At 42.3% G+C, this 57671-nt stretch carries 37 protein-coding genes (2 of these 37 running past the window's edge); 16 read left to right on the top strand and 21 right to left on the bottom strand.

The genetic code is table 11. The features are described from left to right. Positions 1 to 3160 carry the 3' portion of a DEAD/DEAH box helicase gene (locus DW182_RS10715; RefSeq protein ID WP_118295506.1) on the top strand. Its footprint begins 233 nt before the window's first position, so 3160 of the gene's 3393 nt are visible here — the last part of the coding sequence; the start codon falls outside the window, past its left edge; the stop codon is at positions 3158 to 3160. A gap of 391 nt (positions 3161 to 3551) precedes the next feature. Here DW182_RS10715 and DW182_RS10710 read toward each other — a convergent pair whose 3' ends face one another. Then, on the bottom strand, positions 3552 to 5069 hold the full coding sequence (locus DW182_RS10710) for an MFS transporter (RefSeq protein ID WP_007666923.1): 1518 nt from the start codon (positions 5067 to 5069) through the stop codon (positions 3552 to 3554). A 301-nt stretch (positions 5070 to 5370) separates the two neighbouring features. Between DW182_RS10710 and DW182_RS10705 the strand changes: the two genes are divergently transcribed. Next, positions 5371 to 6591 carry a glycoside hydrolase family 105 protein gene (locus DW182_RS10705; protein ID WP_118295505.1) on the top strand — a complete coding sequence of 407 codons (1221 nt, stop codon included), beginning with the start codon at positions 5371 to 5373 and terminating at the stop codon, positions 6589 to 6591. A gap of 4 nt (positions 6592 to 6595) precedes the next feature. After that, the gene (locus tag DW182_RS10700; protein WP_118295504.1) at positions 6596 to 7564 is read left to right on the top strand and encodes a pectinesterase family protein; all 969 of its coding nucleotides are present in this window, start codon (positions 6596 to 6598) and stop codon (positions 7562 to 7564) included. Between the two features lie 91 nt (positions 7565 to 7655). On the opposite strand, the gene DW182_RS10695 is transcribed toward DW182_RS10700, so the two are convergent. Then, entirely contained in the window at positions 7656 to 8003 is a 348-nt protein-coding gene (locus DW182_RS10695) for a cupin domain-containing protein (RefSeq protein WP_115502660.1), read from the bottom strand. A gap of 148 nt (positions 8004 to 8151) precedes the next feature. Here DW182_RS10695 and DW182_RS10690 point away from each other — a divergent pair, with 148 nt between their 5' ends. The 3 genes from DW182_RS10690 to DW182_RS10680 all read left to right on the top strand — a co-directional run bounded on the left by DW182_RS10690 (position 8152) and on the right by DW182_RS10680 (position 12535). Then, complete coding sequence (locus DW182_RS10690; protein WP_118295503.1) at positions 8152 to 9918, top strand: pectinesterase family protein; 1767 nt, start codon at positions 8152 to 8154, stop codon at positions 9916 to 9918. 148 nt (positions 9919 to 10066) lie between these two features. Further along, positions 10067 to 11383 (top strand): acetylxylan esterase, encoded by a 1317-nt coding sequence (locus DW182_RS10685; RefSeq protein WP_118295502.1) that lies wholly within the window; start codon positions 10067 to 10069, stop codon positions 11381 to 11383. Between the two features lie 9 nt (positions 11384 to 11392). After that, positions 11393 to 12535, top strand: a complete 1143-nt coding sequence (locus DW182_RS10680) for a dienelactone hydrolase family protein (protein ID WP_118295501.1) — start codon at positions 11393 to 11395, stop codon at positions 12533 to 12535. A gap of 61 nt (positions 12536 to 12596) precedes the next feature. Here the strand turns inward: DW182_RS10680 and DW182_RS10675 are convergent, their stop codons facing one another. After that, positions 12597 to 13751, bottom strand: a complete 1155-nt coding sequence (locus tag DW182_RS10675; protein WP_115502654.1) for a dienelactone hydrolase family protein — start codon at positions 13749 to 13751, stop codon at positions 12597 to 12599. An 85-nt stretch (positions 13752 to 13836) separates the two neighbouring features. On the opposite strand from DW182_RS10675, the gene DW182_RS10670 reads away from it, so the two are divergent. Then, positions 13837 to 18276 carry a two-component regulator propeller domain-containing protein gene (locus DW182_RS10670; RefSeq protein ID WP_118295534.1) on the top strand — a complete coding sequence of 1480 codons (4440 nt, stop codon included), beginning with the start codon at positions 13837 to 13839 and terminating at the stop codon, positions 18274 to 18276. Between the two features lie 121 nt (positions 18277 to 18397). Here the strand turns inward: DW182_RS10670 and DW182_RS10665 are convergent, their stop codons facing one another. The 10 genes from DW182_RS10665 to DW182_RS10620 form a co-directional block, all read right to left on the bottom strand. Next, positions 18398 to 20173 (bottom strand): RagB/SusD family nutrient uptake outer membrane protein, encoded by a 1776-nt coding sequence (locus DW182_RS10665; RefSeq protein ID WP_118295500.1) that lies wholly within the window; start codon positions 20171 to 20173, stop codon positions 18398 to 18400. A 21-nt stretch (positions 20174 to 20194) separates the two neighbouring features. Further along, positions 20195 to 23413 carry a TonB-dependent receptor gene (locus DW182_RS10660; RefSeq protein WP_118295499.1) on the bottom strand — a complete coding sequence of 1073 codons (3219 nt, stop codon included), beginning with the start codon at positions 23411 to 23413 and terminating at the stop codon, positions 20195 to 20197. A gap of 254 nt (positions 23414 to 23667) precedes the next feature. Next, positions 23668 to 25311 carry a DUF5123 domain-containing protein gene (locus DW182_RS10655; RefSeq protein WP_118295533.1) on the bottom strand — a complete coding sequence of 548 codons (1644 nt, stop codon included), beginning with the start codon at positions 25309 to 25311 and terminating at the stop codon, positions 23668 to 23670. A gap of 19 nt (positions 25312 to 25330) precedes the next feature. Next, positions 25331 to 27235, bottom strand: a complete 1905-nt coding sequence (locus tag DW182_RS10650; protein ID WP_007666894.1) for a RagB/SusD family nutrient uptake outer membrane protein — start codon at positions 27233 to 27235, stop codon at positions 25331 to 25333. Between the two features lie 21 nt (positions 27236 to 27256). Next, on the bottom strand, positions 27257 to 30478 hold the full coding sequence (locus tag DW182_RS10645) for a TonB-dependent receptor (RefSeq protein WP_021968065.1): 3222 nt from the start codon (positions 30476 to 30478) through the stop codon (positions 27257 to 27259). 279 nt (positions 30479 to 30757) lie between these two features. After that, the gene (locus tag DW182_RS10640; protein WP_118295498.1) at positions 30758 to 33241 is read right to left on the bottom strand and encodes a glycoside hydrolase N-terminal domain-containing protein; all 2484 of its coding nucleotides are present in this window, start codon (positions 33239 to 33241) and stop codon (positions 30758 to 30760) included. A 248-nt stretch (positions 33242 to 33489) separates the two neighbouring features. After that, complete coding sequence (locus DW182_RS10635) at positions 33490 to 34143, bottom strand: HAD family hydrolase (protein WP_118295497.1); 654 nt, start codon at positions 34141 to 34143, stop codon at positions 33490 to 33492. 398 nt (positions 34144 to 34541) lie between these two features. After that, complete coding sequence (locus DW182_RS10630; RefSeq protein ID WP_118295496.1) at positions 34542 to 36221, bottom strand: glycoside hydrolase 43 family protein; 1680 nt, start codon at positions 36219 to 36221, stop codon at positions 34542 to 34544. Positions 36222 to 36237: 16 nt separating this feature from the next. Then, positions 36238 to 37461 carry a DUF4861 domain-containing protein gene (locus tag DW182_RS10625; RefSeq protein WP_118295495.1) on the bottom strand — a complete coding sequence of 408 codons (1224 nt, stop codon included), beginning with the start codon at positions 37459 to 37461 and terminating at the stop codon, positions 36238 to 36240. A 202-nt stretch (positions 37462 to 37663) separates the two neighbouring features. After that, the gene (locus tag DW182_RS10620; RefSeq protein WP_118295494.1) at positions 37664 to 39268 is read right to left on the bottom strand and encodes a glycoside hydrolase family 28 protein; all 1605 of its coding nucleotides are present in this window, start codon (positions 39266 to 39268) and stop codon (positions 37664 to 37666) included. A 513-nt stretch (positions 39269 to 39781) separates the two neighbouring features. Here DW182_RS10620 and DW182_RS10615 point away from each other — a divergent pair. Beyond that, positions 39782 to 40639: an enoyl-ACP reductase gene (locus tag DW182_RS10615; protein ID WP_007666880.1), complete on the top strand. Its 858-nt coding sequence runs from the start codon at positions 39782 to 39784 to the stop codon at positions 40637 to 40639. A gap of 121 nt (positions 40640 to 40760) precedes the next feature. Next, entirely contained in the window at positions 40761 to 41465 is a 705-nt protein-coding gene (locus tag DW182_RS10610) for an SAM-dependent methyltransferase (protein WP_021968060.1), read from the top strand. Here DW182_RS10610 and DW182_RS10605 read toward each other — a convergent pair. The 8 genes from DW182_RS10605 to DW182_RS10570 all read right to left on the bottom strand — a co-directional run bounded on the left by DW182_RS10605 (position 41431) and on the right by DW182_RS10570 (position 49480). Continuing rightward, the gene (locus DW182_RS10605) at positions 41431 to 42549 is read right to left on the bottom strand and encodes a hypothetical protein (RefSeq protein WP_007666877.1); all 1119 of its coding nucleotides are present in this window, start codon (positions 42547 to 42549) and stop codon (positions 41431 to 41433) included. The two genes, DW182_RS10610 and DW182_RS10605, sit on opposite strands and share 35 nt — an antisense overlap. Before the next feature lie 57 nt (positions 42550 to 42606). Then, positions 42607 to 43476: a lipoyl synthase gene (gene lipA, locus DW182_RS10600; protein WP_118295493.1), complete on the bottom strand. Its 870-nt coding sequence runs from the start codon at positions 43474 to 43476 to the stop codon at positions 42607 to 42609. After that, entirely contained in the window at positions 43473 to 45686 is a 2214-nt protein-coding gene (locus tag DW182_RS10595; RefSeq protein WP_118295492.1) for a S9 family peptidase, read from the bottom strand. Before DW182_RS10595 ends, lipA begins: the two co-directional genes overlap by 4 nt. 53 nt (positions 45687 to 45739) lie before the next feature. Further along, a complete protein-coding gene (locus tag DW182_RS10590) occupies positions 45740 to 46048 on the bottom strand; it encodes a HigA family addiction module antitoxin (RefSeq protein ID WP_115502643.1) in 309 nt (102 codons plus the stop codon). 4 nt (positions 46049 to 46052) lie between these two features. Continuing rightward, the gene (locus DW182_RS10585; protein WP_115502642.1) at positions 46053 to 46364 is read right to left on the bottom strand and encodes a type II toxin-antitoxin system RelE/ParE family toxin; all 312 of its coding nucleotides are present in this window, start codon (positions 46362 to 46364) and stop codon (positions 46053 to 46055) included. Between the two features lie 162 nt (positions 46365 to 46526). Further along, positions 46527 to 47288, bottom strand: a complete 762-nt coding sequence (locus tag DW182_RS10580) for a sugar isomerase domain-containing protein (protein WP_007666871.1) — start codon at positions 47286 to 47288, stop codon at positions 46527 to 46529. A 35-nt stretch (positions 47289 to 47323) separates the two neighbouring features. Continuing rightward, a complete protein-coding gene (locus DW182_RS10575) occupies positions 47324 to 48469 on the bottom strand; it encodes a sugar MFS transporter (protein WP_118295491.1) in 1146 nt (381 codons plus the stop codon). 51 nt (positions 48470 to 48520) lie between these two features. After that, on the bottom strand, positions 48521 to 49480 hold the full coding sequence (locus DW182_RS10570; RefSeq protein WP_118295490.1) for an ROK family protein: 960 nt from the start codon (positions 49478 to 49480) through the stop codon (positions 48521 to 48523). A gap of 632 nt (positions 49481 to 50112) precedes the next feature. Between DW182_RS10570 and DW182_RS10565 the strand changes: the two genes are divergently transcribed. The 7 genes from DW182_RS10565 to DW182_RS10535 form a co-directional block, all read left to right on the top strand. Continuing rightward, positions 50113 to 51042 carry a TIGR01212 family radical SAM protein gene (locus tag DW182_RS10565; RefSeq protein WP_118295489.1) on the top strand — a complete coding sequence of 310 codons (930 nt, stop codon included), beginning with the start codon at positions 50113 to 50115 and terminating at the stop codon, positions 51040 to 51042. A gap of 60 nt (positions 51043 to 51102) precedes the next feature. Next, positions 51103 to 52302 carry an FprA family A-type flavoprotein gene (locus DW182_RS10560; protein ID WP_118295488.1) on the top strand — a complete coding sequence of 400 codons (1200 nt, stop codon included), beginning with the start codon at positions 51103 to 51105 and terminating at the stop codon, positions 52300 to 52302. Positions 52303 to 52350: 48 nt separating this feature from the next. After that, a complete protein-coding gene (gene nagB / locus DW182_RS10555) occupies positions 52351 to 53163 on the top strand; it encodes a glucosamine-6-phosphate deaminase (RefSeq protein WP_118295487.1) in 813 nt (270 codons plus the stop codon). A gap of 217 nt (positions 53164 to 53380) precedes the next feature. Then, entirely contained in the window at positions 53381 to 54037 is a 657-nt protein-coding gene (locus DW182_RS10550) for a hypothetical protein (protein WP_233564129.1), read from the top strand. A 47-nt stretch (positions 54038 to 54084) separates the two neighbouring features. Next, positions 54085 to 55722 (top strand): sialidase family protein, encoded by a 1638-nt coding sequence (locus DW182_RS10545; RefSeq protein WP_118295531.1) that lies wholly within the window; start codon positions 54085 to 54087, stop codon positions 55720 to 55722. A 64-nt stretch (positions 55723 to 55786) separates the two neighbouring features. Then, the gene (locus DW182_RS10540) at positions 55787 to 57466 is read left to right on the top strand and encodes a lipopolysaccharide assembly protein LapB (protein WP_118295486.1); all 1680 of its coding nucleotides are present in this window, start codon (positions 55787 to 55789) and stop codon (positions 57464 to 57466) included. A 150-nt stretch (positions 57467 to 57616) separates the two neighbouring features. Beyond that, positions 57617 to 57671 carry the 5' end (the start) of a DUF3244 domain-containing protein gene (locus DW182_RS10535; RefSeq protein WP_118295485.1) on the top strand. Its footprint extends 359 nt past the window's final position, so 55 of the gene's 414 nt are visible here — the first part of the coding sequence; it begins with the start codon at positions 57617 to 57619; its stop codon lies off the right edge, out of view.

The following is a 57671-nucleotide window of genomic DNA, read 5'->3' as shown; positions in this document are numbered from 1 at the left end:
GACCTCCAATGCTGTTCTGAACCGTTTGGCTGAACCCTCACGGGAGAATCTGTTGAGAGACATCAAGACATTGACTTTCTTTGTGAAGAAGCTTACGGGAGAGGAGATACCGGCGGAACTTTACCGCTTGCTTCCCCGTGCGGATGCTACTTATATCGTTTCTCCACTTGCTAAAGAACGGGTACGCCGGATGCGTGTTTGTTTTCAATATGCCGATGATACGTATTTATATGTATTACCTGTAGATGTCGTTGCTGATGAACCGTTACGGGTGCGATATAATGTACCGCAGGTGAATGAGGAATTTGCAGAAACCTGTCAATTGTTATGGCGCCATGCGCAGGTCAATCTATTGAATGTAGCTGTAGATGAGGCAGGTGTATTGACACCCTCTTTTATTATTTTAGAACCGGATTATCTGTTGGATATCAGTGCTCTGGCAGAGTGTTTTAAAGATTACGGGCATCATCCGGCCAATTATCTGCTGGCACGTTTGCAATCTCCCGATAATACACGTCCTCTTTTGCTCGGTAATATTGCCAATCTTTTCCTGGACGAATGGATCTATGCGAAAGAGGAGCCGGACTATTTATCCTGCATGAAAAAGGCTTTCCGCACTTATTCCATAGAGTTGGCTGCATGTGCCGATTTGCTGGACAAGGAGAAAGAAAAGGAATTCTTTGCCGATTGTAAACGACACTTCGAACATATCCGTCAAACGGTGACTGAAACTTTCCGGACTCCCGGTTATGAACTGGATAAAACAGATGCAGTATTGGAACCTACCTATATATGTGAAGCACTGGGGTTGCAAGGACGTCTGGACTATATGCAGCGCGATATGTCTTCCTTTATAGAAATGAAGTCGGGCAAAGCCGATGAGTATTCTATCCGGGGCAAGGTGGAACCGAAAGAGAATAATAAGGTACAGATGTTATTGTATCAGGCAGTGCTGGAATATTCTATGGAAATGGACCACCGCAGAGTAAAGGCATATTTGCTGTATACACGTTACCCGTTGCTATATCCTGCCCGTCCATCGTGGGCGATGGTACGGCGTGTGATGGATGTTCGCAACCGGATTGTGGCGAATGAATATGGCATGCAATTACGTAACAGTCCTCATTATACAGCGGAATGCCTGAAAGCTATCAATCCAGAGACACTGAATGAGCGTCATCTGAATAACACGTTATGGAAACGCTATCTTTATCCGTCCATCGATGCAGTGGCACAACGTATCCGGATGCTTACTGCATTGGAACAATGTTACTTCTATACACTCTACAATTTTATAACCAAGGAATTGTACACTTCAAAATCAGGTGATATTGATTATGAAGGGCGTGCAGGAGCTGCTGCTTTGTGGCTTTCCACACTTGAAGAAAAGCGTGAGGCGGGGGAGATACTATATGATCTGACGATCACAGAGAATCATGCGGCAGATATACATAAGGCATATCTTGTATTGGCACGTCCGGTTAATGATTTATCTCTGCAAGTTTTACCGAATTTCCGTGAGGGTGACGCCATTGTCCTCTATCAACGCAATCAAGATACGGACAATGTAACCAATAAGATGGTATTCAAAGGGAATATAGAGCGAATCACCGACCGGGATATCCGTATACGTCTTCGTGCTTCGCAGCAAAATGCTTCTGTGCTTCCTCTGGAGAGTCACTATGCCATAGAGCATGATTATATGGATACTTCTTTCCGCAGCATGTATCTGGGACTTTCCGCTTTCCTTTCCGCTAACAAGGATCGCCGGGACTTATTGCTGTCTCAGCGTGAACCGGAATTTGATACTTCTTTTGATGCCCGTATTGCAGCCGCTTCCAATGATTTTTCCCGCATTACCCTGAAGGCACAAGCAGCCAGGGATTATTTTCTTTTGATAGGTCCTCCGGGCACCGGAAAGACTTCCCGTGCTTTGCGTGGTATGGTAGAAGCTTTCTATCGTGAAGGGAAACAGATATTGTTACTTTCATATACAAATCGTGCAGTGGATGAGATCTGCAAAACCCTTTCTGTAATAACGCCTGAGATTGATTTTATTCGTATCGGAAGTGAGCTCTCTTGCGATCCTCCTTTCCGTTCCCGATTAATAGAGAATGTGCTGGAAGCCTGTTCTACACGTCGTGAAGTACACGCATGCATAGAAGGTTGTCGTGTTTTCGTTGGTACTGTTGCTACCTTCTCATCTAAAACGGATATGTTTCGTCTGAAGACTTTTGATGTGGCTATTGTGGATGAGGCTACCCAGATATTGGAACCACAATTGTTAGGGCTTCTTTGTGCAAGAGATGTGGCTGGCAACAATGCCATCGGCAAGTTTATTCTTATCGGTGATCATAAGCAATTGCCTGCCGTTGTTCTTCAATCCGAATCGCAATCTGAAGTATGTGAAGAATGTTTGCAGAGTATCGGTTTGTATAACTTGAAAGATTCTCTGTTCGAACGTCTCTATCGTACAGTCTCTGCCGATCACTCGTCACCAACTACTCAGCGTTTTTACGATATGCTTTGCCGGCAGGGACGTATGAATGTGGAAGTAGCTCAGTTCCCTAATCGTGCTTTTTACGGCGGATTACTGGAAGCTGTCGGTTTGCCGCACCAGCAAGGTAAACTTGTGCTTGCTCCGGGGCTGGAGAGTGATGAATTTGCTGATATATTAGTGCATCGGGTAGCTTTTCTTCCCTCGGTGCCGGAGACTCCTTCACAATCAGCGAAGATTAACCATTTCGAAGCACGACTTACAGCGCGGTTGGCCGCTTCCGTTTACCGACAGTATGAAGCAAGCAATTCTGGGTTTAATTCTGCTTTGACTTTAGGCGTTATCACTCCTTATCGTAGCCAGATAGCCCTTATAAAGAGAGAAATAGCTGCTTTGGGAATTCCTGTTTTGAATGATATTCTGGTGGACACCGTAGAACGTTTCCAGGGGAGTGAGAGGGATGTGATTATTTATTCTTTCTGTGTAAACCGCACTTATCAACTGAAATTTCTTGCCAATCTTACGGAAGAAAAAGGAGTCTGGATTGACCGGAAACTAAACGTTGCGCTCACTCGTGCTCGCAAGCAGCTATTTATGACAGGGGTGCCTCACTTGTTACGACAAAATCCTATCTACGCCGATCTGCTCGATACGGTTTTATAAAGCTTTACCAATTCCATTTAGTAAATCTTAAATGTTCCTCAATTCTTTATATCTTTTATTAATATCTCTGAATGGAATAAACCCCTATATTTGCCGAACGTTTTTTTCATAGAGATTTAGATTTAAGGTTAGAAGAATTGTGGAAGTCGTGAGACTTCCCTTTTTTTCATCTTAAAGTTTTGCGCTCCTGTATTTCTCGTGAACCGTTTGGAGGTGTAATTTGCTAAAGTGGGCACTGAGGTTTGTGTAGTTTTGGCGGGAGAGTGCAGAAGAGAGTCGCTTCGTGAGAAGGGGCTTTTTTTGTGCCCATACTTTTTATATTATACTAAAAAAGGTGCCCATCGCTGAGCACCTTTTTCATTGTTTATTCTATTATAAACTTATAATATTATTATTCCAGTACGATAGGTTTGTATTTAGGTACCAAAGCCTTCATTACAATCCAACCGATCAGGTAAGCCACCGCACATACACAGAAAATAATGAAGTATCCTGCAGGTTTACCGGAGAAGCCCATAAATTCCATGGCAGGACGTACAAACTGTGCACCTTGTTCCAGCAAATCATGAGTCATTTCTACTTCTTTTCCATCTACTATTGTACTTCCTGATGAATATACGAAGAGATTACCTGCTACTTTCTGCAGAATCATTGAACCGAAACCACCGGCCATACCACCAATACCCGTGATACTTGCAATAGCTGCTCTTGGGAACATATCACTTACAGTAGAGAAGATATTAGCAGACCAGGATTGGTGAGCTGCACCACCGATACCGATCATGATAACCGGCAACCATGGAGAGATAGTGCCCAGAGGTTGTGCCAACAGTACTACCAGCGGGAAGAATGCGAAAATCAACATAGCACGCATACGTGCTGCATACGGGTTCAAACCGGTTCTGTTGATGATGATAGTAGGTAATTTACCACCATAGATTGAAAGCATCGTAATGGCATATAGGGTAAAGATCAGTGCAATACCCAATCCCTCGGAAGTTTTGATGCCAAATTGAGTATTCAGATAGGAAGGAGTCCAGAATAGGAAGAACCACCATACACCGTCAGTCATAAATTTACCGAAAGCGAATGCCCAGGTTTGTTTATAGCTAAAGCATTGCCAGAATTTCATCTTCTTTTCGTCTTTTTCTTCTACTACCGGAGCAGCACCTTCTTCATGCTTGTCCTGTTCGATATATTCCAGTTCGGCTTTGTTTACGTGTTTGCTTTCTGAAGGTTTAGAGTACATGAATACCCAGAAGCCCATCCAGATAAAGCCGAGACCACCAATTACAATGAAAGCCATTTCCCAACCCCATGCTTTAGCCAGCAAAGGAATAGTCAACGGAGCAACCAAAGCACCGATAGAAGCACCGGCATTAAAGATTGAAGTAGCATACGCACGGTCTTTCTTAGGGAAATACTCGGCAGTTACTTTGATAGCCGCAGGGAAGTTACCGGCCTCACCGAGTGCCAATACGCAACGGGCTGCAAGGAAGCAGTACATACTAATTGTAGCAATGGTTACCACAACATCACCGGTAGCACCCATTAATTCGGCTGCACTGTGCAGACCTACGAAGTGCTCGGTTACGATACCACAGAAAGCGTGGAGACAGGCACCTGCCGACCATACACCGATAGCCCAAAGAAATCCTTTCTTAGTTCCCATCCAGTCGATGAAGCGACCTGCAAACAACATGCAGACTGCATAAACAATAGAGAAAACAGAAGTGATTGTTCCATAGTGTGATTCGTCCCAATGGAATTCGGGTTTGATAAATTCATCCCACGTCAATGACAGCACTTGGCGGTCAAGGTAGTTTACTGTTGTCGCAAAAAATAACATGGCACAGATGGTCCACCTGTAGTTGGTCATCTTTCCCACTGCATTTTGATTTAAACTCATGATACGTTGATTTAAAATTATTAATTCTTATTTCTGGGGCCAAAAATACACATTATTTGATGTATATCAATACTTTTTTCGTCTAATTTCCTGCAATTTTTGTTCGAAATGCAAATAAATGGCAAAAAAACTCGTTATCGCGCACGAAATTGCTCGTTCTCGTACACGAAAAAATAAGATTGTAGAGGACGAAAATAAATAATGCACCATTTCGGTCGAAAAGTACACAACGTTTTAGGTGAGAACCGCTATCTTTGTCACATTACTTAATATAATCTATATACCTAAAAACAAGAATAGAATGATGAATAATCTACTTTGTAAAACTTTTGTGATGGGAGCGCTAATTTGCTCTGCCCAGTTGTCCGCCCAGAAAGTTAGTGATAAGCAACCCTGGTCGGTGCGTATGGTAGAGTCAGAGATGATTCGTTGCCCAGAATCCTGGCAGTTGGATTTCCAACCCAAATTGAAATGGGACTATTGTCATGGACTGGAATTGCAGGCTATGTTGGATGTGTATGATACTTATGGAGATAAAAAGATATTCGACTATGCGTTGGCTTACGCAGACACAATGATACACAATGATGGAAGCATCGAGACTTATAAATTGCATGAATATAACATTGACCGTCTGAACTCTGGTAAATTCCTGTTTCGTATTTATGAACAGACGAAAGATGAGAAATATAAGAAAGCTATAGACCTGTTGCGTAGCCAGCTCGATACCCATCCACGCAATGAGGATGGAGGTTTCTGGCATAAGAAAGTTTATCCCAATCAGATGTGGCTGGATGGCATTTATATGGGAGCACCTTTCTATGCCGAATATGCTTTTCGTAACAACCGTGTACAGGATTATCAGGATATTGTCAATCAGTTTATTACAGTAGCCCGCCATACTTATGACCCCAAGAACGGTCTTTACCGTCATGCCTGTGACGTCAGTCGCAAGGAACGTTGGGCAGATCCTGTCACCGGACAGTCTCAACATAGCTGGGGACGTGCTATGGGCTGGTATGCAATGGCATTTGTAGATGCGTTGGATTTTATTCCGAAACATGAAGCTGGTCGTGATTCCATGCTGGTTATCTTGAACAATATTGCTGCACAGGTGAAGCGTATACAGGATCCGAAGACAGGACTGTGGTATCAGGTACTGGATAAAAGCGGTGAGAAGGGAAACTATTTGGAGTCTTCTTGTTCTACTATGTTTGTTTATGCTTTGTTTAAGGCGGTTCGTAAAGGATATATTGATAAGTCATATCTAAAAGTAGCTCTCAAAGGCTACCAGGGCATTCTCGATAACTTCATCGAAGTAGATAAAGATGGTGTGGTAACTATTACGAAAGCTTGTGCAGTTGCCGGATTAGGCGGTAAGAATTACCGTATGGGCGATTACACCTATTATATAAATGAGACAATCCGTAGCAATGATCCCAAAGCAGTAGGTCCATTTATCATGGCAAGTTTGGAATGGGAACGTTTGCAGCAAGTAAAAGAAATCGTTAATCAAAAATAGGACAATGAAACGACTGGCTTATTATTTATGCGGTATAGTTTTTCTCTTGGTAGGGATCATCCCATTGTCGGCACAGACGCAATGGAAGGATACGATTGTTGTATCTCGCGATGGCTCGGGAGACTATCGCACCTTGACGGAAGCTATGGAAGGTATTCGGGCTTTTATGGATTATAAAGTGACGGTACTGGTAAAGAATGGTACTTATAAAGAAAAAGTGGTTATCCCTTCTTGGTTGCAGAATGTGGAATTCATTGGTGAAAGTGTGGAAAACACGATTATCACGTATGATGATCACGCCAATATTAATAAAATGGGTACTTTTCGCACTTACACACTGAAAGTGGAGGGGAATAGCATAACTTTCAGGAATCTGACTATAGAAAATAATGCCGCCAGGCTGGGACAAGCCGTGGCACTCCATACGGAAGGTGATAAACTGGTATTCATAAACTGCCGTATTTTGGGTAATCAGGATACTATTTATACAGGTGCTGCCGGTACACGGCTCTATTTTGTAGATTGCTATATTGATGGCACTACCGATTTTATATTTGGTCCTTCTACCGCATTGTTTGAGAACTGTGAGATACGGAGTAAAACCAATTCATACGTAACGGCAGCTTCTACGCCTAAAGATATTGCGGTGGGATATGTTTTCAAGAACTGCCGGCTGACTGCCGACCCCGGTGTGGATAAGGTATATCTGGGACGTCCCTGGCGTCCGTATGCCGCTACCGTATTTATCAATTGCGAAATGGGCAAACATATCCGTCCCGAAGGTTGGCATAACTGGGGAAATGTAGAAAATGAGAAGACCGCCCGTTATGCTGAATATGGAAGTACGGGAGAAGGTGCTCCGGTAGCCGATCGTGTGAAGTGGGCGAAACAATTGACGAAAAAGGAAGCTGCACGATATGATGATCTGAGTTACATCTATAAAATGTGTAGTGATTGGAAACCTGCAAAATAACAACTTAACTTCCTGCCTGCAAGAACTTAATTCCTTGTCGACAGGAAGTTAACTTTTTGTTCGCAAGAAGTTAATTTCTTGCAGACAGGATTTAGCGCTTTAGAAAATCTGCTCTCATGGGGCTGAAACAGTCTATCAGGATACCAGCCTCAAGGCATACACAGCCATGTACTGCATCCGGTTCGATGTAAACACCGTCTCCGGTTTCTACAATTTGTTTTTCACCATTTACGGTAAATTCAAATTTACCGCTTGCCACATAAGTGGTTTGTGTATGATAGTGAGTATGTGGTGTACCGACAGCTCCTTGCTCGAATTTCACTTTTACAAGCATCACTTGTCCATCGTAACCCATGATTTGGCGTACCACTCCTTCACCTGCAGGTTCCCATACTATTTCTTTTTCAAGAATGAAGGTGTTGCTTCTTGTCTTTTCCATTTTGCCAGTCAGATTGATTATTTTACCGGCAAATATACGATTAATATTAATTTTTCTACCGATTGCGACTTTTTTTACCCTTAAAATCCTCTGTTTTTAGGTAATATTGCAGCCGGAAACTAAGAATACTATTTATATATAATGAACTATGAAACATAAGTTGACATTATTACTGGGGTTGTTTTTTCTGCTTTCTGCTTTTAAGGCTGACAAACCAGTGATTACGATTTTTATGATCGGAGACTCCACTATGGCTAATAAGTCATTGATGGGTGAAAATCCGGAACGGGGGTGGGGGCAAATGTTGCCCGGTTATCTCTCCGAGGAAATACGTGTGGATAATCATGCCGTAAACGGGCGGAGTTCCAAGAGCTTTATTGATGAAGGGCGCTGGGAGAAGGTAATCTCACAAGTGAAGAAAGGTGATTATGTATTTATCCAATTCGGTCACAATGATGAGAAGTCCGACCCAAAGCGGTATACAGCTCCGGGAAGTACTTTTGATGAAAACCTGAAACATTTTGTAAACGAAACACGTGCTAAGGGAGGTATCCCTGTTTTGTTTAACTCCATTGTGCGCCGAAACTTCGGCGCAGCGGATGGGAATGCAGTTGCTCAAGCTATTAGTCAGGATGATATACAGAAGGGTGTGAATCCGGATGCAAAGCGGGAAGCTTCGGAACAGCCGGCTGTTGCTGAAGGTGACAAGTTGATTGATACGCACGGAGCCTATCTGGACTCTCCGCGAAATGTAGCGAAAGAACTGGGTGTTGCATTTGTGGATATGAATAAGATTACGCACGACCTGGTAGAAGGCATGGGACCGGTAGACTCTAAAAAGCTGTTCATGTGGGTACCTGCCAATCAGGTTGCCGCTATACCTAAAGGACGTGAAGATAATACCCACTTGAATGTACACGGTGGTCGCATTGTAGCCGGTCTGGCTATGGATGCCATTGCTAAGGAAGTACCGGAATTGGCTAAGTATGTACGTCATTATGATTTCGTAGTAGCACAGGATGGTAGCGGAGACTTTTTCACTGTACAGGAAGCCATTGATGCTGTTCCCGATTTCCGCAAGAATATCCGTACTACGATATTGGTGCGTAAAGGTGTGTATAAAGAGAAAATTGTAGTACCCGAAAGCAAAATTAATATTTCCTTGATAGGTCAGGAGGGTGCTATACTTTCGTATGATGATTATGCGCAGAAGAAGAATTGCTTTGGTGGAGAAAAAGGAACTTCCGGTTCTTCTTCCTGCTATATTTATGCTCCGGACTTTTATGCCGAGAATATTACGTTTGAGAATTCCTCGGGGCCGGTAGGACAGGCTGTAGCCTGTTTTGTAAGTGCTGATCGTGCTTTTTTCAAAAACTGTCGTTTCCTTGGTTTCCAAGATACGCTCTATACCTATGGAAAAGGTTGTCGCCAGTACTATGAAGATTGCTATATAGAAGGTACGGTCGATTTTATCTTTGGCTGGTCTACGGCTGTATTCAATCGTTGTCACATTCATAGTAAAGGTGGGGGCTATGTGACAGCACCTTCTACGGATCAAGGGCAGAAATATGGTTATGTATTTTATGATTGCCGACTGACGGCTGCTGAGGGTGTACAGGATGTTTATTTGTCGCGTCCCTGGCGTTCGTATGCGCAGGCTGTATTTATTCGTTGCAATTTAGGCAAGCATATTGCTCCTGCCGGTTGGAATAACTGGGGTAAAAAGGAAGCGGAAAAGACCGCATTCTATGCAGAATATGAAAGTACGGGTGAAGGTGCCAATCCAAAAGCACGTGTACCTTTCTCACATCAACTGAAGAATCTTAAAGGTTATGAAATAGATTCCATACTTACTGGAGAGGATGGTTGGAATCCGGTAAAAAATGGGAATGAATTATTAAGCATAAAGCGCTGACCGGCATTTGTCAAAACCGTATCATCTCCGTACCATCTCCGTGTTCATAACTACGGACTTGACACGGCCTTGACACGGAGTTGATACGGACTTGGTAGGAAGATGTTCTTTGCGTGTGGTAAAATAATGTGATAATACTAAAAACATAATGATGAAAAAGAGTTTGTTTATATGGCTGTTCGCCCTAATCTTTCCGCTGTCATTTGTATATGCGGAAAACTACCCGTACCGGAGTGATGTACTTTGGGTGACCGTGCCCAATCATGCTGGCTGGATTTATAAGACCGGAGAGAAAGCTACGGTTGAGGTGCAATTCTATAAATACGGCATTCCGCAGGATGGCGTAACCGTTTCTTATGAAATAGGTGGTGACATGATGCCGGCGGATACTTCCGGTTCCGTTACTTTGAAGCAAGGAAAGGCGGTAATACCTGTGGGGACAATGAGAGAACCCGGTTTCCGTGATTGCCGTCTGACAGCGACTGTGGATGGAACAAGCTATAAACATCATGTGAAGGTAGGCTTTTCACCGGAAAAGATTCAACCTTACACACAGATGCCGAAAGATTTTAAAGAATTCTGGGAAAATAATAAAGCGGAAGCTGCCAAATATCCGTTGACTTATACTAAAAAGCTTGCAGAGGAGTATTGTACGGATAAGGTTGATTGTTATCTCATTAAATTAATGCTGAATAACCGTGGACAGTGCATTTATGGTTATCTTTTCTATCCTAAGAATGCAGTGAAAGGTTCTTGTCCGGTTGTACTTTGCCCTCCGGGAGCTGGAATTAAAACTATTAAGGAGCCTCTGCGCCATAAATATTATGCCGAAGAAGGATGTATCCGTTTCGAAATCGAGATACATGGCCTGAATCCGGAGATGAGTGCGGAAGAATTTAAGGAAATCAGCAATGCGTTTAATGGCAGAGAGAACGGTTATTTAAATAACGGGTTGGAGAACCACGATAATTATTATATGAAACGTGTCTATCTGGGTTGTGTACGCAGTATCGATCTCCTGACTTCTCTGCCCGAATGGGATGGTAAAAATGTAATTGTCCAGGGCGGCAGCCAGGGAGGAGCTTTGGCACTGATTACTGCCGGACTGGATAGCCGTGTAACAGCTTGCGTTGCCAATCATCCGGCATTGAGTGATATGGCAGGCTATAAGGCAGGACGTGCAGGTGGCTATCCTCATTTTTTCAGAGTAGAGGGTATGGATACTCCGGATAAGCTGAAAACGATGGCATATTATGATGTTGTGAACTTCGCACGTATGATTAAAGTTCCTACTTATATCACTTGGGGATATAATGATGATACCTGTCCGCCTACTACCAGTTATGCTGTTTATAATGTGTTGGATTGCCCCAAGGAAGCACTGATAACTCCGATTAATGAGCACTGGACTTCTGATGCGACGGAATACGGACAGTTGAAGTGGATATTGAGACATTTGTTATAAATAACAGTTATGGTAAAAGGATTGCTATTTGGTATGATAGGGCTGGTTGTTTCGACAACCGCCCTTTCTCAACATTTACCTGCCTATGAATTAGAACGGGAAATGCCGGTCTTTTTAGATCAATTGAAAAAGGAGTTGACATATCCTATGGCTTGGGGGAATAGTCCGGTAAAGAATTTTAAGAAATGGCGTAAGCAGGCACGTGCTACAGTGCTGGATGCTATGCTTGCCCCGCCACCTTATACTACCGAGTATGAAACTGAAATATTGGCAGAAGAACAGCGTGAAGGATATCGGGCGAAGAAATTGTGTTTCAATCTGACTGGGTATTCTCGTGTGAATGCTTATGTATTGATACCTGATGGTGAAGGTCCATTTCCGGCTGTGGTACTTCTGCACGACCATGGTGGGCATTACACAATTGGTAAAGAGAAAATGATTCGACCTTTTGGAGTAGATAAAGCTGTGCTGGATGATGCAGACGCTTGGGCAGCAAACTGTTATGGTGGGCAATATGCCGGTGATTATTTGGCTGCCCATGGTTATGTGGTTATTTCTGTTGATGCTCTTTATTGGGGTGGACGCGGGCGTAAAGAAGGGGCTGATGGTAGTAAGTATGCCGATAATGCTGGGAATTTTATGATGTTAGGACGTAGTTTGAGTGCGTTTATAAATTATGAAGATATGTATACTACGGACTATCTCGCTACCCTGCCTGAGGTAGACCCCAAGCGTATTGCCTGTATGGGATTCTCTATGGGAGGATATCGTGCTTGGATGCTTTCGGCTCTATCAGATAAAATACAGGTTGGAGCTGCAATCTGTTGGATGACCACCACTGATTGCCAGTTTTCATGGGAATATGGTCGCGAGCGAGGAGGCTTTGCTAATATGTTGCCTGGTATTCGTCGTTATTTGGATTATCCGCATATTGCTTCTATTGCTTGCCCTAAGCCTATGCTCTTTTTGAATGGAGAACATGATAAACTGTTCCCTCCGATAGGAGTCAGAGCTGCCTTTGCGGAGATGCATGAAGTGTGGGAGAGTCGTTCGGCAGGAGATAAATTAGTAACAGAATTATGGGATATGCCGCATGACTGCGGTAAGAAGGTACAGGCAAAGATTTTGGACTTCTTAAATAAGTGGTTATAATTTCTATCACTTAATATTATAGGATTATCAGTCTTGAAACATTAGCTGAAATGATGAGAGTTTATTTCAGCCATTTATCGAAAAATTCCAATGTCTCTTTCTGCATTTCCTTGTTGAAGAAGTGCTTTTCTTCCCATATTTTAGTAACCAGGCGGTCGGATGCTTTCTGACTTTGCCAAACTGTCTGCATGATGTTATATGCATCTTTCACGCCTTCTACCGGGAATAGCTTGTCTTGGCTTCCGTTGAAAAATAAAGTTGGTTTCGGGCACGCAATGCTTGCCGTATGCGGGTAGTCCAGATAGCGACGCAGGGTGGGGATCAACATGGAATAGGCTGATCCCCCTTTGTTCTGATTGTTGGTTAGTGTCATCAGATACTCAGTAGTGTTCATCCAGCAGATGGATGCGGAGGCTTTTATGCAGTCGGTGATTGCAGCGAGCATCCATGAACGATAGGCTCCCATCGAAAAGCCTACGCAACCTACTTTATTCTTATTCACACAAGGGAGTGAAGCCAGAAATTCTGCGCTTCGTACATCATCTATATGGATGAATGCTCCCCATGAACTTCCCATTTGCAGAAAATTGGAAGCTAATGCCTGTTGTCCGTCATAGCTCACTCCTTCTTTCCGTCCGCGATCTCCCCAGAATAAGGCATCAATGGAAAGTACTACATAACCGTGTTCGGCAAAATAGTCCCCTGTATATTGTCCGTCGTAGCAACGGGATGCCCAGTCGTCTGCATCTGCCATGATTTCGGTACTTACTCCGAATGGACGAACCATTTTTTCTTTACCGATGGAAAAGTGTGCACCATGATCGTGCAACATAACGACTGCCGGGAAAGGACCTTCACCGTCAGGTATTAGCAGATAGGCGGGTATGCGGCACCATTTCGATACATTAAATAGTATTTTTTGAGCTTTATATCCATTGCGTTGTTCGGTAGCGATTACTTCCATGGCATAATCAGCGGGAGCAGGGGGGAAATTCTGCATACAGTCCAATAAGGTTTCCCGTGCCTGGGTACGCCATGTCTCAAATTTACGGACGGGGGAATTGCCCCATGCCATTGGAAAGGTAAGTTGCTGTTTCAGTTGCTCATAGAAGACAGGCATGTTTTTTACAACACCATAGGCGGTGGTGTCAGTTTGTGCAATTATGCTAAGATGTCCGAAGAGAACTATTAGGAAAATGGTTGTAATGCGTTTCATGCTCAGTGGTTGTTAAAATCTAAACAAAGATACATGATTTTTCTATGAAATACGTATCTTTACCGCATAGAATAAGCCTGTTATGATGAAAAAAATCTTATATCTGATAGTTGGGTTGGTATGTGTGTTATCAGTAAAAGCACAACCGGATTGTTTCTTTACCCATTATTCGTCTGAAGACGGACTTTCTCAAAATACAGTAATGAGCATCCTGCAAGATCGCAAAGGGAATATGTGGTTTGCTACCTGGGATGGTATTAATAAGTTCAACGGTTATTCGTTTAAAACATATAAGGCACGTCTTGATAACTGTATTGTGTTGAGCCATAATCGTGTAGATTATATGGTGGAGGATAAGTATGGCTTTCTTTGGTTACAGACTTATGATAATCATGCCTATCGTTTTGATCCACGTACGGAAGCATTTGAGCGTGTTCCGGCTGAAGGTGAAGGGGGCAGTGCAGTCAATGTCACGAAGATAGAAGCCCTTTCGGGTGGCGCGGTTTGGTTGCTGACTGAAACAGAAGGCGCCATTCGCATAGATACGAATCCGGAAGATTATAGTTTGACTTCACAATGGTATTCTGCTCAATCAGGTCAATTCTCTGCCACTCGTGTTTTTGGGGTATATGAAGACCTTTTGGGTAATGAATGGATATTGTCTGATAACGGATTAGGAATGTTGACAGCGGGACAGACTACTCCGACATCTTATTTTGTAGATGCTGCTGAACGGGAAAAGAAAGGAGGACAAGCTTTTTACTCTTGTCTGGAATATAATTCGGAAATCTATTTTGGTTCGGATAACGGACGGGTGTGGTGCTATCAGAAGGAAAATGGACAATTTCAGTTGCAGAATTTGCCTGCATCTTCCCGTATTGTTTCTATCAATAGCGTGGAGGGTAATGAACTGATATTTACTACTGCGAAAGATGGTTTTTTCTCATATCAACCTAAGACGAAAGCGATAGAACATTTTCCGGCTTCCCGCTTTCCAAATGCATCTATTCACTCGGTTTATGTAGATAAGGCTTCCGAGGTCTGGTTTGAACAGCATATTCCGGGTGCAGTGGTGCACTTCAATCCGCGTACACGGATCCTGAAACAAGAGAAAGTACCGGTGGAGCCTACCAGTACCGACCGATCACGTCCGGCTTTTCATATTCATGAGGATATTAATGGTGTATTGTGGGTACATCCTTATGGGGGTGGATTTTCATATTTTGATCGGAAAAGCAATAGTTTACATCCATTCTATAATAGTCTGTCAGGAAGTGACTGGCGTTTCTCTAATAAAATTCATGCAGCTTTTTCTGACCGGCAGGGTGATTTGTGGATGTGTACGCATTCTAAAGGACTGGAAAAAGTGACCTTCCGGCCATCCCAGTTTCGTGTAATGACTCCCATGCCACATGATTATGAGTCTTTGAGTAATGAAGTTCGTGCCCTTTGTGAAGATATGGACCAGAATTTATGGGTGGGTCTGAAAGATGGAAAATTACGAGTATATGATAAGAATCGTGTAGATAAAGGTTATTTGACTGAAAATGGTACAGTGTCGCACGGTGGTACACCATTGCGTGGTAATGTATATTTCATTTTGCAGGATAGCAAACAAAATCTTTGGATTGCAACGAAAGGGGATGGTCTGGTGAAAGCCGAGCAAAAAGATGGATCTCACTATAAATTGACTCGTTATCAGCATCAGGAAGAGGATATTTATAGTTTGAGTGACGACAATGTTTACTGTGTATATGAAGATAGCCACGGACGTATCTGGATAGCTACTTTTGCCGGTGGAATAAACTATATGACACGTGACCAGGGTGGAAAGGAAATTTTTGTGAACCACCGTAATAATCTGAAAGGATATCCCATTGACTATTGCTACAAAGCCCGTTTTATTACAGGAGACCATAAAGGACATATCTGGATAGGGACTACCATTGGTGCACTGATGATAGATGCCGACTTCAAGAATCCCGAAGATGTGAAGTTTCATCATTTTCTGCGTGTTCCGGATAATGAACATAGTTTGAGCAATAATGATGTGCACTGGATTGCATCGACTCGTGATCAGGAACTTTTCATTGCAACTTTTGGTGGCGGACTGAATAAACTGGTGTCATTGGACGGCAATGGTAATGCTACTTTCAAATCGTATACAGTACAAGATGGACTCCCTTCGGATGTGCTGCTTTCCATACAGGAAGATAAGAACGGTAATTTGTGGTTGAGTTCTGAGAATGGCATAAGCAAATTTATTCCTTCTGAAGAGACGTTTGAAAACTATGCAGATCAAGAGATTTTCTTTCGTGTACGTTTCAGTGAGGCAGCTTCGGAATATACGGCCTCGGGGAATATACTTTTCGGGGCTAATACAGGTATCTTTTACTTTAATCCGGATTCTATTTGTAAAAGTAACTATGTACCGCCGATTGTATTATCCAAATTATTGATAGCCAATGAGGACGTGCAGCCGGGACAAGGTTCGGTTCTGAAACTAGGTTTGGATGATACGAGTGAACTGGTATTATCCCATCGGGAGAATATTTTCACAATTCAGTTCGCTGCACTTGATTATTCTGCACCTTCTGAAATTCAGTATGCTTATATTCTGGAAGGTTTTGAAAAAGCCTGGAATTTTGTTGGTAAGCAGCGTGCTGCCACTTATACCAACTTACCGAAAGGACACTATATTTTTAAAGTTCGTTCGACTAATGGGGATGGGGTGTGGACAGAAAATACGCGCATACTGAATATTGAGATTCTTCCTTCTTTCTGGGAAACTCCATTTGCCTACTTCCTGTATGTGCTGTTCGTTATACTGATTATTGTGACGGCTGTTTATATTCTGTTCACTATTTATCGTCTGAAACATGAAGTATCTGTAGAGCAACAAATGACAGATATGAAGCTGCGCTTTTTTACTGATATCTCCCACGAACTGCGTACTCCGTTGACTTTGATCTCGGGGCCTGTGGAATACGTTCTGGCAAATACGAAACTTCCGGCTGATGCACGTGAGCAATTGCAGGTGGTGGAACGGAATACAAATCGGATGTTGAGGCTTATCAATCAGATCTTGGACTTCCGGAAGATACAGAACCGGAAGATGAAGATGCAGGTGCAACGCATAAATGTAGTTGCTTTTACCCGTAAAATCATGGAAAACTTTGAGTCGGTTGCCGAAGAACATCAGATAGACTTCCTGTTTGAAACAGAGAAGGAGGAATTATATTTGTGGGTGGATGTTGATAAGTTTGAGAAAATAGTATTCAATCTGCTTTCTAATGCCTTTAAGTACACTCCAAACGGGAAGATGATTACTGTTTTAGTGCGTGAAGATGAAGAAACGGTTTCCGTAGGTGTGGAAGATCAGGGAATAGGCATTGCGGATAATAAGAAAAAATCCTTGTTTGTCCGTTTTGAGAATTTGGTAGACCGTAACTTGTTTAATCAATCCAGCACAGGCATTGGTTTGTCATTAGTAAAAGAGTTGGTGGAGATGCACAAGGCAGTTATTACTGTTGACAGTAAACTGGGTGAGGGTAGTTGCTTTAAAGTCGATTTTCTGAAAGGAAAAGAGCATTATGATGAAACAGTGGAATTCTTACAGGATGATACTACTGTGGGTATGGGAGTTGCAGAACAAGTGACGGACGTACTTAGCTCCAATGAGTCGAAGGAGGAAACTCTTCCGGATGAGGCCGGAGAAGATACAGATGCTAAAGGGACGATGCTGCTTGTGGAAGATAATTCAGAACTCCGTCTGTTCTTGCGCAGTATCTTTGCTTCCGAATATAGGATTGTGGAAGCGGTAGATGGTATGCAGGGGTGGAGTAAAGCCTTGAAATTCTTACCGGATATTATCATCAGTGATGTGATGATGCCCGAAAAGGATGGTATAGCTATGACTCGTGAATTGCGTGCAGACATGACGACCAGCCATATTCCTATTGTATTGTTGACAGCTAAGACTTCTATTGAGAGCAAACTGGAAGGCTTGGAGTATGGAGCTGATGACTATATAACCAAACCGTTCAGTGCCACTTATCTGAAAGCGCGTGTAAAGAATCTGCTGACTCAACGTCAGAAGCTGCAGGGCATCTATCGCAATAACTTAATGACTGGAACTCTTGCTACTACTTCCGAAGAAGAAACAGTGGAAGAAAAAGGCCCTGAAATGTCTCCTAACGACCGTAAGTTTATGGATAAACTGGTAGATCTGATGGAAAAGAATATGGATAATGGTGAATTGGTGGTAGATGATCTGGTACAAGAGTTGGCTGTCAGCCGTTCTGTATTCTTCAAAAAGCTGAAGACACTAACCGGATTGGCTCCTATTGAGTTTATCAAAGAAATGCGTATTAAACGCGCTGTCCAGCTTATTGAGACGGGAGAGTATTCCATGACTCAGATTGCTTATATGGTGGGCATTAATGATCCGCGTTATTTCAGTAAGTGCTTTAAACAGAAGATGGGAATGACACCTACTGAGTATAGAGATAAGGGGAAAAAATAAACAACAGAGAGGGCGTAAAGCCCCCTCTTCCTTGCAAAGAATGTCTACTTTAAAATCTCCCGATCTTACTCATAGACTCGTTTCTTTGTATGGATAATCTATGAGAATCTCATTTACTTATTTAATATCCCGGATTTTGATCGTCGGAAGTCAAATAGTCATTTGCATCAATAGCTGCTTGTGGGATAGGCCATAATGTTTTTTGACCGATGATTGATGCTGCGTTGCCCTTCAAATGGGGATTATGTAGGTTATTATATTCAATAAGTTTGCCGGTGCGGCGGAGATCCATACGGCGATAACCGTTTCCGTACATTTCACAAGCTGATTCTTTCAGAATAACATCAATATCAATACTTGTTGCGTCAGCAAGACCTGCACGTTTGCGTACAGTATTCAAGCGTTTGAGGGCTGTTCCATCATTGCCTGCCTTGAAATAAGCTTCAGCGGCAACAAAGAAGATTTCCGGCAATGTAATGACATGTAGGTCACGGAAACTTCTTCCGGCACTGTATTGTGCAGTCTTACTGTCGTCGAACTTGCGGCAAGGATGCACTGCCCAACTCTTCTTTTGTGATTCTTCAAAGTCATACTTTGTAATGATACCGTTGGGATATTCTTTGAGATCTTCCATATAGGTTGACATGGGTTCCATTTGGGCTGTCATTTCATTTTGCGGAATAATGAATGTTTCGGCACGGTTTGCCGGATCTTTGGCACGCCATGCGGCAACTGATGCTGCGTCACATTCCCAATATGCAGGATAATATACACCAACCATTTTTCCTTGTGCGGTATTTCCGTTACTATAAAAAGAGAAGTAGTCTCCCAATGGTGATCCGTTTTCTTTAAATCCTTGAGCTGGATCCCATGCCTTTTTCACTAATAATGTTTTCAGGAAAGTTGCATCATAGCGTTTATCACCTTTTTCAAAACATCTCAGTGTATGCATGAGGGGAATGCATAGTGAGGAACCATTCTTCATTCCTTCTTCGGCACCACCGTAGTAATTGGAGTAGAATGATTGCCAGCGGTTACCTGCATTTTGATCGTGGGTACTGTTATAATCGTATTCTATGTCGAAGATAAATTCGGCATCATCGTCACCTGAACTGTCGGCTGCCCATAAATCGGCAAATTCAGTAGTTAATGAGCGCCCATTGATAACCTCGTCGGCATATTTGGCAGCTTCGGTGAAGTAAGATTGGTTATTTAAATCCCATGCAGCAGAAAGATAAGTCTTTGCCAGCAATGCTTTAGCAGCTTCAATACTGGCTTCACCCCCGCCTTTTGTAGCACTGGAACTTGTCAGTCTGTTGTTGGAAATGATACTTTTCAACTCATCTATAATATAAGTATATACTTGTTCAGCTGTTGCACGCGGATAACCTTTGATAGCTGTGCTGGCATACTCTGTGACTAACGGTACACCACCATAATTATTAACCAACAGATAATAGAACAAGGCCTGTACAAAGCGACCTTCGTCAATGGCTTTTTGCTTTACAGCATCGCTGACGTTCGCTGCCGGTGCATAGTATTGGATGGAAAGGCAAGAACGGATACCATCATAACAATCGGTATAAAAAGTCTTAACCTTACCATGTTCTGGTGTAAAGTTTGACCAACGGTGAAGTGCGGCATCAATATCATTACGTCCATCTTGATAGAGGTCGGTACCGGCATTGAAATATACCGGTGCATCTGCACTGTTATATATATCAATCAGTTGGGCGTATGCATCATAAACGAGAGATTGGAACCCTGACGCTGTACTGAAATAGTCGGTATCCGTCACAGAACTCTTATTATCCGGTGTGAGAAAGTCATCGCAACCAGTCAATGTCATGGAACCAATCATGAACATTGCATATAGTAATTTTTTATAAATCTTCATAGCTCTTATAAATTTATATTGTTAGAATTTAATGTTCGCACCAATCTGGTAAGTAACAGACGCAGGTCCGCCGTTTGTCAGGTTTGCGCTGGCCCATTCAGGATCGAAACCTTCATAGTCGGTGAAACAGAAAGGATTGATTACATTTACATAGAGGCGCAGATGTTTTACGGCAATTTTGCTTAGCCATGCTTTCGGGAAAGTGTAACCTAATGTGATATTTTTCACTTTCACAAAGGATGTTTTGTGATAACGCACTGCTGCACTACTGCTGCTGAAGTAACCGCCTCCTGTTTTTTCTGTATTGTTTGGATAAGGATATTTGCCTATGTGTGCTTCTGACAGATAGGTTACATCTCCTGTGTTTTTGTCCAGAACAGGGGTTCCTGCAGGGATGTAATAATCAAAATTCACTTTTTGACGTCCGCGATCACCATAGTTCATATATTGTTCGTGGAAATAACTGCGTGACCATTGTCCTTGTTTCGTGTAGAGCATAAAGGAGAAGTCGAATCCCTTGTAAGTCATAGTAGAGCTTAAACTACCTGTCCACTTAGGATCTGTACAGCCGAAGATTTGTTTATCTTCATCATTAATCTTGCCGTCATTATTCCAATCGTTTACAGCCATCTGACCTTCATACCATTTTAATCCTTGTCCGCCAGGACCAAAGGTATCGTATACTTCTTGAAGGGTATAATGACGGTCTCCATCTTTTGTGCGCATGGTGATACCATCGGTAGTGATGATTCCAGCACTTGTGTAATCGCGCAAAACGTTCAGACGTTCGCCGATGAACCAATTGTTGCTGACATCGTCTCCATTAGGAAGCTCGGTAATTTTACTCCAGTTACGAGCGAATGCAAGATTTACGTCCCATGTGAAATTTTTGTTACGGATAACTCCAAGATTCAATCCTAATTCGATACCGGTATTACGTACAGCACCAATGTTGGTTGTAATAGAACCTTCACCTGTTTCCAAAGGAACAGTGGCCTTCATGATTTGTCCGTCGGATAAACGGCGATAAGTATCTGCAGTTAAGTTAATGCGATTTTGAAGAACAGAGAAGTCAACACCGAAATTGAATTCTTTAATCTTTTCCCAAATTAGGTTTCTGTCAATTAACCCGTTGGCATAATAGCCTTGATATTCCTGTCCGCCAATAACGGAATAATTAGGACCTGAAGCAGAAGATGCAGTAGCATAGTCACCCACATTGTTGTTACCCGTGATACCGTAAGATACACGCAGTTTCAAGTTGTCCAGCCATTCTACGTCTTTCAGGAAATCTTCTTCCGAAGCGCGCCATGCTACAGCAGCAGAGGGGAACCATCCCCAACGATTGTCTTTGGCAAAGCGTGAAGAACCATCGGTACGCATGGTAACGGTAGCCATGTAGCGTTCTTTGTAGGCATAGTTTAAACGGGCAGCTACAGACACCAAAGAGGATTCTGTATAAGTGGATTTAATAGTTTTCGTACCCGAACCTTTCTCCATGGAATGGTATGAGAGTTTATCATCTGAAATATCAGTTACAGTCTGAGTATAGGTTTCCCTATTGCTGGCATACATGGAGAATAATCCCATTGCATTTAATCTATGTTGTCCCCATGTTTTGCTGAAGTCAATTTGGTTGTCCCATGTCCAGTCTAAGCGTTCTGTATTGATTACGGAAGCCTGATTGTGTTTCTGGTTCTGATAATAAGCTGTTCCCAAAGGATACTTTTCGGAAACGCCGGTACCCATAAAGATACCTTGACGGCCATGATAATAATTAGGGGATAGGGTGGTTGTGAATTTCAAACCATCCATAATGTTAAAACGCATATAAACGTTACCGAAGACGTGGAATTTACGAGTTTCATTCTCGTAAGCGTCAAGTTCGAAGTCTACCAACGGAGAAGGTGTAGAAGTTAAGGACATATTGCCTACTTTTGCCGGGATAGCCAGCAAATTACCGTCTTCATCCCACGGTGAAACCACCGGAGCAAACCAGAATGCGTTGTTGTAAGGAGAATAAGCATTCGAAGTATCGGTAATCCAGTCGTTCTGCACATCGTGCACTAAGTTGACAGCTATACCTGCCTCTACAACCTTTGACAGTTTGCTGTCGAATGATCCTTTGATATTAATACGATTATAATCATTCTTTTTAAATACATTTTCTTCACCTTGATAACCGATACCTAAACGATAATTTGTTTTTTCAGTTGCACCGCTTGCACTGATAAAGTGGTTTTGTTGAGATGCCGTTCGCAGTACCATGTCCGCCCAATCATAGCCTTCATTGTTCAGCCAGCTATTATATAAAGGAGAATCTTTCCATTCAGTACCATTTTGAAATACGGATTGCAGGTCGCTATCAGTAATCTTGTATGCACCACGTCCTGTTTCGTCGGAACTTCCCGTTGTGTAGCGTGCAAAACGATAGTTCATCCATTCAGTTGCATCCATGAAATCCGGCATGCGTGCTACTTTACGGATGCCGTAGTAGCCGTCATAAGTAATTTCCACTGGTTGGGCCTTATTTTGTCCTGCTCCGGTTCCTTTTGTAGAAATAATAACTACTCCTTCTGAGGCGCGTGAACCATAAATTGCTGTAGAAGAAGCATCTTTCAGAACGTCAATACGTTCAATGTCTTCGGGATTCAGGAAGTCAATAGAAGATACGACCATGCCATCTACTACATAAAGCGGACCGCTTGTATTATTGATGGAGGCTTGACCACGGATTTGAATATTGAAACTACCGTTAGCACGGCTGTTTGACTGAGTAATGTTGACACCTGGTACTGAGCCTTGCAATGCATCTTCTATACGGAGAGCACCGCGTGCAGCCAATTTATCAGCAGATACTGAAGATAAAGAACCTGTCACGTCATTTTTCTTCATAGAACCGTAACCTACAACAACCACCTCGTCGAGTGCCTGTGCATCATCTTTTAAAGTTACTTTAATGTTGTTTTGGTTACCTACCGTAATGACTTGTGTAATATAACCGATAAAAGAAATTTGGAGTTTTGCATTGGGCTGCACCATCAGGCGGAAATTACCGTCAATGTCAGTTATTACTCCGTTGGTAGTACCAACTTCCAATACATTTGCGCCTATCACGGGTTCGCCTGTACTATCTATAATAGTACCTGTAACTTGGCGACCTTGTGCAAGAGCGACTAAACACAACATACTCAATGATAGAGTAGCTAATGCCCTTTTGGCAAGTCTTTTTAAATCCATAATGATGTTTTTTATAGTTATTAAAAAATGAGGTCAACAATGTGCCTTATCTTTCCGTTATCGAACACAAAAGTATAGGTTAACAAAATTAAGCATGGGTAAAAATTTGTTGTTTTATGGGAAATATTGTGTTTTTTGTAGATTTGAAGGCTATAAATAGGGGAAAAGATGATAAAAGAGGCTATCTCAAATTTTATTTTGGGATAGCCTCTTTATTTAAATTTAATTCTGATATTCTGTTTGCGAAGGTATTATTATTTCATGTACCATTTTGGGTCACCACAGTTTGTTTTACCTGCAAAACTTCCATCGATAATGGTAAAGTCATATTGACTGGGATCTTTGAAAAGGTCAGTCTCACCACCGTCATAAGTAATCAAGTCGTTTATTTTGTTACCTGTGATTTTCATGTCATTCGTAATATAACTATTGGTAACTTCTACAGGTTTATCATTAGCACGAATTCCCTTGCCTTCAGCCAGTGTACTACCAAAGATACAATTGGTGATTGTTACTCCCTGTGACGGACCGTTACCATTTTTGTCACAATCCAATAGATAGTCACCGCTACCTAAAAGTTTACTGAATGTACAATCAGACAATATTAAGGACGTAAAGTCTGTGTTTCTACTGTACACTAAACATTTTCCGCTATAGACAATGGTTGTTTTACTGAATTCGATATTTTCAATCTTTCCTTTGCCTTTACTTGCATCTACATGTATAAGACTGTAAGTTCTTGCATCTGCTCCATATACTATACAGTTTTCAAATTTTACGAGATTGATAATTTTCTCATCAGACCCCTGCAATCTTACTGGAGTGTTTTTGAAGCCATGGATGAAACTATTGCTGAATTCAATAGCCCCAACAGTAGCAGCTTTTGACTGGTTGAAGAGATAATCATTGGTTGTATTATTACCGTCTGCTTTTTTACCGGAACCTGTAATTTCTACATTCTCAAATTTGATGAAGCTGTGAGTTCCTGCAATATCAATACCCTTGACACCAATGATGGCTTGTGTTTCTCCTGGTAAACCGAAGAATGTTACAGACATGCCGTCAGGGATATTTATATTGTTTTCGTTGTAATAAGAACTTCCGGCAGGCAATGCAATGTTTACAGTCTGGTAGCCTGCTTCAGCCATTGTAGTGAACAGGTCATTGTTCAGGGAATCACCTGCTTGCAAGAAAGCTGTATGGTCAGCATCAGGTACTTTGGCTGTTGTTGTAAAATCTATGACACCGCGTTTTGATTCCTTATTATAAAGAATTGCAGTATAAGATGTAAGAGGGGTCAGACCATCTATAACAATGGTGCCATCTTCCAGATTAGCAGAAGTCAAAGTAATACTCTTTACTACAGTTCCGTTAGTGTCTATAATTTCGATGTGGTCAGCAGTGGAATTTGCAGGCCAGTATAGCGTTATCTTGTCATGGCTAACTGAGAATTTCTCAAAGATTTGCTCGGTACGAGTCTTGAATGAGAAATCGCTCATATATCCCCATTTAGATTCCGGAGTATTGGAAGAAAATGCCTTCATACGAATAAAATACTTGCTGTCACTGTATAAACCTTCCAAAGTGTAGGGAGATTTAGTGATAGATTTGTCTTCGCCGTATATAATTGATCCTTTGCCACTTCCCATAGCTACATCATCGTATAAACTATCCAAACTGATTTCAATAATATAATATTCAGTTCCTGGAGTGGTAGACCATGTGAGTTCAGCATCTGTAGCATTAGCTGATACACTCATTTTGGGTACACTGAACAGTCTGTTATAAGATGAATCAGTAGTCCAGTCGTTTGCATCGTCACAAGATATAGTGGCGAATGCTGTCAGGAGCATAAGTGCTCCTGATAAGGCTATATATTTTAGTTTATTTGCTTTCATAACCGTTGTTTTTATGATGTTAGAATCCATAAGAGTTCTGTAACGTTCCATTAGAGTCGGATATTGTAGTGGCTCCGATCGGGAATACGTGTCTGTTGATAACCGGAGTGTTCAAACCTGCACTGATGTATGGCAGATTATCCACAACATTGCTACCGGTTTCTTCGTTCTCAGAGCCCCAGAAGTTTACGCTTTTATAGTCAGTAGTGACTTGTGGCTCTTCGTACCAGCAGATACTTTCGGGATCAATTTCTCCCGGTTTGTCAGCTTTCATTTTATAGTATAACTTTTTAGGGGCTACCTTGATGAGTTCTTTATAAGCAGCTTTAGCCTCTTCTATTTTTTGTGAGAGTAATCCCCAACGTATCAAGTCCCATTTACGGATAGCTTCACCTGCAAATTCCCAGGCACGTTCGTCAACGAGTGCATTGAAAAATTCATCACCACTACTTAAACTATTGACATAGCTGATTGCTTCAGCTTTGTGTGTTTCGGCAAATGCGCGGCTGCGTACTTCTTCAAAAGCTTTTCTTGCGCTTAAGCCACATGTAGGTCCAACAGCATCAGCACCTTGAAGCTCATTCAGTGCTTCTGCATATAGTAATAATACGTCAGAATATCTCATGATAACATTGTTGATACCTGTAGCTACTTTGTCAGCGGATGCTCTTGCTGCATTCAGCCATTTGTCTGTCATCTTGCGGGGATCCCATTTTGCTAAGTATATACCAAATGGAGAATTTCCCTGCATTGTTTCAATAGTATTGCCATTATCTCCTTCTCTGATATCGAAATTGGCAAAAGTTAAATCACGGCGTTGGTCATTTTTATTAAAGCTCCAGAAGAAGGGAGCTGTAACTTTTACTTTACCACTTGAGTTACCTTTTGCTCCGTAGTAAGTTGTTTTTCCGTTGATGCGGACACCGATGGTATATCCCATTTCTCCGGAGAAACTTACGCCATGTGCTACTTCATATAAATTCTCCTGATAAGTCTGATCTAAAGTTAGCTGGTTCAGTAGATACCATTCGTTTTCATAAGAAGGGTTAAGCTTGTGATAACCGCTGGCAATAATGGCATCTAAGTGTTTCACAGCAAGAGTATAGAGCTCTCTACGTTTTTCTGTGCCCGGACGTTGTGTTGGATAAGTTGCATCGCAATCAGGCATATTTTCATAACCGGATTTAGAACTTTCGCGGATAGAATATCCGGCGTATGTCATGGCAATGCGGGCTAACAAGCCATGGGCAAATCCTTTAGTCATTTTCTCTGTAGTATAGCCGGAAGTTCCTGCCCAAGGCAGATATCCGATTGCTTCTTCCAGATCCGTAATTAGGCGTTCCATGATAACATCACGGTCTGTTTTGCCTAAATAGATGTTAGAGCCGTCGGTATTGGTGGTTTCAAACTTCATAGGTACATCTCCGTAAGTACGGATTAAATCCAGATAAAGCATGGCACGCAATGTCAGTGCTTCTCCTTTGAACATCAACATCTTGCTTCTGGAAGCATTGCCTTCGGCAATCAGTGCACTACCTTCAATACCTTCAACTACAATGTTGGCATTTTCAATAGCTTCGTACATACCTTTCCAGTTATTATTGAGTTTTGACCAACTCAACTGCGGATTGTAGTTGCATGTACCTCGTTCATTATTAGAATTAGAGTTGGTTGCACCCAATCCGTCTACCAATTCGATATCTGAGTTCATTCCGAAATGGATAGGTACTGACTGTACATAGGTTTCATCTTTGGTGAGACCGGCATATACCTTATTTAAGGCTTGTTGGGTGTAGGTGGTTGAATTGAATACAGCATCTCCGGTCATTTCAGAAGGAGAGGTTTGATCTAGGAAGTCGGAACAAGAAGTGAGAATTATCGCACCTATTCCTACTATTGCAAATGATTTAAATATTTTTTTCATAATTCTTCTCTGTCTTTAAAATTAGAATGTAACATTGATACCTCCTACGAATGAACGGCTCTTAGGATATGCAGCATAATCGATACCTGGGGTCATAGGGGTGCTTGTACAACAATCTACTTCAGGATCGGTGCCTGAGTACTTGGTAAAGCAATGTAGATTGTATCCTGTAACATAAATACGGATATTTTGTATATTCAGTTTGCTTACAAACAGTTTAGGTAATGTATAACCGATTGTAATGTTATTGACGCGCAGGAAAGAACCATCTTCTACAGCCCAGTCAACGAGTGGCATAACCGTAGCGGCAGCAGGATTCCAAATGCTTGATCCTGTATTTACTTCGTTCAGACGGTTGATAGTCCATGCTTCACCATTTGCTTTGATAGAAGCGCTGCTCAGCAAGTTGGTACCTGTTGAAGGATCAATCCAGGAATAGCGATTGGCTGAAGTAAAATGATCATTGATATTCCAGTTCTTGGATGAACCACTATAAAAACTTGATCCCAGTTTGGTTGCATTCACAATCTTGTTTCCGAGTGAGTAGTTAAAGAAAGCTGTAAAGTCAAAACCTTTCCAACGGGCATTCAGACCAAAACCTCCGGATACGGTAGGTACGGTATTTCCTAAACGTTCTTTCTTATATTCACCATCCTCATTCGCTTTCAGCTTAATGGAACCGGGATATACTTTGCCACCAATAAGAGAGCTACAGTCGTTAACTCCTGCTTTCAGGGCGTAGGTTCCTTTTTCTGCGTCGAAGGTAAAATCATCAGCGGTATAGAAACCATCTGTCTTGTAACCGTATACTTCGCCTAAACGTCCGCCTTCTTCCACTAAGAAGTCCTCGATACCTGCTGCGGCTGTTCCTGCCCAGCTACTGCTTTGCCAGAATGAACTGCCATTTAATTTGTCAATCTTGCCGCGGTTGTATGAGATGTTGAAATTGAAATTCAAGCCGAAATCTTTGGCATCCACTAATACAGCATCCAATTGGAGTTCTACACCTTTGTTAGATGTCTGACCCATGTTCTTGTATTGGTAAGAATAACCGGAACTGGAAGCAATAGTCGTTTTCATCAACAAGTCTTTCGTTGTATTCCAATATACATCAATAGCACCGGACAGGCGATTATTGAAGAAGCCAAAGTCAATACCAGCATTGCGTGAGACGGTTGTTTCCCACTTTAATCCGGGATTGGAGAGTACATTACCGTGTTTCAATACGACTGCTGTTGTTTCATCAAAATAGATACCTTTTTCGGAAGTTCCGGCAACCGAATAAGTGGTGTACATAGAACCACTTGGGATACGATTGTTACCTGCTGTACCATAACTTACGCGAACCTTCAGATTGGATAACCATTCTTTGGCATTATTCATGAAAGCCTCATCGTAGATGCGCCATGCGATAGCTCCTGAGGGGAAATAGCCCCATTGGCTGCCTTTGGCAAATTTACTGGAACCATCGGCACGCATTGTGAATGTGAACAAATATTTATCCATCAGTGTGTAGTTGGCACGTCCGAAGAATGAAAGCAAGTTATCTTTAATGCCAATATAAGTGCTGGTAGGGAGCGCTGTTCCGTTACCGAGAGCAGCAAGAATTTCTTTAGTTGTTGCATCTTTACTGAAATCTACGGAGGTTACATATTTTTTTGTATCCTGAGAAGTAGAGACTTCATGTCCGATCATGACATTGAGCCGGTCACGTCCATTAAATAACTTCTTGTTTTCGTATGTCAATGTATTGGCATTTCTCCAGTTTTTATTGTCTGAATTTGTCAGATATGCTTGTGGAAGACCACCATGACCGAATTTGGAGTTTGCTGTCGCTTTATATCCCCATACTTGGTCTGTATCATCAAATTTCCAGCCATATCCGAATTCACTTCTGAACTTTAATCCTTTCAACGGTTCCCAGTTTATACCTACGTTGTAGTCCTGACGGAATCTTCTTTGCTGTTTATAGGTTGCATCTACGCGCTCCAATGGGGTGTAACGCGCATTCGTACTGTTTTCATCATCCTCGGAATCTTCATTTAATGCCTTTACCGGTGCATGAGTGATGGCACGGGCTACTAATGAGTATGCTTTACTGCTTTCATTATCGGCACCCCCGCTCAGACCGTCTATTTTCTGTTGTATCAGACGGGCATTGAAATCAAGGCTTAACCATTTGTTGATTTCCGTATTGATTTTAGCATTGATGTTGTTTTTGGAGTATCCGGAGCCTCTCATGATACTCTTTTCATCATTACGTGCGTAGCTGATGTTGAATTTGGTAGATTTAGTACCGCCGCTTACGCTGATGTTGTATTGCTGTTGATTACCTGTACGACCAAATAATTGATCTTGCCAATTTGAACCTTCTTTGGATTTGTAGATTTCCAGATCTTTATATGCACCGTAAGATGTACCTGACTGATCCAATTCGTATTGATAAAGGCTGAATTCATACGGATCCAATACACCTACTTGTTTGATTACGTTGCGGAAGCCATAAGATGCACCGAAGTTAACTTGTGTTTTTCCTTCTGCACCGGATTTAGTAGTTATAATAATAACACCGTTGGCACCACGTGCACCGTAGATTGCTGTGGAAGAAGCATCTTTTAGTACGTCTACAGATTGGATATCTGTGGGAGCAATATCACTGATACTGGATACCGGAAAACCATCTACGATATAAAGAGGCGAGTTATCTTGTGAAAGAGAACCACCACCGCGTACACGGATTTTGATATCTGCATCAGGTGAACCTTCAGTTGTTGTAATCTGAACACCGGCCATCTTACCTTGTAATGCTTCTGATGCGCTTGATACAGGTATAGATTCCAATTGTTTGGCACTGACAGAGGCGACCGATCCGGTCAAGTCTTTCTTTTGTACTGTACCATAGCCGATAACCACAACCTCTTCCAAAGCTTGTGCATCATCTTCCATAACAATGTCAACTTTAGTTTTACCTTTTAAGGCTATTTCCTGAGATTTCATTCCCACATAAGAAAATACTAATGTGGCATTGGCGGGAACATTAAGGGAAAAATTACCATCAATATCGGTAATAGTACCATTACCGGCATTTCCTTTCTCTACTACGGAAGCACCGATAACGGTTTCTCCCGTCTTGTCTGTCACAGTACCTGTTACGGCTACATTTTGCGCTGATACGCTAAGCGATATCACGGCTACTAAAAAGAATAGTAACGCGGCGCGCATGTTTTTCATCTTGTTAGACATTCTTTGCATGTTATTAATTTAGTATGATTTTTTTGTTAGTGTGTTCGTGCACACTGTTAATTCTTTGCTGCAAATGTATATGGATGTAAAAAGATAAATGTGTAATATCTGTTTTTAGGGTAGTATTTTTTGTTATTTGCTGTCTAATATGCTTTTGTGAATAACCTATATGATGTTATATAACAGAAAAGAGGGGAATTTATTGTTCCCCTCTTGACACTTTAACATATGAACGGCTCACTTAAGTCGTTGTCTCCATGTTTTTAATAACTATTTATTTTATTGCTCTTTTGATGTTAGGATGTACTCTTTGCCTGCACTTGTTTCAATATCATAGACGTAAGTCTGTGCATATTCCGGTATGCAAATTGGAGCATTAGCGGCAATTAATGGCTTGCGGATGCCCTGTGGTTGCAAAAGCGGGTTGTCGGACACTTTTTGCGTAGTTGGGTTCAATTTTTCCCCATTCAAATACAAGGGAGTCTGAGTGCGGATACGGAGTGTACCACCAATATTGGAGGCTATAACGGCGGTTTGTAACTTACCGTTTTCCCACTTCATTTCATTCACAGTAAATCCACCACGGCAACGGATACCTTTCAGAGTTCCTTCTTTCCATACGTCGGGCAAAGCAGGAAGAAGATGGATGGCACCGTCATGGCTCTGAACTAACATTTCGGCAATACCGGCAGCACAGCCAAAGTTACCATCAATTTGGAAAGGCGGGTGGGCATCGAACAGGTTTGGATAGGTGCCTCCATTTTGCCCCTTTTCGTCAGTGGTGGGGTGAAGTTGGTCTGTAATCAGTTTATAAGCATGGTTACCATCCAGCAGACGAGCCCATAAGCAAACTTTCCATCCCATCGACCAGCCCGTAGAATGGTCACCACGTCCAATCAAAGACTTCTTGGCAGCTTCAAACAGGACAGGGGAATGGTAGGCGCTGATCTGGCGTCCTGGATACAGTCCCCAGAGGTGAGAAATATGACGGTGACGATCTTTGGGGTTATCCCAGTCGTGCATCCACTCCTGTAACTGCCCCCAACGGCCTACTTGCATCGGTGCTAAATTGTTGACAACAGTCTGCAGGCTGTCGGTGAAAGCGGTTGTTTCGTTCATTAGTTTGGCTGCGGAAATGGTGTTGTAGAAAAGATCGTAAACCATTTGGTTGTCCATAGTGGTGCCGGCAACAACGACAAATGTGCGTTGTCCATTTACTGCAGGACTATTTTCAGGAGAATAGGAGGGAGCAACTACTAACCAATTGTTCTCCGGTTCGCGTACCAAAAAGTCGAGATAGAACTCACAGGCACCACGCATCAAAGGATATGCTTCGGAGAGGTAGTTCTTATCACCGGAGAATAGATACCGATCCCAAAGATGCTGGCAGAACCAGGCATTGCAGGTAGGCCATACGCCATAACTGGATCCATCGACAGCACCTGTACTACGCCAAATGTCTGTGTTGTGATGTAATGTCCAGCCGCGACAGCCGTACATGGCTGCGCTTTCACGTCCTTGTATGGCTACTTCTTTTACTAATTGCAGGAAAGGTTCGTGCATTTCGGGCAGAGAAGTGCTTTCGGCTGGCCAATAGTTCATTTCAACGTTGATGTCAGTGGTATACTTGCCATCCCAAGGAGCACGCAGTTGGTAGTTCCAGATACCTTGCAGATTGGCAGCCTGCCCACCCGGTTGAGAACTGCATATTAAGAGGTAACGTCCGAATTGGAAGTACAAGGCAGCCATCTGTGGATCGAAACTACTACTGAACTCTTTTACACGTACATCCGTCGGCTTATTGATCTGAGCATTACTTCCCAAATTCAGAGATACACGGTTGAAGTATTTCTGATATGCATTGATATGTGAAGCCTTACTCTTTGGGTAGTTCTTATTAACCAGTTTCAGGTACTGTTGTGCGCTATTGAGGGCATCACCCGAAACGTCTTTATAATTCACGAAGTTGGTTCCGATGGAAACATACAGTATAACACTGTTTGCGTCTTTTACCTGTAGAGTGCTGTCTGATAGTATTTCCAACTTTCCACCATTATTTTCTATACGGGTAAGTGCGGTAAATTCTACTTTTCCTTCAATACCTTCATGGTCGTTGGCTTTTCCATTCAATTGCAATTCCTTGCGGGGGGAGATGCAACGTATCACGCTACTTTTATAAGGAGTACTATATTTGGCTGTGAATGAGATGCTTTTCTTTTGTGAAGCCGTCAGCCGGATCACTAATACCTGATCGGGGAAGGAGGTGTAGGCTTCTCGAGTATAAGTCACACCATTGGCTGTGAAGCGAGTAGTAGCAATTGCCTTTTCTAGATCTAGATCGCGGTAATAGTCATTGTATTCATTGATACCGTCGAAGTCCAGATGCAGTGATCCTACGGTCTGATAAGGCATTCCATTGGCTGATTGCGAGCAAATGGTAGGACCGCAAAGCTCCTGTGCTTCTTTGTTCTTACCTTCGAAGATGAGCTGGCGGATACGAGGCAGGGCATCTTTGGCTTTGGGGTTGGTATTGTTGTGGGGAGAACCGCCCCATACGGTTTCTTCGTTCAACTGGAACTGTTCGTGTACCGGGTCGCCGAAAACCATGGTGCCTATACGTCCGTTACCTAATGGCAGAGCTTCCACCCATTGCGTGGCGGGTTTGTCGTACCATAATTTGAGGGTTTGATCTTCCTGTTGTGCTTGTAAATTAGTTCCGGCACAAACAACTGTGAAGCATGCTAATAACCATTTCTTTATCATTGTTTTTCATTTTTGGTATTTCGATTGCAATGTTAGGCAGTTTAAGGCATTCTGAGGGGTAATAATTGGGTAAAAAGGAGTAAAAATGACGTAATACCAATTAGGAAGGAATAAAAGAGTGATAAGGTGGTAAGGTGATAAAGTAGCTGCGCTATATATCAAAGAGTCTTATCCCGCTATCACCTTATCACCCTACCACTCTATCACACTTTATTCATACCCCATAAGAAACGAATATAGCTCCCCTCTTATCTAAAAACTATTTCCAAAACCTCTTCAGCCTTATTTATAATATAATTCGGGTGGAAAGTTTCCAGTTCGGCACGCGGGCGGAATCCCCAGGTTACACCGCAGGAAGTCACTTCCGCATGAATGGCAGTCTGCATATCCACACCGGAATCTCCTACGTAGAGAACATCTTTTTGGGAAATCTGTGCTATTTTCAGGATATCATATACCACAGTAGGGTCAGGTTTCACATTGACACCTTCACGTTGGCCAAATACAGCGGTAAAGCGGATATTGGGGAAATAGTGGGCAATAAGTTTTTCGGTAGCCGCTTGGTACTTGTTTGAAGCAACGGCCACTTGCAAACCTTTGGCTTGCAGTTCGTCCAAAAGTTCCGTAATGCCGGGGTAAGGACGACTCTTGTCGGCATTATGCTGGTCGTAATAAGGGACAAATTCTTTCCGTACACGCAAAACATTCTCTTCCGTTTTCTCACCTTCGGGCAAAGCGCGTTCAAACAGCTTATTGATGCCGTTGCCAACCATAAAGTTGTACTCTTCTTCTTTGTGGGTGGGGTATCCTAATGCTGTTAATGCATGGTTTGTACTTTGTGCCAAATCGGCGATGGTGTTTAGTAGGGTTCCGTCTAAATCGAATATTACTAATTTCTTCATACTTCTTTTTCTTTAATGAACACAAAGATACGACATTTCGTTCAAACAACCTGTTGATACAGATCAAAAGACGGTAACCCTGCAGGGGAACTTAGGTTACCTTACAGTATAACTTTGTTAACCCCACACGGTAACTCCATTTACATATTGAGGTAAAGGTCGTTACATCCCGAGGTAAAGAGCGTTACATCCCGGAGTAAAAGCCGTTACATCCTGCGGTAAAAGCCGTTACATTATGTGGTAAATAGAATGTAAATGCAAGTCTCTGATAATTAGCTGTATAAGTATTGTGGTATAGATTGCGGTGAATGTAAAACAGAGTGGAAATGAAAATTCCTCCTTACTGAAAACAGAGTTTCAATAAGGAGGAATAGATTGATTAGCTAAAGAGCCGATTATTATTTCTTTGTGATACGGAACCAGTCTACATCCGACCAGCCGCCATCATTGGTCGTAATTGCCGGACGTGTACAGAATGTACCTACCTTAACACCGATCCATTTGCCTTCTCTTGCCTGGAACGGTTTGCCAAGTGACTGGTATTTCTTACCGTCGAGGCTGTAACTGAAGTCACACATTACCAACAAGTCGTGTCCACCTTCGCTCTTGGAAATCTTTTTGCCGTCGCTGGTGAATTTTACTTTCAGGTAAATTGTGTTATCAGTCAGGTCTACTGTACCGTTTACTTCTTCCGGTGTACCCTTGTCAGCCTTCAGGCAGGATACTTGCGAGAGTACCAGACCTTTATCCGTATTCTCAAGGATCAATCCGGCGTAATCCATACCCATTACTACCAGTCCGGTACGTTCACCTTTATATTTCTCTACCGGTTTGAAGGTCAGCTTCATAGTAGCGGTGAGATTAGGTGCAGGAGCTTTTTGTAATAGCAGATTGGCTACATCAAACAGGTTCTTGTATTCCTTTACAACGGGGTAAGAATAAAGACGGACCATGCTTTGATCACCGGCATAATATGCCCATTTCTCATTGATATTGGCATGCCATTGCCACTGTGGTGACAAAGTGTATCCATCAAATTCGTCACTTTCCTGCGGAGTACAGATAGGATATGTCTTACCTACATTCGGCTTCTTGTAAGTCATTACAGGTTCACCACAACCGTCACCGTCTTTATCCATGCCGATTACAGGCCAGTCATTTACCCATTTCATCGGTTGCAGATGTACCAAGCGGCCATAAGCACCTACATCCTGGAAGTGCAGGAACCAGTCTTCTCCGGTCGGAGTATCTACCCATGCACCCTGGTGGGGACCGTTGACAGGGCTATCACCTTGTGCCAGCACTGTTTTCCATTCGTACGGGCCGTATACGTTTTTGGAACGCAGTACTACCTGCCAGCCTGTGGGTACGCCGCCTGCCGGATGGAAGATATAATAATATCCGTTACGTTTGTAGAACTTTGGACCTTCGCAAGTCTGGTGTGCTTCATGACCGTCGAATACAATGCGCGACGGGGTAATGGCTTTAGTTGCTTCGGCATTCAGTTCGCAGATGGTTATCACGCTTTTCAATTCGGCACGGCTGCCTGCATAAGCGTGTACCATGTATACTTTACCGTCCTCGTCCCAGAATGGGCAAGTGTCGATGATACCTTTTCCCGGCTTTACCAGCACAGGCTCGGTCCACGGACCTTTCGGGTCTTTGGCTTTCACCATGAAAGCACCCTGATCGGGGTCTCCCCAGAAGATGTAAAACTCCCCGTTGTGATGACGGATAGCAGGCGCCCATACGCGGTTACCGTGTTCGGGACGTTCGGGAGTTTCAATAGGTGGCAGTGCATAGGGTACGGCAGCACCAATGATACTCCAGTTCACCAAATCTTTGGAGTGAAGTATCTGAAGTCCGGGTAGACAGTTGAAACTGGAAGATGTCATGTAGAAATCATCTCCTACACGGCAGGCATCCGGGTCAGAATAGTCTGCATAGAGTACCGGGTTCTTGTACTTACCGTTTCCTTGGTCGGCTACCCATACTTCGGAAACATAGTTCTTTTGCTGTGCCGCCAATGGCAAGGCGAGCAACAGACAGAGACTCATTAGGGTCTTTCTTGCTTTCATGATACGTTTTTAGTTATTAGTTGTTTATCACCTTCACCACTGCCGGATGTTCCAGTTCTTCTTTCCATTCGCGGATATAGGCGAACCATGCTTCGGGAGTTTTATAACCGAAGGTTTCTTTCATGGAAGTGAATGTGATATTGTGGGTGAAGTATTTGTTGTCTTTGGCACCGATGGTGTACAGATAATTAACTTTATCTTTCACTTCATCTTTTACATATTTCTGAGGGATGTATGTGGCCAGGCCTACGGTTTCTTTGGCATACTTTACGGTGTCATTCACTGGCCAGTCAGTTCCCCAGCAACCTATCAGACCTTTGTGGTCGGAGTAAGATACGGAGCCTTTGATATCTATCACACCTGTACAGAAGACTTCGTCCTTCAATGGTTCTTCGAAGAATGTTTCTACAAATACATCGCGGTGTCCGCCGTAAAGGGTATAACGGTTCGTCATATTCAGTTCCGACCCCTGATATAGCCAGTCGGCTACTTCGATTTCGGAGATCGTGCGCACCGGACCATAGGCGATGATACGCTCAGTGAGTGTGGCAACGGGGGTGATATGGGTAGCTTTTTTGCCGTCCCAACCTTTTAGTGCACCTACACCACAACTGCCTCCTACCATGAGAACATCATCACCAAAGCCGCGTGCCAGTTGTTCGTCGGTTGGGTAGAATTGTGATTCTTTGATTTCAAAACCTTTGTTGAATTTACCATAGATGTCAACAGTCTGTTTGTGGTCGAAATACAGACGGTATGCCACCAGTTCGGATTCGAAAGCCGGACCGTGGTGGTGCATCTGGTTGTAAATGTTGCTGGTGCCCGGAATGGTTACCGACTGCACAGGTACATGTTTCCCTCTTTTGTCGCTGACCAGCATTTCTGCATATACGCGGGTCGGATAAGTCTTGTCGCTTTTGGCGGAAGACAAGGTAATGGTCAGCGTCTTTTTACCTTTGGCAGGCAGGTCGACGAGGAATGCCAGTTCATCCGGACGGCGGTCGCCGTTCAGGTCATCCAGTTGCGAGGGGATTTCTTCATTACCGTTCATGACAACAGCCGAGCGTACACGAAATTGAGGATTGATTTCACTCAGTTTGATTACTACCGGTTCGTCTGCTTTTGCCTTGTTCCAGGTGTTGCTTACTTCCACTGTAAAACTCTTTTTTGTCTCTTGTGCCTCTGCAGCTACCGAGAGAGTACACAATAATAGCAATGCTGTAAAGATTTTCTTCTTCATGGTTTTTAAGTATATAACTAATTTGCTACAAAATTAGTGCAAACCTCGCGTAATTCCTTTTTTATTTTGATATAAATACTGCTGGCTTTGGGGGAATGATTGGTTTTGTATAATTCCTCTATATACCAAAGGCAAGGAAATGGTGATTGCATTACTATTTATCCGTTGGCGAAATTAGTTTATATCTGAAAAGCATGTCTATTTATAAATCTATATTCAGAACTTTAGCCGCAGAGTTATTGTATGTCTTTCCGTTTACTTTCAGGCCTTTGGCTTTCTGTACCTGCAAGGGTGTACCTTTAGTTTCTATCTTTACATTTTCAATAGATACGTTTTCTGCCTGACTGATGACGATACCTTGTTTGGCGTCTGTAACTACAACGTCCTTCACATATACATTGCGGATAGGCATTTCAGGCAGACCATTGAAGAACATGGCACGTCCGGCACCTTTACAGGTAACATTCGTAATGTGAATATTACGGAAAGCGGGAGTCTCTTCTGTTACAGTTGGAATAGATGATTTCATTCTTCCTTCCAGTTCTTCTTCTGATTCTTCGCCCGCACCTTTACCACCATAGAAAAGATCGAACAGCAATGCTTCGTGAGGAATGTCAATCATATTGATATTGTGGATGTAAATGCCTTCCACTACACCACCGCGTCCACGAGTACTCTTGAAGCGCAAACCTACGTCTGTGCCGAGAAATGTACAGTCAGTTACATAGACATTCTTTACACCACCGGACATTTCACTTCCTACGACGAAACCGCCATGACCATGTAATACGGTATTGTTTTTAACAATCACGTTCTGGCAAGGCTCGCCACGTTTACGACCGTCTTCGTCTTTTCCTGACTTGATACAAATAGCATCGTCACCGGCATCAAAGATATTGTTGATAATCAATGCATTCTTGCATGATTCCAAGTCCAATGCATCTCCGTTCTGGGAATACCAGGGATTGAAGACCTTCACATTATGGATTGTGATATGTTCGCAGGATAGTGGATGCAGACACCAGCTGGGGGAGTTTTTGAAAGTAACACCTTCCAATAATACCCTTTTGCTCTTAACTATATTCAATAATACCGGACGCAACCATGGACGAATCTCATTCCATTCTTCATCCGTTTCAATGCCTTCGGGATTATTGAAGTCCTTGGTAGCCATAGCGCCTTTTAGTGCACCTGCAGTAGGGTACCAGATACTACCTGCTTCATCGACTACTCCACCCGAATTAACCAAGCTATTCCATTGACTGGAAGTTAGTTTACCCTTCTTTACCGGGCGCCAGCTATCACCAGAACCATCGAATACACCATTTCCTGTAATGGCTATGTTTTCTGCATTCCAGGCGGAAATAGGAGATTGACAACGACGTGTATTTAATCCTTCGAAAGAAGTTTCAATAATAGGATAGGCTTCAAAATCATCAGTAAATAGTATCAGAGCATTCATTTCCGTATACAGATTGACATTGCTCAACAGTTCGATAGGACCGGTCAGCCATAAACCTCCGGGGATAACTACCTTACCACCGCCTTTTGCATTTACCGCTTTGATAGCATCGTTGATGGCCTTGGTATTCAATACGATACCATCTCCTTTCGCTCCAAAGTCTATAATGTTGACTGTATAATCCGGAAAAGCGGGTTGTTCCACTTTCGGCATATCGAAAGGTAAATTCTCATAGATACTTTCATCTATATAATTTCCGTTTTGGGCGTTTACCGTATTCTGTACAGGTAATAACGGAAAGGATAGCGCTGTTAGCACCAATAGTTTTTTGACAAATGTGTTCATCTGTGATACTATATTTTAGTTATAAGTTATTCTTTATAAGTTATTCATTGCGGATTAACAGGTTTCTTCAACTTCCAACTTTTCATTTTTATTATCCTCCCGCAAACGGCTCTCCCGAGTGGTTTGCGAAAGAAATAATAAGTTAACCTAATTCTAACCTTAAATAAATATTATGAAAAAACCTCTTAATTACCGTTTGCAAATGTATCGGGCTTTAGCTGAAACCATGTGCACAATTTGTTGGTTTAGGTGGATTTTTTGTGGTTTTGGCCTTTTCTTTGTACACTTTCGGGGTTTTTATGCAGAAAGTTCATATCTTTAAATAAGATAGGCGGCATTTCAGCATAGCAAAAATAAGCAAGCTTATTTTGCTATGCGTTCAATTTGCACTATCTTTGCGGCCTCAAAAACAGTAAACGAGGTGATAAGATACAAGTCGACGGGGAAAGGTACATAGAAGTAATACCTTGTTGACTTGCTTGCTGAAACCTCGCAAACTTTAATATTATAGGTATGAGTTACAATTTGTTGAAAGGAAAAAGAGGCATTATTTTCGGTGCTCTGAATGAGCAGTCCATTGCCTGGAAAGTAGCTGAAAAAGCTGTAGAAGAGGGTGCAATAATCACCTTGTCAAACACTCCGGTAGCAGTTCGCATGGGCGAAGTTTCTGCACTGGCAGATAAATTGCAATGTGAAGTTATCCCTGCTGACGCAACCAGCGTAGAAGATTTGGAAAATGTATTCAAACGCTCCATGGAAGTATTGGGCGGTCCAATTGATTTTGTACTTCACTCTATCGGTATGTCTCCGAACGTTCGTAAGAAACGCACATATGATGACCTGGATTATGATATGCTGGGTAAGACTCTTGATATTTCTGCCGTATCTTTCCATAAGATGATACAAGCGGCTAAAAAACTGAATGCAATTGCCGATTATGGTTCAATCCTTGCATTGAGTTATGTGGCTGCACAACGTACTTTCTACGGATACAACGATATGGCTGATGCAAAAGCATTGTTAGAGTCTATTGCGCGTAGTTTTGGTTATATCTATGGTCGTGAACATAATGTACGCGTCAATACCATTTCACAGTCTCCTACGATGACAACTGCCGGTTCCGGTGTGAAAGGTATGGACAAGCTGTTCGACTTTGCCAACCGTATGTCCCCACTGGGTAATGCATCGGCAGACGAATGTGCTGACTATTGCATCGTAATGTTCTCTGACTTGACTCGTAAGGTAACTATGCAGAACCTGTTCCATGATGGTGGTTTCTCCAGCGTCGGAATGAGTTTGCGTGCTATGGCTACTTATGAAAAAGGGCTGGATGAATATATGGATGAGAATGGGAATATTATATACGGTTAATATATAATGATTAACGGTTAGTGATGAGTGATTAGTGACTATACAGCATGATGTTGTAGGGAAGTTAATCACTCATCATTCGTTTTTATCATTTATCACTAATAATTAATCATTTATCAACGTGGAAACTGCTCTTTATCTTTTACCTGTTACTTTAGGTGATACGCCGATTGAAACGGTATTGCCTTCTTATAATAAGGAAATTATTTTAGGTATTCGTCATTTCATAGTGGAGGATGTGCGCTCTGCGCGTCGTTTTCTGAAGAAAGTGGATCGGGAAATAGATATTGATGCGTTAACTTTTTATCCGTTGAATAAACATACTTCGCCTGAAGATATTTCCGGTTACTTGAAACCATTGGTAGCAGGGCAGTCCATGGGAGTGATTTCTGAGGCTGGTTGTCCGGCTGTGGCTGATCCGGGAGCGGATGTAGTAGCGATTGCACAGCGAAAGAATTTAAAGGTGGTTCCTTTGGTGGGCCCTTCTTCCATAATCATGTCTGTGATGGGGTCAGGCTTTAATGGACAAAGTTTTGCTTTCCATGGTTACCTTCCTATTGAACCGGGCGAACGTGCTAAAAAACTAAAGACTCTGGAACAACGGGTCTATGCTGAACAGCAAACCCAACTTTTTATTGAAACTCCTTATCGCAATAATAAAATGGTAGAAGATATCCTGAGTAACTGTCGACCGCAAACCAAACTCTGTATTGCTGCAAATATTACGTGTGAGGGAGAGTATATCAAAACCAAGACTGTAAAAGAGTGGCAAGGTAAAGTACCTGATCTTTCTAAAATTCCTTGTATTTTTCTCTTGTATAAATAACATCTTTCAGGTGTTCGTATTCGTTCTCGAAGCAACAACTGAAAAAGTTCTTGTCTAAATTGTGTTCTATTTGCTGGAAGGTCCATAGCTTTCCATCTCTGGTTTGTTTGTCCCGCAAAAGATTCTCGTCTTCTATTTCAATAAGGAAAAGATAGATCAGACGATTGGTTACTTTATTCTCAAAATGATACATGATATTAAACTGCAAATCCTGTATAGGGGCTTGCGGAAACGATTGTTTAACGAGCCGCACAATGGCTTGCTCCAAAGTTTCTCCATATAAAAGATAACATTCCAACGGTATATCTACTTTCCCGGCATCCAGCATACAACGCTGAGATCTTGGACGGAGATACAACATACCATTGTGGGAAACGGCGATACGGATCACCGGGTTGATATATTCATTCTTCTGGTTAATGGCATCCACTGCCAGACTTCTGCCGATTACATCTCCTTTGGTATTCACAATAGGAACAAAGGCTGTATGCTCCATCATAATGTTGAAATACAGAATACCGAACTGGTTGAACAATATGCTTAGCAGGAATACAGCAGGTGGGCAATAGCGGAACAAGACATCACGGGATGTTTCGCTCAAGGGACCTGGTAGTAAAATTGCGATGAAAATGGCAAAGAAATGGAGGAAAGCAATGATTATTGTTACCCTTGTAGAAACGATAGCAGATTCTGCCCCTTGTGCAAAAAGTTGTTTGCAGCATTTCTTTGATTGGGAAATCTGGTGGGCGAGAAATCTTTTTCTATTCAGGAAGATGACAACTATCGGTATCAGAGCACTGATTTCCAATGTCAGTGGTAGCATTTCATGCGAACTGCAATCGCCAAATAATAGGGTCGTAAAAGTTAATAGCAGGAGCATTCCTGTAGTACAGTAAAGCAGAAAGTTTGGAATCTTGGCCCCTTTACCCCACATTGTATATAGGCTATAGAGGACTCCAACACCTGCACCGATGTAGATGGAAATGTCCTGGGTCGTAAATTCGCATAATACAATGGATACGATAACAGGAATAAATCCCAAAGACATATTAAATTTAGATGATAGAACTCCTTTTTTAGACATTGCTAACTTTATTTTGCCGTTACTTCATACATAACAAATAAGTAGAGCAATTAGTTTTTATTCTGTTCCTTTTTTATAGAACCGAATTTGTTTCTCGGCATGATAAGAAGAACGCACCAGCGGTGCACTCTCCACCTGGTCGAAACCTTTAGCGAGTCCTTGCTCTTTATACGAAACGAATTGTGTAGGAGTAACGTATTCTGCCACAGGATAATGCTTATGCGAGGGTTGCAGGTATTGGCCGATAGTCAGTATCTGGCAGCCTGCCTGGCGCAAGTCATCCATCAACTCTTCCACTTCTTCCGGTGTCTCTCCCAGTCCTACCATAATACCCGATTTGGTAGTTGTTCCGCTTGCAGCTACCTGGCGTATAACTTCCAGACTTGTTTCATAACGGGCAGCACTACGAACCAGGGGACTGATGCGTTTTACAGTCTCCATGTTGTGGGAGATGATTTCCGGACGGGCTTCAATAACTTGAGCTACCAATTCTTTTCTTCCTTGGAAATCGGGGATCAGTACTTCTACTGTCGTCTCTGGGTTGAGGCGTTTGATTTCCTGAATGGTACGAGCCCAATGTGCAGCTCCGAGATCAGGCAAATCGTCCCGGTCTACGGAAGTGATGACTGCATGAGATAATTTCATCAATGCTATGGATTCAGCCACATGAGTAGGCTCATTCGGATCCAATGGCAAAGGTCTGCCTGTTTGTGTGTTACAAAATTTACAGCAACGGGTACAGATATCACCTCCTATCATGAAGGTGGCGGTTCCTTTTCCCCAGCATTCGCCCATATTGGGGCAACGTCCGCTGCTGCAAATGGTGTGCAGGCAGTGGGAGTCAACGATACGTTTGGTTTCCGTATAACGTTCGTTGGCTCCAATGCTTATCTTGAGCCATTCGGGCTTACGTACTCTATCTTTCATTTCAGCTCTCTTTCAAAGAAATTCGTCAGCTTCGTATACAGATGATAGCGGGTGTTTCCACCATAGATACCATGGTTACGGTTGGTATACACCTGCATGTCGAACTGTTTGTTCAGTTGTACCAGATGTTCTGCGTATTCTGCACAGTTCTGGAAATGAACATTGTCATCAGCCATACCATGTACCAGCAAAAGGTTTCCGTTCAACTGATTGGCACGAGTGAAAGCGGAGGAACTTTTATAGCCTTCGGCATTCTCTTTGGGAGTACGCATGAAACGTTCTCCGTATATCGTATCGTAATAATTCCAATCGGTAACAGCTGCTACGGCAACTCCGGCTTTGAATACGGGAGTACCTTCACTCATACTCATGATGGTCATGTATCCACCATAGCTCCATCCCCAGATGCCGATGCGGCTCTTGTCTACATAGGATTGGCTACCCATATACTGGGCTGTTGCCACCTGGTCTTTTGCTTCCTTCACGCCCAGGTTCAGGTAAGTGCATTTTTCGAAGTCTGCACCACGTCCGCCTGTACCGCGTCCGTCTACACAGACCACGATAAAGCCGCGGCTTGCCATATAGGTTTCCCAACTGATACTCCATGTGTCGAGCACTTGTTGTGAACCGGGACCGCTGTATTGATACAGCAATACAGGATATTTCTTGGATGCGGAGAAATCCGTAGGTTTCATCATCCAGCCGTTCAAAGTTACTCCGTCTTGAGTCTGGAAGGTAAAGAATTCCTTTTGAGGTACGTTGTATTGTGCCAGGGTCTTTTTCAGATTATCATTGGTAACGAGTGTACTCAGCACCTTACCGGTATTGTCGTTTAGAGTAATGACAGTGGGAGTACTCAGATTAGAGTAACGATTCATATAGTACTTCATATTCGTACTGAACTGGGCAGTATTGATACCGGGTTGTGCAGACAATTTGGTCTTTTTCCCTTTACGGTCTATCTTGTATACAGCTTTCCGCAGGGGACTTTCTTCATTACTGGTGAAGTAGAAGCTGTCATCGTCGGCATCCCAGCCTAAGAAATCTTTCACTTCATAGTTTCCGGCAGTAACTTGCTTAAGCAGGTTGCCCCCCATGCTATACCAATATAGATGATTGTAACCACTCTTTTCGCTTACAAAACTGAAATTCTCCGGATAGAAGATGATATTATCAAATACGGCTTCCTTTATATAAGCATCGCTTTCGTCGCGCAGCACTTGTTTGCAAACAGTGGAACGTGGGTCACCAAAGTACATATCAAGGCGGTTCTGGTGGCGGTTCAGCGTTATAATAGCCAATTTGTTAGGATCATGTGTAAAGCGGATGCGCGGAATATATCCATCGGCATCCATCGGTACCTGCATTTTACGTGTCACTTTCGATTTGATATCAAACGTATGTACAGACACTTTAGAGTTAGCTTCTCCGGTCTTTGGATATTTATAGGTGTAATCTCCCGGATACTTTTCGAAAGCTGTGATATGAGGATTGCTTCCTGCAAAGACGGGAAAACTGTAAGAGGGCACCTCTGTCTCATCAAAACGAATATAAGCAATCATCTTGCTGTCGGCACTGAATTCCAGTGCACGGTTGAAGGAGAACTCTTCTTCATATACCCAATCGGGGATACCATTCAATACGGCATTACGTTTACCATCCTCTGTCACCTGACTTTCGCTGTTACCATACAGGAATTTGACCAGATAAATGTTGTTATCCCGCACGAAGGCAACCATGGTGCCGTCCGGTGAGAATACCGGCACCTGCTGCGGACCACCGTCTGAGAGCTTTTCTACAATGTTATTGATTTCTCCGTTGATATTCCGTTTCAGACTGTATATATAATGTACAGCTGTATAAGAATGGCGATAGATTGGTGTCGTTTCTGTTGCAATAAGTAATTTGGTGCCATCCGGTGAGAAACTATAACTATCGAATGTCTTGAATGTACATTCACGGGCAGTGGCAGCATCAAACAGTACTTCCACCGGTTTGCCTGTTTTGAAAGAGTATTTGATAATCTGTGTTCCTTCCGGATTCATCTGTGAATAATGTTCTCCGTCTCCGGGAATGGGAATGACTCCGTAAATGTTTTCTGCGCGGAATTTCCCCGATACAATGTCTTTTAAATCAAGTGCCTGGCCGCTTTGTGCGAAACTTGCCAATGTGCAGAGGCAAAGAAGAATTGCAATACTTATCTGTTTCATAATTGGGTTTTGATTTCTTTAGAGGGCAAATATAGAGATAAATAAAAGAAAGACTATAATAAGGTGGCGCACATCTTGCGTATTTCGTGCAACCTGTTGGCCAGTGCGCTTTCTTTACGAGCAACAGCCATGTTATAACGAGTTTGCATATTAACGAGTAGTTCCGCATTAATATCCAAAGCAGCTTCCACCATTAAAGCAAAGTCACTGGTTACGGGACGTTTCCCATTCAGTATCTCATTGAGCATAGTATAGGATACTCCTAAAACTTCTGAAAATTTCTTTTGGGAAATTTTACGGCATTCTAATTCTTCTTTCAAAACATCTCCCGGATGAGTTGGTATTCTCTTTATTGTATCCATAATTCTATTGATAATGATTGGTTATATCCAATACGGTACATATGGTTAAAACAGTCTCATTTCCTTCTTGCTTTACTTTGAATTCCAGTCGGTAATGATAGTCTATGCGTATGGAAAAACTGTCCTTACCACTCAGTGCCTCAAAATTCAATGAGTTGAAGACAAATAAGTCCTCAATTCTTGTTGCTCCCATTAAGGTATCTATACGTTTCTGGTATTTCTTTATTACAGATGTATCAAAGCGATGTTTTTTGTTTTTGCATTTGCCATCTTCATAAAGCTCACGCAGATAGTCTTTATCGTATTCAATAACCATTGTCTAACATTTATGCTACAAAGATAATCCTATTTTGATATATTCACTCATTTAGTGAATCTTTTTTCATTTTATTCATAAAGAAAAGCCCGTCCAGCTTTGTGGGGGCAAAGCTGAAACGGGCTACCGTCACTCATAGATAATGATTGAATTTTCTATTGGTTAGAGGATTTTTACTTTCTTCTGATATTCGGCAATAGCAGCATCTAGTCGTTCGTGGGCTGTCGTGTCTCCCGGAACGTTGTGAGACGGATGGATATACAGATGCACACCGCGATCTGCCAGAATCTCGGCAACTGTGGTGATAGTCATCCATACCATGGTAACGAAACTCAGGGTTGACAACGGACCTACTTTATCGAAATGATTCTTCAGAGGCACGGAAGCGTCTACTAAGGGCACGCAGGAATCTACTACAATATCAGCAAGCTGGAACAGGTTCTTACCGCTGGAATGGCGGCTTGCTTTGTCACCTGTTTCTCCTGCCGAGCCGTAAACAATTACTTTCATGCCACGTTTCTTGGCTTCCAATGCGATGTCGATATTTACTGCGTTGATACCTGTGTGAGAAAATATCCAAATGCAATCTTTAGCGTCGAAATCATAGTTCTTCATAATTTCCTGTCCGTATCCTTCAGCTCTTTCCAGGAACAGGAATTGGTGGATACCCATCTGGCCGATGATTTGTGTAAAGAATGTCAGCGGGAGTTCGCACAGCGGGTGGAAACCGACGAAACTACCGATACGCGGATACATTTCCTCAACAGGGATAGTGGCATGGCCACATCCGAACGTGTGTACCCAACGACCGGCTTCGATAGAATCTGCCATAACGGTGGCTGCCTTTTTGATATTCTCCAATTGCGTGGCTTCCAGTTTTTCCATGATGCCATGCGCGTTTTTTAACCATTCAAGTGCTAACATAATTTTCTGTTTTTTTAGGGGGTAAATAATTTCTTTTATTTGAGTGAACGTTTAAACAATAGAAGCATAATCAGCAGTGAAACTATCATCATATACGGGTATACAACGATGCCGTATCCCTGTGAGATAATTCCGGTGAGGCTGTTCAGTAGTGTCTGTCCGATAAGAGCGATAACAAGGGCTACACTGAATGCCGTTCCCGATAAGGAGGCATAACGACTGCCGATAATGCTGAGTATGACCGGGAAAGTGGATGCCAGCCCTGCCCCGATAAGTGCCATACCTATGGCAGCACGTGCAAAACCGGGTGCGAATGTCAAGAGTGCAAAGCCTGCTACAGCAGTAATCAAACTGGTTCGCAGAACTGTCTCTTGCTTAATCTTCTTGAAAAGGACTACCAGTAACAGGCGGGCAACGGTCAATCCGGCTACCATGCAAGTCAGCGCTATAAGTGCCCGGTTTTCGGGGATGCCGGTGGTTTGTCCCAAATAAAGGGTAGTCCAGTTGTTACAAACTCCTTCAATGCCACTTTGGAAAAAGAGGATGAAGCTAAGCAATAATAAACTACTTTCCTTTAATAGTCCCAATCCTTCCTTAATAGGGAATCCTTGCGGTTGTTTCGGGGCGGGGAAGCGGATGCCAAGGCAGAACAAAATGCCAATCAGCATGATCATACCTGTACCTTGCAGGATGATTTCAAAAGAATAGTATTCAGCCAGGAAGCTTAACAGTACGGGAATACCCAATGCACCGATGCCATAGAACGCTCCGAGCAGGCTGAGACGCGAGCCTTTTTCTGCTTCGTCGGAGATATCTGCTACCAAAGCATTGGTTTCACCATTCAGGATACCACCTCCCAATCCGATTCCTATAATAGAGACCTGTAATAGCGGAATACTTGTGAAGAAAGCAATTCCTTCCAGTCCGAACAGCACAATTAGACAACTGAGTAGCAGTAGTGCTTTATGGCCAAAGCGGTCTACAATAGGACCGAAAAGCAGGGAACCTCCCAGTAGGCCGAGAGGCAGGAACGTCACCAGTGCAGTTGCCTGGAGATTGTCCAGAGTCAGTTTGGTAGTGAGGGATGGTAGTACCGCCCCCAAAGTGATCATCGAAATGCCAAAGAAGCACATGCCGATGCACGCAGCTGTGAATACCAGATTCTTGTTGTAACTACTCATATCAATAAAGATGATAAGGTGATAAAATAATAAGGTGATAAGGCGGGGAGATTACTCATACAGGTGCTTTTTGATAGCAAGAAAAGCAGCTCCTATCAGTCCGGCATTACCGGACAACTGAGAGGCAACAAATTCCACCTGTTTGATGCTGAGCGGTTGTGCCCATTTGCAGGCTTCTTTGTAGATATCGTCTATGAAGATGGAGGCAGGGCCGAATACACCGCCTCCCCAGATTATTTTTTGCGGGTTTAGTAAGCTGACCAGGTTAGCCGAAGCCATTCCCCACATTTCTATAGCCTTGTGCAAGACAGAAACAGCAATCGGATCGCTCTCATTGTATGCATTGAATACGTCGTAAGCCGAAATCCGGCAGATCGGTTTCTGGCGCAAGCGCCCTTTATAAGCTTTATTTGCACGGACTGCGTCCCGTACTCTGGCTCCAATTCCATTTCCTGAGGCATAGTATTCAAAACAGCCGCAGGCATCATATGCTTCTTTATAAGGCGGTTGCAGTGCCATCCAGCCAGTGGCGCCGATGATATCGTTTGCCCCGTGCAATACGTGCCCGTCAATGATGATTCCTGCACCTATACCTGTGCCTACGGCAATGAACACTGCGCTGTGGCATTCTTGGGCTGCTCCCTGCCACATCTCTCCATACATATAGCAGGTGCGGTCACTGTCGATATAAATTTCAATACCCGGCGCGGTCACGGTACGCAGTACTTCCTGTAGCGGATAGTTTTCCCAACTAGGGATATTCGGAGCCCATACGCGGCCTGTTTGCGAATAAACGATGCCGGGTACACATACACCGACACCATCAATTTGAATGCGGCTTCTGCGGGCAATAGTCAGTAACTTAGCGAGAATTTCTGCAGCAAGCTTGCCTACTTCATGTCCTGTTCTTCCTTTTAGCAGGCGTTTCCGGTTGAACAACATACTTCCGTCGGGGAGGAAAATAGCACTGGCTATTTTGGTGCCGCCTATATCGAGAGCGATAGTAGCCATGGTAATTATAGTATTAATAGGTTGATTGACCGAGGTTTTAGGCAAAGCTATGAATTTATTTCGTTTTCCATGCCTGTAAACGGAAGAAAATGTGTGTAAAATACGTCACTAATCATTAAAATGTATTTAGCGGAGTGCCCCTTTTACGTATATTTTATGAGGTAGGATATTGATAATCTGTAGGTGCAACATTTTTTAGTGCAGGTGAAAAATATTTATTTTATGTTCGTTAACAAATAGGCGGTTTGTGTATTGCAAGGTTATGATAGTACGGTGCGTAAACTAACTGAATAGAGACCAAAACCGGGGTTGGAAAGTATCTGGGTCGTATCAACTCCGTAGCAAATTCGGTTAGAAGTACCGCTATCCGAGTTTGCTACGGAGCAAATAGGGATTTGAACCCTCTTTGATACGGTTCTTACAGGATGCTGGACAGCCTCTAATTCCGTTAACGGGTTTACTCCTTTTTTTAATAGGAAAGAGAAGGTGAAGGATAAGTCAGACTTAAATACACTTTAATTCTGAGGAAGGTGTATCAGTGTGAACAGTTCTGAATTATTCTTTTATTTGTAAACACAAAATAGCTTACTATTCAAAGAAAAGACTTATTTTTGTCATTAAATAACAGGGATATGGATACCTCACCTATACTATATAATGAATTTACACTCTTTCTGAAGCGTTATTTTCCGTATAAGGTACAGAAGATATCGCTCAATGCCGGTTTCACCTGTCCAAATCGAGACGGTTCAAAGGGATATGGCGGCTGTACCTACTGCAATAACCAGACTTTCAATCCAGAATATTGCCGTACGGAAAAGTCCGTTACCCAGCAACTGGAAGAAGGAAAGATATTCTTTGCACATAAGTATCCTGAGATGAAGTACCTTGCTTACTTCCAGGCATATACTAATACTTACGGTGAGTTAGAAGCCTTGAAGCGGAAATATGAAGAAGCACTTACAGTTCCAGATGTAGTCGGTCTGGTCATCGGCACCCGGCCGGATTGCATGCCGGATGCATTGCTTCATTATTTGGAAGAGATCAATAAGCACACCTTTCTGCTGGTGGAATATGGCATTGAGAGCACGAATGATGCTACATTGTGCCGTATCAATCGCGGACATACTTATCAGGATACGGTAGATGCGGTAGAACGCACTGTCGGCTGTGGTATTCTTACAGGTGGGCACGTTATACTGGGACTTCCCGGAGAAAGACACGAAGATTTGGTGGCACAAGCTTCTGCTCTGTCACGTATCCCCCTTACTACTTTGAAAATGCATCAGTTACAACTGATACGCGGCACCCGGATGGCACATGAATATGAACAACATCCCGAGGATTTCCATCTGTTTGACGTAGAAGAATATATTGACTTGGTAGTGGACTACATCGAGCACCTACGCCCGGATTTGGTATTAGAACGCTTTGTCTCACAGTCTCCTAAAGAATTGTTAATAGCGCCCGACTGGGGACTGAAAAATTATGAATTTAACCACCGTATACAAAAAAAAATGCGCCAGCTTGGAGCTTATCAGGGAAAGAAATATGAAATGTGAGAAAAAAGCCTTATTTTTGCGGCTGTTTGAATGTAGAATCAATCTAAATAAAGAAGTTTTATGAACCAGAAGACTATGATAAAAGGAAAAATACACTATGTGGGAGTAAATGACCGTAACAAACACCTGTTTGAAGGTTTGTGGCCATTACCTTATGGAGTGTCTTATAACTCTTACCTGATAGACGACGAAACAGTGGCTCTGATTGATACGGTAGATGCTTGCTATTTTGAGGTATATCTCCGTAAAATAAAAAGTATCATAGGTGAACGCCCTATCCAATACCTTATCATCAACCATATGGAGCCCGATCATTCCGGTTCTATCCGCCTCATTAAGCAGCATTATCCCGATATTGTTATTGTAGGTAACAAGCAAACTTTCGGTATGATCGAAGGTTATTATGGAGTGACAGGTGAACAATACATTGTGAAAGATGAAGACTTCCTGGCATTAGGACATCATAAACTACGTTTTTATCTGACTCCCATGGTGCACTGGCCCGAAACCATGATGACTTTCGACGAAACGGAAGGTATACTATTCTCCGGCGACGGCTTCGGCTGTTTCGGTACATTGGATGGCGGCTTCCTCGATACTCGCATCAATACCGACCGTTATTGGGACGAAATGGTGCGTTACTACTCTAATATTGTAGGCAAATACGGTTCTCCGGTACAGAAGGCTTTGCAAAAGCTGGGCGGTTTGCACATTACGACTATTTGTTCTACTCATGGTCCTGTTTGGACAGATAATATTAGTAAAGTAATAGGCATTTATGATAAACTGAGCCGTTATGCTGCCGATGAAGGTGTGGTAATTGCCTATGGCTCCATGTATGGCCATACGGAACAGATGGCAGAAGCTATTGCTGCTGAACTTTCAGCACAAGGCATCAAGAACATTGTGATGCATAATGTAAGCAAGAGTAATCCTTCTTATATTATTGCAGACATTTTTAAATATCGTGGCTTAATTATTGGTAGCCCTACTTACAGTAACCAGATTTATCCGGATATAGAATCTTTACTCTCTAAGATATTGATTCGTGAGATAAAAGGTCGCTATCTGGGTTATTTCGGTTCGTTCACCTGGGCAGGCGCTGCGGTGAAACGTATGGCAGAGTTTGCAGAAAAGAGCAAATTTGAAATTATAGCCGATCCTGTAGAGATGAAACAGGCAATGAAGGATATCACTTACGAACAATGCGAACACCTGGCACGTTCTATGGCAGACCGCCTGAAGAAGGACAGGGAATAATTGACTGAAAATACCCCTAATTTATTAACCTGATAAAAAACAATTGCAATGAGATTAATCATTCAACCGGATTATCAATCCGTATCTAAGTGGGCTGCTCACTATGTAGCTGCTAAAATTAAGGCTGCTAATCCGACGCCTGAAAAACCGTTTGTCCTGGGTTGCCCTACCGGTTCATCACCGCTTGGCATGTACAAGGAGTTAATCGACCTGAACAAGAAAGGAATTGTTTCCTTCCGGAATGTAGTTACTTTTAATATGGATGAATATGTCGGCTTGCCGAAAGAACATCCCGAAAGCTACTATTCTTTCATGTGGAATAATTTCTTCAACCATATTGATATCAATCCGGAGAATACCAATATCCTGAATGGTAATGCTGCCGATCTGGATGCTGAGTGTGCCCGTTACGAAGAGAAGATCAAATCTTATGGTGGTATCGACCTCTTTATGGGTGGTATTGGTCCCGACGGACATATTGCTTTCAACGAACCGGGTTCTTCTTTGTCTTCCCGTACACGTCAGAAGACGCTGACGACGGATACTATCATCGCCAATTCCCGTTTCTTTGATAACGATGTGAATAAAGTGCCTAAAACAGCCTTGACAGTAGGCGTAGGTACGGTACTTTCAGCTAAGGAAGTGATGATTATTGTAAACGGACATAATAAAGCTCTTGCACTCTATCATGCTGTAGAAGGTGCCATCACACAAATGTGGACCATCAGTGCGTTGCAAATGCATGAAAAAGGTATTATTGTTGCTGACGATGCAGCTACTTTTGAATTGAAAGTAGGCACCTATCGCTACTTTAAGGATATTGAAGCAGACCACTTGGATCCGGCTTCTTTGCTGAAGTAAATCTTCATATAAAAGTGAATTGCGCAATTCGTTTTCTGCTGATAAGTGTGAAGCGGGTTGCGCATTTCTTTTCTGAATTGTCCACCTTTCATTAGAAAAATCTCTTTTTTAATGAGGTAATGTGCTGAAAATTAATTGTCTTTTGGATGTTAATTTTGTCCACTCTCTTTTGCTTGTTATTATCTTTATCATTCCTATCTTTATAGCTTCGAAATGAATGAATCGTTTGAATATGAATGATGCGGATTGCTCCTTTGATGACTTGCTGTGCCAATCTCTCTCATTATTCCACCAGTTCCGGTTGTATGACGACCATGTGGAAGAGGATAATGCTTTTAAATTCTTGAGAGAAGCGGAAAAAGTAGTCGCTGATAATAAAGATGGAGTCTGTGTGGCTAAATTGGGATGTGTAATAGAATGCCTTGCACACAGGTTTTATATAAATGATAATACAGACGGCATATTGGAAGAAGTGGATACTTTCCTGATTAAATTCTGGAAAGGGATAAAACAGCCTTCTTCCGAGGCATTCATTGCTTCTTTATGGGTTGGAGAATATTTTCTTTTGCGTTTGAAAAATCCGGAATCCCGTTTCCGTAGCCGTAGTAAGAAGATGGTTTCTAAAATTCTGTCGTTTATGGCAGATATGCTTCGTAAACCGGAAAAACAAAAGACATGTACCCTTTCTTCTGTCGTTGTTCTTGAAGAAACCGTCGATTGGATTAAAGAAATATGTGATATGCATATTTGTGAAAAGCAGATTGTCGTTTTGCTGGAGAGGCTTTATCATCTTCAGGAAATAGGGATGTTACAGCAAGAGGAAGATGAAACAAAAAATACTTTGAGGCAGCAAATGTGGGATTTTTATTATTGAATGTTATCTTTGTAGCTTCTAACATTCTTATTAACTTTATCTATATTATGAAGAAGTCTATACTTTTGCTTTTTATACTTTTCTGTTTATCATGTATCATTCCGGTGGTCCGGGCTGCAGATACAATTTTTATCCGTGAGACACAAGTTCCGGTTTTGATAGAAAGAGTGGATAATGTATTGTTCTATTTGCGTTTGGATGCTAAGGAAAGTACGATGTTGAACAGAGTCATTCTGAATTTTAGAGAAGATACTAATCTTTCTGATATCCAATCGGTAAAGCTTTACTATAGTGGCACTGAAGCCTTGCAGGATAGAAATAAAGGGCGCTTTGCTCCCGTAGAATACATATCAAGTCATACTGCCGGAAAGACTTTGGCGGCAAATCCTTCCTATTCCATTAAAAAGGCGGAAGTGATTAGACTCCAAAAACGCCTTATTCTCGATGCTAACCAGAGTTTGTTTCCGGGGATTAACTTCTTCTGGGTCAGTTTACAGATGAAACCGGAAACTTCGTTGGATGCTAAGGTCAGAGCGGCCATTGCTTCGGTTACTCTGGATGGCAAAGAAGCACCTCTAAATGTTGTTTCTCCGCAAAATATTGAGCATCGGATGGGGGTGGGGGTACGTCATGCAGGCGATGATCATTCGGCAGCATATCGTATTCCGGGATTGGTGACTACTAATAACGGAACTTTGTTAGGCGTTTATGATGTACGCTATAACAGCAGTGTCGATCTTCAAGAACATGTAGACGTCGGTTTAAGTCGTAGTACGGATGGGGGAAAGACGTGGGAAAAGATGCGCCTCCCTTTGGCTTTTGGTGAAATGGGTGGACTGCCTTCGGCACAGAATGGGGTGGGTGATCCGTCTATATTGGTGGATACGAAGACTAATAATGTATGGATAGTTGCCGCTTGGATACATGGTATGGGAAATCAACGTGCCTGGTGGAGTTCACATCCGGGATTGGATCTGAATCATACGGCACAACTTGTCTTGGCCAAGAGTACGGATGATGGTAAAAGTTGGTCAGCCCCTATTAACATTACTGAACAAGTGAAAGATCCTACTTGGTACTTCTTGTTGCAAGGACCCGGACGTGGAATCACAATGGAAGATGGCACATTAGTGTTTCCCATTCAGTTTATAGATTCTACCCGTGTGCCGAATGCGGGTATCATGTATAGCAAGGATCAGGGTGAAACTTGGAAAATACATAACTACGCACGTACCAATACCACAGAGGCGCAGGTTGCTGAGGTGCAGCCGGGAGCCTTGATGCTGAATATGCGTGATAATCGGGGTGGAAGTCGTGCTGTGGCGATTACGAAAGATCTGGGTGAGACATGGATTGAACATGAATCTTCGCGTAAAGCTTTACAGGAGCCTGTTTGTATGGCAAGTCTGATTCATGTAAAAGCCGGTGAGAATGTTTTAAACCGGGATTTACTCATATTCTCTAACCCCAATACAACGAAGGGACGCCATCACATTACTATTAAGATTAGTTTGGATGGAGGTGTAACCTGGCTACCGGAACATCAGTTGCTGTTGGATGAGGACAACAACTGGGGATATACTTGTCTTACCATGGTTGATAAAGAAACTATCGGCATCCTTTATGAAAGTAGTGTAGCTCATATTACGTTTCAGACCATAAAATTGAAAGATATTGTTAGATAGTGATTCGCATAAATAGCTAAAATCATTATCTTTGGCACTGTTATAAAACAAGAAGATTTGAAGCATGCGAAAGAATCTATATCTGATATATGCATTATTATGCCTATTAGGACTTCTCTGGAACTGTACCTCTTCTGTTGATAAAGCAGATCTTCTTTTGTCGCATGCCGGAGAGTGTATGGAGATACATCCGGACAGTGCTCTATATCTTTTGCAACAGATACCTCACCCGGATAGATTGCATGGTCGCCAGCAAGCAGACTATGCCTTCTTGCTGACACAAGCGCGAGATAAGAACTATTTGGATAGTTTGCAATCTGATTCTCTGATAAAAATTGCAATAAATTATTATGAAAACCATAATGATAAGGTAAAAGCCGGAAAGGCATCTTTTTATTATGGAAATGTGCTTTCGTATCAGGATAAAAATACGGAAGCAATGAATGCTTATCTGAATGCACAGATTTTATTGGAGGGAACTCAGGAGCATAAACTGCAAGGATTGCTGGAAGAAAATATCGGAATGTTGAATTATAACCAAAGAATGTATGATGCTTCTATTCTGAACTTCAAGAAGACGGTTGATTACTATAAATTGGCAGGGGATACTTTAGGTGTTGTATATGGATACCGGAATCTGGCGCGTGGATATATGATGAAAGCCAGTAATGACACCGCCAGATGGTATGTTGATGAAGGATTAAAGCTTTTGCCGGATACTACGCATCGGGTACGTTCCTCTCTTTTTCAGATACTTGGAATCATGGCTGAGAAAGAGAAAGATTACGAAGCGGCTGTTGGCTTTTTCTGGAAAGCTCTTTCGAGTGATTCCAATACTCTTAGTCAATATCACTATTATATATCCTTAGGTAAGGCTTATCTGTCTATGGGAAATTTAGATGAAGCCGAACGATGCTTCAAGAAGGTGGTGAAGAGTAGTAAGAGGTATACACGGGCTGGAGCATATAATTATTTGTCTAGGTTAGAAGAGACAAGGAAGAATTATAAGGATGCTCTTTTTTACAAAGAACAATCCGATTCTTTGTTGGAGATTGTACATAATGAAGACTTGCGGAAACAAATGTTAACGCTGCAAAAGAAATATGATAATGAGAAATTAAGAATGGAAAATGAACAGATTAAGCTGGAAAAAAAGAGTCAGTTCTACTTAATCCTGTTAATTACTATTCTAATGGTAATTTCTATCATAATAATCAGGACTAAATACAGAAGACGCTTTCAACGGAACATCGATACAATCAGAAAAAATCAAAAAGAAATAGAAGAATATGCATTCCGTATAGATGAGTATAAACAGAAGAGTGAAGAAGAGCAGTTAGCAAAAAAGAAGAAAATAGCTGATTTGAACGGAAAAATAATATTGTTGACTGCAGAAAATAAAGAGCTACGCGAAAATACATGCATAAAAGCTTCTTGTGTATTAGAACAGCTGAATAAAGGAGAACTGATCGTTCAAAGGATGACTTTGGAAGAGAGGCGGAATCTCTTTGATTTCATGGACCTGATCTTCGCCAATTTTATCTCCCGTTTAAACTCAAACTATACTATGACAAAAACTGATCTTATCCTAGCGACCTTACTGAAGGTAGGATTTACGACTAATCAGTTGATGTTTGTTTTTGATTGTGAGCGGAATTCTGTTTACCGAATGAAGCTAAGACTAAAGGAACATTTATATATAGATAAAGAAAAGTCATTGGAAGAGTTTATTTTGTTCTTTTAATGGGGGTATTTTTGTCCATACTTTCATGAATAATTCTATTTTATTGGGTTGATTAACAGTGAAATAACATCCTGATTTTTGTCCATATTCTGTTTTAGGTTATGTGGTTTTAGAGTTTTATCTTTGAGCCAAAATTAAACAATAAAAGCAATGAAATTTAAGTCTGTTTTATGTCTGATAGGATTTTTTTTCCTGTTTACAGTTA

The sequence above is a fragment of the Bacteroides sp. AM16-24 genome, assembly GCF_003471885.1.
Taxonomy (GTDB): Bacteria; Bacteroidota; Bacteroidia; order Bacteroidales; family Bacteroidaceae; genus Bacteroides.
The sequence above is the reverse complement of the archived record's forward strand: the minus strand, read 5'-3'. Positions and strand labels throughout refer to the sequence as shown.

Bases quoted from the DNA above. Each gene is read 5' to 3' on its own strand.
- DW182_RS10710 (WP_007666923.1), bottom strand. From the start codon at position 5,069: ATGAGTTTAAATCAAAATGCAGTGGGAAAGATGACCAACTACAGGTGG.
- DW182_RS10705 (WP_118295505.1), top strand. From the start codon at position 5,371: ATGATGAATAATCTACTTTGTAAAACTTTTGTGATGGGAGCGCTAATT.
- DW182_RS10700 (WP_118295504.1), top strand. From the start codon at position 6,596: ATGAAACGACTGGCTTATTATTTATGCGGTATAGTTTTTCTCTTGGTA.
- DW182_RS10695 (WP_115502660.1), bottom strand. From the start codon at position 8,003: ATGGAAAAGACAAGAAGCAACACCTTCATTCTTGAAAAAGAAATAGTA.
- DW182_RS10690 (WP_118295503.1), top strand. From the start codon at position 8,152: ATGAAACATAAGTTGACATTATTACTGGGGTTGTTTTTTCTGCTTTCT.
- DW182_RS10685 (WP_118295502.1), top strand. From the start codon at position 10,067: ATGATGAAAAAGAGTTTGTTTATATGGCTGTTCGCCCTAATCTTTCCG.
- DW182_RS10680 (WP_118295501.1), top strand. From the start codon at position 11,393: ATGGTAAAAGGATTGCTATTTGGTATGATAGGGCTGGTTGTTTCGACA.
- DW182_RS10675 (WP_115502654.1), bottom strand. From the start codon at position 13,751: ATGAAACGCATTACAACCATTTTCCTAATAGTTCTCTTCGGACATCTT.
- DW182_RS10670 (WP_118295534.1), top strand. From the start codon at position 13,837: ATGAAAAAAATCTTATATCTGATAGTTGGGTTGGTATGTGTGTTATCA.
- DW182_RS10665 (WP_118295500.1), bottom strand. From the start codon at position 20,173: ATGAAGATTTATAAAAAATTACTATATGCAATGTTCATGATTGGTTCC.
- DW182_RS10660 (WP_118295499.1), bottom strand. From the start codon at position 23,413: ATGGATTTAAAAAGACTTGCCAAAAGGGCATTAGCTACTCTATCATTG.
- DW182_RS10655 (WP_118295533.1), bottom strand. From the start codon at position 25,311: ATGAAAGCAAATAAACTAAAATATATAGCCTTATCAGGAGCACTTATG.
- DW182_RS10650 (WP_007666894.1), bottom strand. From the start codon at position 27,235: ATGAAAAAAATATTTAAATCATTTGCAATAGTAGGAATAGGTGCGATA.
- DW182_RS10645 (WP_021968065.1), bottom strand. From the start codon at position 30,478: ATGTCTAACAAGATGAAAAACATGCGCGCCGCGTTACTATTCTTTTTA.
- DW182_RS10640 (WP_118295498.1), bottom strand. From the start codon at position 33,241: ATGATAAAGAAATGGTTATTAGCATGCTTCACAGTTGTTTGTGCCGGA.
- DW182_RS10635 (WP_118295497.1), bottom strand. From the start codon at position 34,143: ATGAAGAAATTAGTAATATTCGATTTAGACGGAACCCTACTAAACACC.
- DW182_RS10630 (WP_118295496.1), bottom strand. From the start codon at position 36,221: ATGAAAGCAAGAAAGACCCTAATGAGTCTCTGTCTGTTGCTCGCCTTG.
- DW182_RS10625 (WP_118295495.1), bottom strand. From the start codon at position 37,461: ATGAAGAAGAAAATCTTTACAGCATTGCTATTATTGTGTACTCTCTCG.
- DW182_RS10620 (WP_118295494.1), bottom strand. From the start codon at position 39,268: ATGAACACATTTGTCAAAAAACTATTGGTGCTAACAGCGCTATCCTTT.
- DW182_RS10615 (WP_007666880.1), top strand. From the start codon at position 39,782: ATGAGTTACAATTTGTTGAAAGGAAAAAGAGGCATTATTTTCGGTGCT.
- DW182_RS10605 (WP_007666877.1), bottom strand. From the start codon at position 42,549: ATGTCTAAAAAAGGAGTTCTATCATCTAAATTTAATATGTCTTTGGGA.
- lipA (WP_118295493.1), bottom strand. From the start codon at position 43,476: ATGAAAGATAGAGTACGTAAGCCCGAATGGCTCAAGATAAGCATTGGA.
- DW182_RS10595 (WP_118295492.1), bottom strand. From the start codon at position 45,686: ATGAAACAGATAAGTATTGCAATTCTTCTTTGCCTCTGCACATTGGCA.
- DW182_RS10590 (WP_115502643.1), bottom strand. From the start codon at position 46,048: ATGGATACAATAAAGAGAATACCAACTCATCCGGGAGATGTTTTGAAA.
- DW182_RS10585 (WP_115502642.1), bottom strand. From the start codon at position 46,364: ATGGTTATTGAATACGATAAAGACTATCTGCGTGAGCTTTATGAAGAT.
- DW182_RS10580 (WP_007666871.1), bottom strand. From the start codon at position 47,288: ATGTTAGCACTTGAATGGTTAAAAAACGCGCATGGCATCATGGAAAAA.
- DW182_RS10575 (WP_118295491.1), bottom strand. From the start codon at position 48,469: ATGAGTAGTTACAACAAGAATCTGGTATTCACAGCTGCGTGCATCGGC.
- DW182_RS10570 (WP_118295490.1), bottom strand. From the start codon at position 49,480: ATGGCTACTATCGCTCTCGATATAGGCGGCACCAAAATAGCCAGTGCT.
- DW182_RS10565 (WP_118295489.1), top strand. From the start codon at position 50,113: ATGGATACCTCACCTATACTATATAATGAATTTACACTCTTTCTGAAG.
- DW182_RS10560 (WP_118295488.1), top strand. From the start codon at position 51,103: ATGAACCAGAAGACTATGATAAAAGGAAAAATACACTATGTGGGAGTA.
- nagB (WP_118295487.1), top strand. From the start codon at position 52,351: ATGAGATTAATCATTCAACCGGATTATCAATCCGTATCTAAGTGGGCT.
- DW182_RS10550 (WP_233564129.1), top strand. From the start codon at position 53,381: ATGAATCGTTTGAATATGAATGATGCGGATTGCTCCTTTGATGACTTG.
- DW182_RS10545 (WP_118295531.1), top strand. From the start codon at position 54,085: ATGAAGAAGTCTATACTTTTGCTTTTTATACTTTTCTGTTTATCATGT.
- DW182_RS10540 (WP_118295486.1), top strand. From the start codon at position 55,787: ATGCGAAAGAATCTATATCTGATATATGCATTATTATGCCTATTAGGA.